Origin of the sequence: Flavonifractor sp. AGMB03687 (assembly GCF_017811815.1) — a bacterium.
Classification (GTDB): Bacteria; Bacillota; Clostridia; order Oscillospirales; family Oscillospiraceae; genus Flavonifractor.
The window spans coordinates 57,113-111,051 of sequence record NZ_JADKZI010000008.1; the positions used below are offsets into that span (position 1 = coordinate 57,113).

Consider the following 53,939-nt stretch of genomic DNA (forward strand, 5'->3'; position numbering starts at 1 on the left):
GGCGGAACTGGTCCAGGATCTCCTGATAGTGGGCGTGAAAAGCCTCCTCCAGGATAGGGTTGTCAAAGGAGAAGGGCAGGCGGTCCGCTCCCCCGTCATAGAGCTCCAGATAGCCCTTCGGTTCCCCCTGGTCGGGCAGTCTGGGAAAGGCGGGCAGGAAGAGCCGTCCCCCGTTCCCCTCCCCTTGCCAGGCCTGGAGCCGCTGGGTCAGGGCCGGGTAGCGGTCCCCGCACAGATAGCGTGCGAAGAAGGTCTCCTTTCGGAAGTTGGAGTAGCGCCCGTCCAGGGCAAAAAACTCCTCCGCCAGGTTCGGCGTGGACGGGCGGAGCACCGCCTGAAAGTATTCGCTGTAGTTTGCCATGGTTCCCCCTCCTCGGACTGCTGGGTACTCAGCAGGTAATCTCTCCGTTCAGATCCCGGAGGACCTGCTGCAAAACGAAGGTATAAAAGCGGCCGGAGCCCTCCCACTCCCGGCGGGCGGGGCCGTCCTCCTCCGGCAAAATCCCCTGAGGCGCGATGGCCAGATCGGCCCGGCCCAGCATGGGCGCGTCGATGGGGCTGTCCCCGGCGCAGAGCACCCGCTCCGCGCCGAACCAGTGCCGCAGGCGGTCCAGGGCCGCACCCTTATTGATGGGGGGCGGGAAGAAGTAGACCTTCCGCCCCGTCACCCCCGCGTCCAGCGGAAAGGCGCCCTTTAACGCCTCGCCCAGAGCCTGAGCCTCCTCCGGGGTGTCGCAGGCGGCAAAGGTAAACATCCCGTCCACAATGCGGCACCGTTTGGGGGCGGGCCAGGCCTCCAGCGCCTGCAGGGCCTCCTCCAGGTGGGGCCGCCAGGGGGCCACCATTTCCTCCGACACCCGGGTCCACCGGGGGTCCGGCTTGCCGTCCACCAGCAGGAAGGCCCCGTTGGTGGTAACGGCATAGCGGGGCCGGCAGGCCTGGGGAAAGGAGATGCGCAGGTACTGCTCCATGGACCGGCTGGTGACGGGCACAAAGAGGGTCTTCTCCATAATTTGGGCCAGCAGCTCCGGGGTCTCCCCGGTGAGATAACCCTGGGCCGCCCCCTCCAGGTACTCCACGCACAGGTCGCCGGGCTGGGCGTGCTTACAGGAGAAGAGCAGGGTATTATCCAGATCACTGGCGAAAATGGTTTTTTCCATAGTCAGTTGTCAGCGATGGACTGAATGAGCCCGCACGCCCGGTAGTGCACCAGAGGGTACTCCACCAGGGTCACGCCTTTCTCCTTTGCAAGTTGATAGATATGGCCCAGATGGTCCTCGTCGGACAGGCTGCGGACCAGGATCTTCCACGGCATCCGCCGCAGCAGCACCCGGGTGGCCTCCCCGATGCTGGGCTTGACTAGATTGCGGTCGGCGATGGAGAAGTTGCGGCAGATCTGGTCCACCTCCTCCAGGGCGGTGAAGGGCTCCGCACCCTCCTCCGGCCCCAGGCAGCGCGCCGCCGTCCCCCGGGCGGGGAAGTGGGCCTCCACCGCCTCAATGAATGGGTAGGTCAGATCCTGCTCCCGCAGCTGGGGATAGCAGGCCGCGCCGTGGAAGTCCTCGGGGCCGATCAGGTCCCGGCGGTAGAAGGTCCGGCTCAGCAGCCCCGACACCGTGGAGTTGAGGCAGGAGCTGGCAATGAGGAAGTCGTCGTGGGTGCCGCACTTTTCGGCCAGGTGGGCCGGGTCGGAGAGCACCGCCAGCCCGGCGCTGACGCCGGGGTAATCGGCCATGGCCTGGCTCAGCTCCCGCTGGATGGCTCCCTTCCCCGTCCAGCCGTCCACAAACTGGATGTGCTCCGGCTTGTGGCGGGCCAGAATATACTTCATGGCATTGTGGTCGATCCCCTTGCCCCGGATGATGGAGATGGTGTAGTGATTCACATCCACACCGTATTCCCGGGCCAGAAACCGCTTGATGAGCACGCCAATGGAGGTGCCCGCCCGGGCCAGGGAGACCAGCACAGCGTCCGCCCCCTTGTCCTGCCAGATCTGCTCAGCCACCGAGGCCACCGCCTGGGCGGTCATGGGGGCGTAGCGGTCCAGAGCGTCGTGGTAGGCGGCCAGATAGGCCGGGGAGGGCTCATACTCCAGCGGCAGCATCTCGGAGTAGTGCACGCCGCTTTGAATGCGCTTCTCCCGCTCCTTGGTGGGCAGGGGTTCCACCAGGCCGGTGATGTCCTTCAGCAGGATCTCTACATCCTCAGGTTTATAGGTACCAAACATGCTGCCCTCCTTGGAGATAAAAGACCTTGCGGGCCGGATTGGCCGGGAACGCCGACAGCAGGGCACTTAGCGCCCCGGTCCCCGGCTCCGGCGTATCGGACACCACCACGATGCAGTCATAGTCCGCCAGATCGTAGAGGTAGGTGGTCCGGTCTTTCTGATAGAAGCTGGGCAACTTTCTGCCCGAGACAATGGGGTAGCCCTCCGCACCGCAGATGCCGATGGGACTGCGGGTGGTGGCGTGGCAGAACACCTGCCGCCCCTCCCCCAGCCGTTCCAGCGCTTGTCCCAGCACCAGGGCGGGATACATGCACTCCTCCGTGCCCAGCACCAGAGTGCGGCTGTTCGGCGGGCAGGCCTCCCCAGCCCGGGCCAGGAAAGTGTCTGCCAGGGCGGCGCAGCTGTGCTGCCACTCCTCCGCCGTCAGACCCAGTCTGGGGTCGGCCAGGGCGGGCAGGACGGTGTCCCCCTGGTGCAGGGACCACGGACGGGGCGTGACCGCCTCCGCCTCATGGATCTCCAGCGCTTCCACCAGGGCGGTGTAGTCCTCCTGGGGCAGCTTGACCAGATACTCGCTGTGGATGCCCGCCTCCTCCAGCAGGGCCTCGTTCTCCGGGGAGACCCGGTTCAGGAGGGAGGCCGCCACGATGCGCTTCTCCCCCAGGAGGGGATAGCGCTTTTTCAGCTCACTCACCATGTTGCGCAGGGTCTTGCCGGTGGAGATCTCGTCGTCCACCAGGATGACGGTGTCGGTGGCGGGCAGCCAGCGCTCCAGGGCGTCGCCGCTGAGCTTCTGCTCCACAGCGTGGCTGTGCTCCTCCTGAAACTCGATCCACCCCTCCGCCGCCGGGAAGTCCTCCCGGGTGGTATGGAGGTAGACGCAGTCGGGGGAGATCCGCCCGGCCACCGCGGCCCCGATGGCGGTGGCGGTCTCGGCAAAGCCGATCACCAGCCGGGTGTCGGGGTAGCGCCCGGCCAGCCGGTCCCCCAGGGCGTTCATCATGGCCAGGGCACGGGTGGGGGACACGGGGATGTGCTTGGCCTGCAGGGGGTTGACCAGCAGGTAGGTCCGCTTGCGGTTGTGGAAGCGCTTGGCAATGCGCAGGGTGTTTTCACGGGTGTACTCAGGCATATGACTGTTTCCTCGCTGTTTTCGTCAGGTTCTGCGGTTCCTGCCGGCCAGGAACCCAAAGGCGGTACCGCAGAGGCCGCCCACAATGTGCATCAGGTTGGCCACGTTATCCTTCACAAAGAGGATAGCGTAGACCTCCTGCCCCAGGTAGAGAATCGCCACCAGAAGGAGGGTCAGGGGGATGGTGCCGTCCTTCATACCGGAGAGGGAGGACAGCATAATGAGCATAAACACGATGCCGCTGGCTCCCAGCAGGGCGGTGTGAGGGAAGAGAACAAACTGCAGCACGCCGGAGATGAGGGCGGTGAAGAGAATGGCCAGCAGCAGCGCCCGGCTACCGTACTTCTCCTCCAGAGGGGGCCCCACCACCAGAAGCAGCAGCATGTTCCCCAGAAAGTGGCTGAAATCGGCGTGGCCCAGCACATGGCCCGCAAAGCGGAACAGGGCCAGGGGGCTCAGCGGGGACCGGTACACCGAGAAGAGGGCGGTGGTGGTCCAGCCGCCGGTGGCCCTGCCCAGCAGAAGGGCCAGCAGGGACAGGAAAAAGAAGCTGAGGATCACCGGCGAATTGTACTGCAGTTTCTTCATGGCTCGCAATCTCCCATTCTTGCAAAAAGGGGCGCCCCCAGCGGGGGCACCCCTTTTGACCTCTTATTTCTTGGGGGTGACCGCCTTGCGCAGCATGTCCACCGGGATCATGGTGACCGCCAGGATACCCACCACCACCCAGCCGATGGGGGCGAAGGGCACACAGCTGAACATGTTGCTGATCCAGCCGCACACCGCCACGGGCACCAGACCCGCGTTGACGATCAGGGCCTGAATCACAATAATGGCCAGGAACACCTTCATGAAGCCAGTGTTCTCGTTGAGGCCCTTAAAGATGGCAAAGCCGTCATCACGGACGTTGAAGCCGTTGAACAGGGCGCTCCAGATGAAGAGCACGAAGTAGGCGGTGAGCTTCTGCTCCGTGGTGGCAAAGAACTGGTCGAAGAAGGGTGCCTTCAGGAACACGAAGCTCAGCACGGTCAGCCACAGGCCCATGGTAACGATCTGGACCATCATCTCCCGGCTGACAATGCTCTCGTCCCGGCGGCGGGGGTTCTCGCTCATGTACCGCTCCTGGGCGGGCTCGTTGCCCAGCATGATGGCGCCCAGGCCGTCCATGACCAGATTGACGAAGAGCAGGTGGGTCACCTTCAGGGGCTCCTCAATGCCGAAGAAGGGGGAGATCGCGCTGACCACCACGGCGGCCACGTTGATCACCAGCTGGAACTTACAGAACTTCAGGATGTTGTGGTAGATGGTGCGGCCGTACCAGATGGCGTCCTTGATGGACTTGAAGTTGTCGTCCAGAATGACGATCTTGCCCGCCTCCTTGGCGGCCTCGGTACCGCTGCCCATGGCGAAGCCCACGTCGGCCCGCTTCAGGGCCGGGGAGTCGTTGACGCCGTCGCCGGTCATGCCCACCACCAGGTTCATCTCCTGGCACAGGCGCACCATGCGGGACTTGTCAGTGGGCAGGGCACGGGCAATGACCCGGATGCGGGGGATGATCTCCTTGACCTCCTCGTCGCTGAGCTCATTGAGCTGGCCGGAGGTGAGGGCCACGTCGTCCTCGGTCTTCAGCAAGCCTGCGTCCCGGGCGATGGCCACGGCGGTCTCCAGCCGGTCGCCGGTGATCATGACTACCTGGATGCCCGCGTGCTGCACCGCCGCAATGGCCTCCCGGGCCTCGGGGCGCACGTCGTCCCGGATGCCCACAAAGCCCACAATGACGGTGTCGTCGTTGATGCGGTTCTCGGTCATCTCCTGGTTGGAGTAGCCGAAGGCCAGCACACGCATGGACTTGCTGGCCAGCTCGTCGATCTTGGCGTTGATCACGTCCATGGAGAGGGGCCGTTCCTCCCCGCTCATGCTCAGGTAGGTGCGGGCACAGGCCAGCAGCCGCTCGGGGGCGCCCTTATAGAAAGTCTTACCCAGCTCGCCCAGATAGGCCTGGCTGAACTTGTTGGCGGAGTTGAAGCTCTGGGCCTTGGACACGGTGCAGGAGTTCTCCAGGCTGTGGAAGGTCTCCGTGCCCAGGAACTTCATCAGGGCCTGGTCGGTGGCGTTGCCGCCGATGACGTTCCCCTGGGCGTCAAACATGGACTGGGTGTTCTTACCGATGGCCAGGTCCACCAGGCCCTTGATCTTGCCGTGCTGGTTGATCTCGGTCAGAGGGATGGTGATGCCGTCGGCGGTGAAGAACTCCACCACCTCCAGCCGGCCCTTGGTGATGGTGCCGGTCTTGTCGCTGAAGAGGATGTTGAGGGAACCGGCGGTCTCAATGCCCTCGGCCTTGCGGACCAGCACGTTGTGGTCCAGCATCTTGCTGGTGTTCTGCATCAGCACCAGGGAGATCATCAGGGGCAGGCCCTCGGGGACGGCGCACACGATGATGACCACCGCCAGGGACACCGCCTCCACCAGGTCCTTGATGACCTGGGTGGCACCCAGGGCGAAGTAGGGGCCGAAGCCGCCGGCGGACAGGATGTAGTAGCCGAAGTAGAGGGCGGCAATGACGATGGCGCCGATGTAGCCGAAGCGGGAGATCATGTTGGCCAGGTTGGCCAGCTTGACCTTCAGGGGGGAGTCGGGCTCGTCCTCCTGCATCTCCTCGGCCATTTTGCCCATCATGGTGGACAGGCCCACCTTCTGCACGTCCAGCACGCCCTCGCCGTCGAAGAGGACCGCGCCCCGGAACAGGGAGTGCTTGTCCACAAAGGTATCGCCGGTGATCTCATCGGCCAGCTTGTAGCTCTCGTCAGCAGCCACCTTGGGGCACTCCTCCGCCTCGCCGTTGAGGGCGGAGTTGTCCACCTTGATGCTGCCCCACACCAGAATGCCGTCGGCGGGGATCTTGTCGCCCGGCTGAAGGAGCACCTTGTCCCCCACCACCACGTCGTCCATGTCGATGACGGTGATGACGCCGTTGCGGTAGACCTTACACTGGTCCTTTTTGGTGCTGTCCTTCAGCTGGCGGTACTTGGTGTCGCTGGCCACGCCGGTCTTGGCGGACACGAAGGCCACGATCAGGATGGCCACGATGGTGCCGATGGGCTCATAGATGTCGGCATAGCCGAAGATACACATGACGATCATCAGCGCCGCGATGGCCAGCAGAATGCGGATCATGGGGTCCCCGAAGGTCTCCTTGAATTCCGCCCAGAAGGTGGTGGGTTCCGAATCCGGGATTACGTTGCTGCCGTATTTCTGTCGGGATTCGAGAACTTCTTTGTCTGAAAGTCCGTTATAGTGCATGTTTCTTTCTCCTATAGACGCAGGAAAGAGAAGCAATGCAATGATTCGCTTCTCTTTCCTGCTCATGCTTATCTTAGTCCGGGCTTCCCCCGGTCAGAGGCTCAGAAGTAGCGCTTGCACAGCTCAGGCAGGCCGGGATCGGTGGTGGCCTGTCCCACGGCGTTGAACTTCCACTCGCCGTTGTTGCGATACACCTCGCCGAAAATCATGGCGGTCATGCCGTCGTAGTTCTCGGAGAGGTTGTAGCGGCACAGCTCCTGGCCGTTGCGGCCGTCCACAATGCGGATGAAGGCGTTCTGGATCATGCCGAAGTCCTGGTGGCGCTGCACCGCCTGGTAGATGTTGACCACCATCACGATGCGGTTGTACTCGGCAGGCACCCGCTCCAGCTCGATCATGATCTGCTCGTCGTCGCCCTCGCCGGCGCCGGTCAGGTTGTCGCCCATGTGCATGACGGAGCCCGAGCGGTGCTTCAGGTTGCCGAAGTAGATCACATCCTTGCCGTCCACCAGTTTTCCGTCCTTCAGCATAAGGGCGGACGCGTCACAGTCGATGGCCTGGGGCTTGGCGGCGAACAGTCCGCCGAAGAGGCCGCCCTTGGAGCGCTGGGCCTCGTCCCAGCCCAGTCCCACGATCACTTTGTTCAGGCCCTCGCGGCTCTCCTTGGTCAGGCTGACCTTCTGGCCTTTCTGCAAGCTGACAGACATCGTCTTTTACCTCCTTATGTAATTCCCGCCGTTGGGCGTCCAGGTTTTTTGATTTACTCCACGTCGATGCCGTAGTTGGCGCACAGGGCCGCCAGGCCGCCCTGGTAGCCGCTGCCGATGGCGTTGAACTTCCACTCGCCGTTGTTCTTGTAGAGCTCGCCGAAGACTGCCGCCGTCTCAATGGAGAAGTCCTCACCCAGGTCGTAGCGCAGCAGCTCCTGGCCGTTGGTCTCGTCATGGATGCGGATGAAGGCGTTGTTCACCTGGCCGAAATTCTGCCGGCGCTCCTCCGCCTCATAGATGGTGACGGTGAAGGCCACACGGGAGACGTTGGCGGGCACCCGGGTCAGATCCACCTTGATCTGCTCGTCGTCGCCCTCGCCCACGCCGGTGAGGTTGTCGCCCAGATGCTCCACCGCGCCGGAGGGGTCCTTCAGGTTGCCGTAGAACACGAAGTCCTCGCTGCGGCTGGTCTTGCCGTTGTCCCCCAGCAGGAAGGCGGCGGCGTCCAGGTCAAAGGCTCCGCCGGTATCAAAGGCGTTGACGTCCCAGCCCAGGCCTACCACCACGCGGGAGAGACCGGGATTATCCTTGGTAAGGCTGACCTTCTGGCCCTTTTTCAGACTGACAGGCATAGCTTATTTCCTCCTTATTACGCAACTTCGATGCCGTAGTGGCCGCACAGGGCCGCCAGGCCGCCCTGGAAGCCGCTGCCGATGGCATTGAACTTCCACTCGCCGTTGTGGCGGTACAGCTCGCCCACCACGATGGCGGTCTCGATGGAGAAGTCCTCGCCCAGGTCGTAGCGGATCAGGTCGGCGCCGCTCACCAGGTCCTGGATGTGGATGTAGGCGTTGGAGACCTGGCCGAAATTCTGGTTGCGGGTCTCGGCGTCATAGATGGTCACCGTGAAGGCGATGCGCTCCACGTTGGCAGGCACCTTGGACAGGTCCACCACGATCTGCTCGTCATCGCCGTCGCCCTCGCCGGTGAGGTTGTCGCCCATGTGCTTGACGGAGCCGCTGACGTGCTCCAGGTTGCCGTAGAACACAAACTCCTTCTCGGTGGGGCACTTGCCGGCGGCATTGGTCATAAACGCGGCGGCATCCAGGTCGAAGGCCGCGCCGGAGTCATAGGCGTTGACGTCCCAGCCCAGGCCTACCACGATCTTGGTCAGTCCGGGATTCCCCTTGGTCAGGTCTACTTTTTGTCCCTTAGTCAGATTGATGGGCATAACTGTGAACCTCCTCTTTTTGAATGGTGGTTATTTCCGGTCGGGCATGCTGTATCGGGCATTGAAATCGGACTTGATGGTCTCCAGACGCTTCTGGTCCTCAATGCGCTGCTTGCGGGCGTTCTCCTGGATCTGCCGGGTCTCATCGATGCCGGAGACGATGGTCTGCCAGGTCCGCTCCAGGGTCTCGATTTTGATAGAGCTGCCGGAGGCCAGCCGGGCGGTCATCTTGGACTGCTCGGCGGTGTTCTGGGCGTTGCGCAGCAGCATCTCGTTGGTGCGCTCGTCCAGGGCAGACATGGCCTCGGCCTGGATGCGCTGGCGCTTGAGCATGATGGCCTGGGTCAGGGCCTGCTTGAACACGGGCAGGGTGATGATAAAGGCGGAGTTGATCTTGCGCACCAGGTTCATGTTGCTGAACTGCATGGTCTTGATCATGGGGATGGCCTGCATGGCCACATTCTCCGCCGTCCGCAGATCCTGGGTGCGCTGCTCCAGCATCATCAGGGCCTGGTTCAGGGTGGTCAGCTCAAACTGGATGGAGTTGTCGCCGGTGGCCTCCATGTCGGCCTGGCGCTGGGCGATATAGGCCTCCAGCTCCCGGCAGCCCTGCTCACCGGCCAGGATGTACTTCACCAGCTCGTGATAGTAGTTCACGTTGGCCTGGAACATCTCCTCCAGCTTCCGGTTGGACTGCTTGATCTCGGTCTCGTACTGCTTGAGCTGGACGTAGATCTTGTCCACTTCCTCGCCCATGGTGTGGTACTTGGCCAGAATCTTGTCCAGCTGCTTGCGCAGGTTGCCGAAGAGCTTGCCGAAGAAGCCGGGGTTCTCCTTGATCTCCTCGATGTCGAACTTGTCCATGATCTTGGCCAGGGTGACCAGCATGGCGCTGGACTCGTCCAGCTGGGACATGTTCATGCTGTTGAGCACCACATCGGAGCACTTGGAGATCTCCTCCGCCGCACCGGCGCCGAAGGAGACGATGGTCTCCAGGTTGTATACCTCGATCTGGCTGGCCAGCCGGTCCACCTCCGGGGAGTTGGTCAGGCTCTGGTTCATCTGCTGACGGTCGGCCACAATGTCATACTGCTGGTAGTTCTCCTGCTCCGCGGGCAGAGTCGCACCCTGCTGGTTCTGGACCGGGGCGGGGCTGGCGTCAGGTCGTGTAAAATCCAATCCCATCTTCTAAATGCTCCTTCCGAATAGTTTTCTAATGGAACTCAAGCCACCTTCCTGGAGAGTACGGAAGTCGGGCACCGAAAGGTCGTACAGATACTCTCCGGTCTGAAGCTCGTTGACGTACCCCTGGGGGAAATATTTCTCCACACACTGGTAGCCGGTGGGCACGAAAAAGACGATGTCGAAGCCCACCAGGTTGAGAAAGGCCACCAGAATGCTGTCCTCCTGTGAGAGGATCTTCTCCGTGGTGTTGATCAGGATCAGTTTGGGATTCTTTTTGGTGAAGTCAAACTTCTGGATGCTGCGCAGTAGGTCCTTGCTCAGGTTGAGCACCGTGGCCAGCACGGTGTACTCCGTGCCGTTTTCATAGGTGCCGGCAATGATCCGCTGGTCCAGCATCAGCTGCAGTTTGTCCAGCAGGTGCTCCTGCATCTCGGGCCGCAGGATGCTGTATGGATAGGCCTTGTGGGCCTTGATCTTGTTCTTCAAAACCCGTCCGTGCTGCAAAAACTGGGTGACGAAGGGCTTGATGGGGTTGGCGTCCAGCCCCGTCAGCCAGGGCAGGCCCCGCACCACCGTGGTGTCCGGGGTGATGAGCTTCTTCAGCTCCTGCCAGTAGGGGCCGGTCTGCCCATCCTTCACGCCGCACACCTTGGCCAGCAGCACTGGGATGGTGACGGTATCGTTGAGCACCGTGAAGCTGGGGCGGTACTTGACCTCCTGGTCCCACAGCAGGGCGATCTCCTCGTACATGGTGCGCAGGGTCACGGTCTCGGCCCGCTGGTACTGCTGATTGCGGAACATGCCGCTGTCCTGGTACATGAGGGTGTCCAGGTCCCGCTCGGCCTGGTAGGCCGCTGTGCTCACCCGCACCTGGGAGGGCTCCACCGGGAAGCGCTCCATAGGCAGGGAGTCCTCAAACTCCAGGGTCAGCAGGGCGGGGTCGCTGAGGGTGCAGCCCTCGTTCCGGTTGGGGATGATCACCACCACATCCACCGGCAGCCGGGCCAAAAACCGCAGGAACAGGGCCTCGTTGGCGGTGGCGCACTTGCCGAAGAGAAGGAAGACGGACACCTCGGGCATCTTCCACCGGCCGAACAGCTCCTTCTGGTAGCGTCTGAGCCACACCAGCAGGTACACCGCCCGGTTGGTCAGCCGGGAGAGGGAGCCGTCACAGTGTTTGGACTCCTCCAGGATCAGGTCTACAAAGGCCTTGACCATAAGCCGCTGGAGGTCGGCGCTCTCCGGGTACTGGATGTTGGGCACCAGACCCGCCGCCAGCTGGTCCACGTTCTGGTAGTTCTGCCGCCGGATGGCGGAGATCTCCTCCGGCGTGGGGGCGGGAATGCCGCCGTTGAGCAGACACAGATGCCGTCCCTCGCTCTTGAGCTGCTGGTAGAAGGCAAACAGGTCGTTGGAGAAGAGCAGCTTGTCCTCCACGCCGTGCTGGAAGAGGAAGGCGTTGTAGAAGAAGCGGCTGTCCGTCCCCCGGTCCCGGAAGGGGGTGCGCACCTCCCCCAGCTCCGGCTTTTTCATCCAGGCATTGGTGCAGTTGGTCACGGCGGGAGGCGTGCCGTAGAGCCGCTGGCGGTTGGCCTGCTTCATCAGTTCCTGCTGGAGCCATTTCAGGTTAAAATGCTCCGGGAAAGGCGTCATATCGGGGGTCTGCCAGAGGGTGGTCCAGGCCGACTGGCTGTCCAGCTGCAGGTAGGGGCCATCCCCCGCCCGCTCCAGCAGCACGATGTCGGCCCCGGCCCGGGAGAGCACCAGCAGCAGCTGTAACTCGTAGTGGCTCACCGAGCCGTCATAGAGGATCTTGGGCAGGGTCTCGCTGCCCAGCTGGTTCACGATGCGCTCAAACTTGTAGTAGAGCCAGCACATGTATTTGATGTATGCATTGCGCAGCATATTTTCGTTCTTGCCGCTGCGCTGCATATCCTGTAGCGTAGAATAAATGGCGGACACTACGGTCTCCCGCTGTCCCTGGGACATCCGGGGCAGCCACTTTCCAAGCCGCTGGTCCAGAAAGGCGGGGTCCATCTGGAACTGGGCGCCCATCATCTCGGAGAAATAGGCCAGCTGGTTGGTGTCCGGGTTGGGAATCCTGCCGTCGATGATGACGCCGTTGCGCCGGGCGGCCTCATAATACTGCTTGACAAAGGTCTCGATCTCCGGGCTGTACCCTGCAATGCGGCAGAAGTACACCCCCTTTTCCCGGCGGCCGGACAGGGGAAGGAAGAAGTCATTCAGTTGTCCCGGCTCAACACGTTTCAGCATCACGGCAAACTTCCCCAACCATTTCTTAAAATATGTTATATTATAGCATCTTCCTGATATTTTTCAACAGGCATGCCCTAGGATTTCTGTCAGGATTTGGTGACAGAATCCAAAAGCCCTGGAAGGACTGCCCATTTCCTTTCGGCGGAATTTGTGGTAAAATAAGCGCAAGTGCCGCAGATGTGCGGCTGCGCGTTTTACGTGCCAGCCCTTTGCAATGCAAAGGGCTGGTTGCGCTTATTACACCATGACCAAGCCGGCAAAGCCGGCTTCCGCCGGATATCCGGCGGCCAAGCGGCGAAGCCGCTTGATGTCATGGTATAATGTACAGGCTTGCCTGTTCCCCTGCCGCCGGCAGGGGTGATTATGCTGCACAAAAGAGGGATATCAATGGTTCCACCCATCAGTGGTTACGACGTGGGCGCCCTGCTGTACTGCCCGGCCAACGCCCACCAGAGCATTGCCGACGCCCTGCGGGACGAGCGGTACCCCAAGCCCTTCTCCCTGGCCTTCTGTCTGGAGGACACGGTGGCGGAGGGAGCGGTGGAGGAAGCCGAGGAGGCGCTCTTCCGCACCTTGGAGCAGATCAGCCGCTGCCACGCCCAGCAGGAGTTCTACCTCCCCCTGATCTTCATTCGGGTGCGCAGCCCCCAACAGCTGAAAAAGCTGGCGGAGCGCTACAGCCCCTTTATCTCTGTCCTGCGGGGCTTCATTCTGCCCAAGTTCTTTGTAGACAACTGTGATGCCTACATCCAGGCCATCCAGGAGATCTCTCTCCGGTGGCCGGAGTACCGGTATATGCCCATCTTTGAGGCCGCCGCCATGATCGACCTGTCCACCCGCTATCAGAACCTGGTCCGGGTAAAAGAAAAACTGGAGGCGGTGTCCGACCGCATCCTCAACATCCGGGTGGGGGGCAACGACCTGTCCCACGCCTTCGGCCTGCGCAGATCGGTCCACGACACCATCTACGACGTCCGGCCGGTGGCCCACCTGCTTATCGACATCGTCACCACCTTTGCCACGCAGTATGTGGTCTCCGGCCCGGTGTGGGAGTACTTCGCCGGGGAGGGCTGGGACACCGGCCTGCGGCGGGAGCTGGCCCAGGACCTGCTCAGCGGCTTTGTGGGAAAGACGGTGATCCACCCCAACCAGATCCCGGTGGTCAACGACATGCTAAAGGTCTCCCGCCGGGATTACCAGGACGCCTGCCACATCCTGGGCTGGGATCAGGACGCCGGCCTGCTGGTCTCCGCCAGCCCCGACGCCACCCGGATGGACGAGGTCAAGACCCACTCCAACTGGGCCAACCGCATCCTGCATCTGGCCAAGGCCTACGGCATCCGGGAGGAATGAGTTCTTCCCCCTTTTGCATGCAAAAATGCCCAACTCCGATTTGGAGTTGGGCATTTTTTGTTATGACTGTTTGGAGGCTCATTTCCCCCGTCCCTTCAGGTTGCGCCGCAGGGGGGCGGGGCCCCGCCAGGCAAAGGCCCGGTCGCCGTACTTCTCCCGAAAGGTCCGGTTGGTCAGTCCCTCCAGGTCGGCCCCCTCCAGGGCATCCACCAGCCCCTCCCGGAACTCGGGCAGGGGGGACAGGGCGGGCGCGGCGTTGTAGGGGCACACCCGCTGGCAGGTGTCGCACCCCCAGATCAGAGGGTGGGCCTTCAGCAGGGCCGCCTCCCCCTCCGTCAGCTCCCCCTTCTTCTGGGTCAGATCGGACAGGCAGCGGCTCACCTCCACCCCCGCCTCCCCCAGGGCGCCCCCGGGGCAGGCGGTGAGACACTTGCCGCAGCCCACGCAGCCGGGAGACGGGGTGCGGAGCGGCAGCTCCAGCTCCACGTCGGTAAGGATGGTGCCCAGGAACACATAGCTGCCGTAGGGGGGCAAGATCACCAGCCCGTTCTTCCCCCGCAGGCCGATGCCGCACCGCCAGGCCGCCTGCCGTTCCGGCAGAGGGGAGTTGTCGGCGGCGGGCAAAAATATCTCATTTTCGTATTTTTTTCGCAAAATATCACAGATCGTATTCAATCTGGCGGTAACAACCTGGTGATAATCCCGCCCCCGGGCGTAGAGGGACAGGTTGCCCGGCCGCTCTCCGGCGTAGTAGGGGAAGGCGGCCACCAGCACCGCGCGGGGGTTGGGGCACAGCTGTTCCGCCTTTGCGATCGCCTCTGGGGTCATGTCTGCCGCCAGTTCTGAAAACGGCAAGCCGCCCCAGGCGGCGGCGCCTGCGGCGGCAAAAGCCTTATTCAGCATGGTCACGGTCGTACTTGTCCAAGGCCTGCCGGGCCAGCACCCCGTCGGGGATGCAGGGTTCGGGGCCGTTCTTCCGCTTTTGGGCGGTCTCGCAGCCCTTGCCCGCCAGCAGCACCACGGCGGGACGGTCGGCCTCCAGGATGGCGGTCTCCACCGCTCGCTCCCGGTCGGGAATGACGGTGTAGTCCTTGTTCCAGCGCTTGAGGAACACGCCGATGTCGGCGCAGATGTCCTCCACCTCCTCGGGGCCGGGGTCGTCCTCGGTGAGGATGATGCGGTGGGCCCACTCACCGGCGGCGTTGCCCATGCCCTCCCGGCGGTCGATACCCTTTCCGCCGGTGCAGCCGAAGAGCACCGTCAGCTGCCGGTCGGGGTACTCCGCCCGGACGGACCGCAGGGCGTTCTGCAAACTCATGCCGTTGTGGGAGTAGTCCACAATGACGGAGATCTGGTTGTCGGCGCTGACATAGTGCTCCATGCGGCCGGGGACGAAGGCCTTCTCCAGGCCCTCCTTTACCATCTCCTGGGGGATGCCGTAGGCCTCGGCCACCGCCACGGCGGCCAGGGCGTTCTCCACGTTGAACAGGCCGGGGGTGGAAATCGCCATATCTCCCTCGTAGCGGGGGGTGCGGACGTGGAAGGCGATCTGATTCCCCTCCTTGCGCACGTTGGTGCCGTACACGGTGGCGGCGGGGTCCTTCTGGGAGAACGTAATGACTTTCTCACACCGGGCGGCAGCCTGGGCCACCTCAGCGGCGTGGTCGCAGTCCATGGAAATACAGGCGGTTTTCGCCTGACGGAAAATCAACAGTTTGGATTGGAGATAGTCCTCCAGATCGGGGTGCTCCACCGGGGAGATGTGGTCCTCGCCGATGTTGAGGAAGACGGCGCAGGACAGGTCCACCCCGATGACCCGGCCATACTTCAGGGCCTGGGAGGACACCTCCATGGTGAGGTAGTCCGCCCCGGCGGTGACGGCGTTGGACAGGTGCCGCTGGAGGTCCAGAGGCTCCGGGGTGGTCAGCTTGGCGGGCTTGCGCTCCAGGCCGTCGTCGGTGACGATGGTGGAGAGCAGGGCGCTCTCCCGGTGACTCTGAGAAGCCAGCCAGGTGTCCACGATGGATTTGATATAGTAGGCCGTGGTGGTCTTGCCCTTGGTGCCGGTGATGCCGGTGATGGTCAGCTTGCCGGAGGGGTGGCCGTAGGCCAGGTCGGCCAGCAGGCCCATAGCCTGCCGGATATCGGTGACCCGCAGGCAGGGCAGAGGCACGTCGGGGTAAGGAGTCTCGCTGACATAGACAAAGGCGCCCCCCTCCATGGCCTGGCGCAGGTAGTCCTCCTTGAATTTGGCCCCCTTGCACACAAACAGGGTGTGGGGGATGACCACCTGGGAGTCGCAGGACACCAGGGCCACCGGGGCACTTAGGTCGGCGGGGATGGGCCCCTTGTCGGCCAGCAGGTCATGGCGCAGCAGCAGCTGCACAAAGTCGCCCAGAGGGCGGCGCAGATCGGTCATTGTCATTCACCACCATGTGAAAATCATGCTTGATACGGGTTTTGGGCCCCTTACACCATCCGCAGCTTGTAGCCGCAGGCGGTGATGCACCGCTGGGCCAGCACATCCATGGCGTCCAGATAGTAGTCGGGCAGGCCGTGGTAGGTGCGGTAGACGGACAGCTCGGTGCAGGCCAGAATGGCGCTGTCGCACCCGGCCTCCCGGAGCCAGCGGTCAATGACGGCGAATTTCTCCCGGGAGCCCTTTTCCCCCCGCTTGATCTCGTCGTAGATGATGCTCATCACCAGCTTCTGGATCTCCGCCGGAGGAGAGACCCCCAGCAGGTCCCGGGCGGCGCACTCCTTCTGGTACACGCCGGTCTGGACGGTGCCGTCGGTGCCCAGGATGCCCACCTTGCGCTTGCCCTCCGCCGCCAGCGCACCCACAGTCTCCCGGGGCATATGGACCAGGGGGATGGAGATATCGCCCTGGAGCCGGTCGGCAAAGTAGTGGGAGGTGTTGCAGGGGATGGCCAGCACGGTGCAGCCCCCCTGCTCCAGCAGACGGGCGCCCGCCAGCAGCCGCTGGTAGCACCCCTCCGCGTCGCCGCCCAGGATGGCGGCGGTGCGGTCAGGCATGGAGGTGTCGCTCCAGATCAGGGTGGGCAGGTGCTCCTGGTCGCAGGAGGCGTCGGTCTTGTCCAGGATGCGCTGATAAAAGTCCTGGGTGGCCTGGGGACCCATGCCACCCAGAATGCCAAGGCGTTGTTCCATTATTTCACCTTTTCCATACAAGAAGCATACCAGCCCACATAGCGGCGCTGGCCCTTCATAATGCGCAGGGTACGCACCAGGCCGTTGTCCGGCTTGTAGAACAGGGGGTTGACCACGGCGTCCCGGGACTCCAGGGTGTGCATATCCTCGTGGTACTTGGGATTCACATAGTCGTAGGCCACCTTGGGGGGAATGACCCACCACAGGTGCCGGTTCTTGGCGATGGTCAGCTTGCCCTCACGGCCCAGCACCCGGTCCTCCACCAGGCACTTGGCCAGGTTGTAACCCGCGCCGGTGACGTAGTAGTTGGACCGGCCCTGGCGGCAGTTGATCTCAAAGGCCTTGAACTTGCCGTCCCGCTGGTCGTACTTGATGTCGAAGTTGGAGAAGCCGGTAAAGTGGATGGCCTCCAGGAAGCCCTTCAGCTTCTCGCACAGCTCGGGCTCGGGCTCGGTGATGATGACGGCGTGGTTGCCGATGGCGTGGGCGGTGTGCTCCTCCAGCAGGACGTGGCCCACGCACATGAGGCGCACCTTGCCGTCGGCGCCGGAGTAGTTGGTGACCACCCGCATGTAGCTGTCGTCACCGGGGATGAAGTCCTGGATGATGAGGGAGTCCTCATACCCGGCGTTGTAGATGTCGTCGATGACCTGGTCCACCTCTTCCCGGGTCTGGAGGACGTAGGCCTTCTTCTGGGTGGGGAAGGGATGCTTCCAGTAGGTATCGGACTCGGCGGGCTTGACCACGAAGGGGCCCTCGAAGGGCAGTGTGAATCCGTGGCCCTCCCCCTTGTGGTAGACGTAGGTAGCCGGATGGTCGATGCCGTATTTGTCGCACAGCTCGTAGAACTTCTCCTTGTGGATCAGGGTCTCCAGCATGGACAGGTCCACATAGGGGGCGATGACGTTCTCGGGATAGTTGGGCAGGTTGGCGGAGATGGAGTTGAGGTAGTTGTCTCCGCAGCCCAGCACCAGGATCTTCTTGTCCGGGTGCTCGCGGGCCACCTCGTTCACGTTCTCCAGCACCTTGTCCACCCGGTCGTTGTTCTCACGCACCCGGTAGTCAATGATCTTGCTGCCGGCGCACACGCTGGCGGGGTACATGCCGTACACCACCGATTTGACGCCATAGGCCTCGTGAAAGGCCCGTGCCATGCTGTAGGCGTTGATGTCCGAGCCAAGCAGCACGGGCACAAAGTTAATTGCAGCCATTGTAAAATGCCTCCTGAAAGGTAATCTCATACCAATGTTCGCCCATGGGAATGACCTGGGCGCAATAATTCCCCGCCACATAGGCGGCCTGGGCCTCCGTGAGCCGCAGCTCCCGCCGCAGCAGCTCGCCTCCGGCGAAGCACTGGGACAGCAGGCGGTCCAGCTCGGGGTCCGGCGTGGTAACAGGGATCGTCATAGTCTCTCTCCTTTATGACGGACGGGCGCATCCTGCGCGCCCTGGGGCGGCTTGTTATCCTGCGGCGCGCTTCACCTGGTACACGCCCTGGATCTGACCCAGCTTGTTGATGACGGCGGTGAGCTCGGTGTGGTCCTTGACCTCCAGCACGATGCTGACGGTGGCATAGCCGTCGGGCATGGACCGGGCGGACAGGCTGGTGGTCTTGGTCTTGAGGGTGGACAGGGCCATGGCGATGTCCAGGGTGAGGCCGTCCCGGTCCTTGGCGGCGATCTCCAGGGAGGTGCGGTAGGTGGCCAGCTCTCCGGTGGCCCAGGACACCTTGATCCAGCGGCCCGCCTCATCGGGCTTGCGCTTCTCGGGGGCGGCGTTGGGGCAGTCCGCCCGGTGGACGGAGACGCCGAAGCCACGGGTGATGAAGCCCACCACCGGGTCGCCGGGCACGGGGGTGCAGCACTTGGCGAACTTCACCAGGCAGTTGTCGATGCCCTCCACGATGATGCCGCTCTGGTCGTGCTTGCCGGTCTTGACGGGCACGGGAGGCGGATTGCCGGTGGCGGGGTAGATGGTATCGGCCTGCTGGGCCGTCTTTTCGGCGGCGGCCTGCTCGGCATGGAGCCGGTTTAGCCGGGTCATCTCGTCCTTGACCCGCACCACCGCCTTCTGGGCGGACATGCCGCCGTAGCCGATGGCGGCGTACAGCTCATCCAGGGTGCCGAAGCGCACCTTCTTGAGAATGAAGGGCAGCACGTCCTCGGCGGTGATGGCCGCCAGGGACAGGCCCACGTGCTTGAGCTCCGACTCGAAGGAGGCGCGGCCGGTGGCGATGTTCTCCTCCCGCCGCTCCTTCTTAAACCACTGGCGGATCTTGTTGCGGGCCTCGTTGGACTTGCAGATCTTCATCCAGTCACGGCTGGGGCCGTGGGCCGACTTGGAGGTGATGACCTCCACAATGTCGCCGTTTTTCAGGGGGGTGTCGAAGGTGACCATACGGCCGTTGATCTTGGCGCCCGTCATGTGGTTGCCCACGGCGGAGTGGATGTTGTAGGCGAAGTCGATGGGGGTGGCCCCGGCGGGCAGGTTGATGACGTCGCCCCGGGGGGTGAACACGAAGACCTCGTCGGAGAACAGGTCCACCCGCATGGTACGCACGAATTCCTCGGCGTCCACGTCCTGCTGGCTCTCCAGCAGCTTGCGCACCCACTCAAAGGCCTCCTCGGTGCCCAGCTTGGCGTTGGCCATGCCCTGCTTGTACTTCCAGTGGGCGGCGATGCCGTACTCGGCGGTGTGGTGCATCTCCCAGGTGCGGATCTGCACTTCGAAGGGGATGCCGTCCCGGCCGATAACGGTGGTGTGGAGGGACTGGTAGCCGTTGGGCTTGGGGGTGCCGATGTAGTCCTTGAACCGGCCCAGCACCGGGTTGAACAGGTCGTGGATGACGCCCAGCACATTGTAGCACTCGGAGATGTCGTCCACAATGACCCGGAAGGCATAGAGATCGAAGATCTCGTCCATGGTCTTGTTCTGGGTGTACATCTTGCGGTAGATGGAGTAGGCGTGCTTCACCCGGCCGTAGATGGTGCAGTGGATGCCCTCGGCGTCCAGCCGCTCCTGGATGCGCCGCTGGACAGTGGCCAGGAACTCCTCGTGGGCGGCGGAACGGGCGGCCAGCTCATCGGAGATCTCCTTGTAGCCCACCGGGTCCAGGTAGCGCAGGGAGGTGTCCTCCAGCTCCCACTTGATGCGCTGCATACCTAAGCGGTGAGCGATGGGGGCGTAGATCTCCATGGTCTCCAGAGCCTTCTCCTTCTGCTTCTTGGGAGACTGGTACTCCATGGTACGCATGTTGTGGAGGCGGTCGCAGATCTTGATGAGGATCACCCGGATGTCCTTGGCCATGGCCATGAGCATCTTGCGCAGGTTTTCCATCTGCTCCTCTTCCTTGGAGGTGTACTGCACCCGGGTCAGCTTGGTGACGCCTTCCACCAGGTCGGCCACCACCGCGCCGAAGAGCTTGGCGATCTCCTCATGGGTGGAGCCGGTGTCCTCGATGCAGTCGTGGAGCAGGGCGGCGATGATGGAGTCGGTATCCAGCTCCAGCTCGGCCACGATCTCGGCCACCGCCAGGGGATGGGTGATATAGGGCGATCCGTCCTTGCGCAGTTGCCCGGAGTGGGCATTGTCGGCGTAGGTGAACGCACTGAACAGACGCTGGGTGTCCAGCGCCGGATTATAGGTTTTGATTTTGTCCTCAAGAGCCTGATAACGCTCCAGGATGGGGTCCATACAGGGCACCTCCTGTCGAAATAAAGATAAGGGGATTTATCCGCTCATGCCCCGCAGGCGGCGCATGATCCAGCTGTCGTCCAGGTCCACCTTGCCCTCCACCGCCCGTAGGGCGATGTGCAGGTGGTCGGTGGTGTGCTCCAGCCGGATGAGGCCCCGCTCGTCAAAGACCTCCAGGCACACCAGGGTGCGCATGACGGTCTCCCGCCGTCCGGCAGAGCGGGCGATGTTGCGGGCCAGCCGTGGGGCGGTCTCCTCCAGAGGAGACTGTCCGGCATGGCCCTTTAAATAGCGCCAGAGAACCACGAACTCCTCCCGGGTGGGCAGCAGAGCCGCCGCCTCCCGCTGGGTCAGTTCCTCGCCCCGGCGGAACTTTTCAAAGAGGGCCCGCTCGGCCTGGGCCCGGGTGAGGGCGGGGCGCAGGTCGCACACCTGCAGCTGGACCGACCGCCACCCCCGGTACTCGTTGACCTGAGGGGTAAAGGCCACGTCCACCCGGTCCCCCTGGGCCACCCCCATCTCGGCGGCGGTGGCGGAGAAGAAGATGGCGTCAAAGCTGCGGCCGCCGGCGGCCACCTTCAGCTTCAGGTGCCGGCCGCCGCCCACCTCGCTGAGAGCGGTGATGAGGCAGCCCTGGAGGTAGAACACAGGCTTGGGATTGCCCGAGCCGTAGGGCTCCAGCAGATCCAGGCCCTCCACCCCCTCCAGGGTAAGGATACCCACATCGTCCACCGGACAATCCACATCCAGGGCGGACACCATCTCGGCGCCGCCGGTGCACTGGCGGACGTAGTCGTTCATAGCGGCGGTAAAGGCAGGGATGTTCTCCTCCAGAATGGTGAAGCCCGCCGCCAGCTCATGGCCGCCGAAGCCCTCCAGCAGGGGGGCGCAGTGCTCCAGGGCGGCAAACAGGTTGAACCCGCCGAAGGACCGGCAGGAGCCCTTGCCCTTGCCGTCCTGGAGGCAGATCATGAAGGCGGGGCAGGAGTACTTCTCCGCCAGGCGGGAGGCCACGATGCCCACCACCCCCTGGTGCCAGTGCTCCCCGGCCAGTACCAGGGCGTACCGCTCCTCCTGGGGCAGGGCCTCGGCCAAAGCCTGGCACTCCTCGCTGATCTGGGCCTCGATGGTCTGCCGTTCCCGGTTGAGCTCACACAGGCGGATGGCCAGCTCCTCCCCCCGGGCGGGGTCGGCGGTGAGCAGAAGCTCGGCGGCCAGGGAGGCGCACCCCATCCGGCCCGAGGCATTGAGCCGGGGGGCCAGGGTATAGCCGATAGCCACCGAATTGAGAGGCCGCTCCTCCAGGCCCGCCTGCCGCAGCAGGGCCTTCAGGCCGGGGCGGCTGGTGCGGCGCAGGGCCTCCAGCCCAAGGCGCACGATGGTGCGGTTCTCCCCGGTGAGGCTCATGACATCGGCCACCGTGCCGATGGCCGCCAGGTCGGCGTACCGGGCCAGCAGCTCCTCCTGCCGGGCGAGGCCGCCCAGGGCCAGCACCAGCTTGAGGGCCACCCCCACGCCCGCCAGACACTTGAAGGGATAGGGACAATCGGGCCGGTGGGGGTCCACCACCGCCAGGGCGTCGGGCAGCTGCTCCTTGCACTCGTGGTGGTCGGTGATCACCAGGTCCATGCCCAGCTCCCTGGCCCGGCGGGCCTCCTCCACGGCGGTGATGCCGCAGTCCACCGTCACCACCAGGCTCACCCCCGCCTGATGGAGGGTATCCAGGGCGTCGGTGTTCAGGCCGTAGCCCTCCTCCATCCGGTCGGGGATATAGGGGACCACCGTCCCCCCCTCCCGGCGGAGGAAGTCGGTGAGCAGGCTGGTGGAGGTGATGCCGTCCACGTCGTAGTCGCCGTAGACCGCGATGGTCTCCCCGTCGGCCAGGGCACGGGCCACCCGGGCGGAGGCCCGGTCCATGTCCTTCATCAACTGGGGGTCCTGGAGCTGACCCCTCCCCGCGTCCAGAAAGGCACGGGCCTTCTCCGGGGTATCCAGCCCCCGGGCGCACAGCACCCGGGCGGCCAGGGGAGGCAGCCCCGCCCGCTCCAGAGCGGCCACTCCAGCCGGATCGCTGGCCGCCAGATTCCATTGTTTATATTTCATGGGCGGCCACCGTCCTTTCCCATTAAAATTACCCTTAATTATATCAAATGCGTTCCGCTGTGACAAGGGGTTGGAAGAAAACGGCGGGCGGCCGTGTCCGCTAATATTAAATGCACAGAGACTCCAACCGAGTCCGCTGTGCATTTTTCTTTTTTATTCAACCAAATGAGACGGAGGTGAGACCGACGGGAAAGTACCGCTACCTGACCTTCGAGGACAGGAAGAAGATCGAGGCGTGGCACCTGATCGGAGACCGGCCGGCTGACATCGCGGCCCGCCTCTCCGTCCACTACACCACGATCTACAAGGAGCTCCAGCGTGGTGCGACCGGCACGCTGGACAGGAACCAGCGCGAGGGGTACAGCGCAGAGCTCGCCGAGAGGCGACTCCGTGAAAGCTTCAAGCGCAGGGGCAAGAAACGAGCAACGGCCGAGACATAAGCCAAGATCACCCGGCTCCGCGCCGGGCCGAAGAAAGGAGAGCCCACCATGAGAAACCACAACACGACCCCGACAGCGAAGATGGACGAGCTGCGCACCCGCGCAGACTCCTGAGCGATCGGCGGCCGTGTTTTTGTTTTTCAGAGGGGCAGCCAAGAACCCCGGCGCCCGCCGGGCCAATTAAGAAAGGAGCACACCACCATGACACAAGAAGATCTGAAACTGAAAGTTATCAACGCTGAGGCCAAGGTCGCCAAGCGCACCGCCGTCCTCAAGAAGCACCGGGAACAGCTCGCAAAGCTGATCCAGAAAGGCGCCGACAAGTTCGACATCAGCATCAAGCAGAGCGACATCGAGAGCGCGGTCGACAAGCTCGAGGAGGCCAAGCAGACCCTCGCCAACTGGCAGGCGAAGCTCGACGAGCGCATCGCTGCCGATGACTACCTCGAGGCCAACGCCCCGGAGATCCTGAAGGACTTCCTCGAAAGCTGGAAACAGCACGCGATCGCCTACTACCGCGAGAAGCGGATCCGCTTCATCGAATACCGCAAGGAGCTGAAGGCCCAGGAAAGAGCTGCCAGACTGGAAGCACTTCAGACGCTCCCCTCTCTCGAGAGATACCGCGAGATCTACAAGGGCCGCGAGCTGACCGACTCCGACCTCGCAAACCTCTGGCCCCGCAAGGACGTCGACGCCTTCCTGAGCGAGCGCGGTCTGGAATATCACCAGATCCAGAGAAAGCTCAACGAGTTCGGCGACCAGATCACCTTCAGGCTGCTGGAGATCCGCGACGATCAGGAGCGCGAGGCATGGCTCGAGAAGGCGATGGAGGAAGAAAAACGGGCCAAGCTGATCGACTTGATCGGCCGCATCATGGGCACCGTCGGCACCATCACCGACGCGGCAGCTCTCCACATCGGCCCGGAGGGCGACATCAACGGCTACATCGTCGGGACTGAAGGCAAGGCCAAGATCCAGACCATCGGCGCCGGCGGCTACAACATTCAGTGTTTCCACTTCAGGACACTGATCCACGAGATGAAATGAGGAGGACACGACAATGCTCAACTACACAGAAATCGCAGCCAAAACCTGCCCGCGCATCAAGTCCGAGCGCGAGCGGCTCGGGATGGAAAAGAAGGAGCTCGCCGCCACCCTCGGCTACGGGCTCAGCAACTACTCCTCCTATGAGACCAAGACGCTGCCCTCGCTCGAGAGGGTGATCGAGATGGCCGCCTTCTTCGGGTGCAGCGTCGACTACCTTCTCGGCCTGAGCAACACGAGGGAGGTGACGCCATAATGGCAACACTGAGAGACATCGCCCGAGACGTCGCGGAGGAGATCCGCGACGGGATCGGCTGGGTGATCGTGTACCGCACCGGCCGCTCATGGAGCGCTCTGACCCTCTGGAGCGACCTCGGGAGCGGCGAGTGGGAAACCGACGACCTCAACGACGCCATCGGGATCCTGAAAACTGACCCGGACGCCGTCGTCCTGAACGGCTACTACTGCGGCCACTTCGGCGAGGGCATGACCATCGACGAGATCGCCGCCGGGATCCGCTGGCACTATGAAGGCGGCCACAACCGCCTCGCGGACTATTACGAAGTCGAGCAAGGGCTGAACGCCATCGAGGAGGCCCGCAAGACCGCCGAGGCCGCTGGCCTCCCATTCTGCGAGCGTCTGGCCGATGGCCCGGACGACGAGCTTGACCCGTACACCTACGACGGGAGCATGAGCGTCGGCGACTACGAGGCCGTGCAGGACGCCAAAACAGCCCGGGAGGAGCTCGCTGCCGTCGTGGCAGCACGGGCCCCGGGCTTGCCTGCTGAAAAGCTGGACGAGCTGGCCGCTGCGGCCGCTGGCCTACATATCAGCCCGGAAACCATGCAGCAGATCCTCGAAGCCTTCGGCCGAGTCGCCGAGGCCATCAAGGAAATGGCCCGCGCTCTGATGGAGGCGTTCAAGCCGATCATCGACTGGGCCAAGAAAACGGCCGAGCGCTTCATCGAGGCGCTGGCTGCCGGCATCGTCCCGAGGAAGTGGCTGCACCTCGCCAAGCACGCCAAGAAGGCCAGAACCCGCAAGAAGTACCGCAACCGCATCAGGCGGGCCGTGTTCGCCGCTCTGGCCGCGGAAGGGGGTGGGAGCTCATGACCGCCAAATGCGTCGGCTGCGGGCTCGACTGGAACGTCAGCATCTACCAGAAGATCCCCCGCACCGGCTACATCTGCCCGCACTGTGAGAGCCGGATCCGCGCCGGCGAACCGCTGAAGAATATACAGGCCAGCCCCAAGGGCCGGCCGCCAAGAACGAAAGGAGCAAAACCATGAAAAAAGCACTCAAGACCGCACCCCGCGGCACCGCCTTCAACTATGCCGGCCAGCGCTGGGTCGTGCTGGAACATAACGCCACCGGCACCCTCTGCCTGACTGAGAAGATCGTCGAGGATCGCGCCTTCGACGACGGCAACTGCAACGACTTCAGCAAGTCCAGCAGCCTGCGCTACCTGAACGGCCCCTTCCTCGACACCCTGATCGACGCCGCCGGCTGCTCCAGCGCCTTCCTGACGAGTGAGCTCGACCTGACGGCCGACGACGGCCTGAAGGACTACGGCACCTGCAACGTCACCATCTTCCTGCTGACGGTCGACCAGTACCGGCGCAACCGCGACGTGATCCCCAACGCAGATGACTGGTGGTGGCTGTCCACGGCCGTCAGCACGGCCTCCAATGGGTACGAGCATAGCGCCCGCCGCGTCGACACCGATGGCGCGCTGAGCTGGAACAGCGCCTACTACGGCTACTACGGCCTGCGCCCCGCTTGCTATCTGGACTCCGATCTCCTGATCTCCTTCGACGAGCAGGACGTGACCGCAGAGCAGGCCGGCGACATCGTCAAGGAGCTGATCGAGAGCTTCGGCGGCAGCTTCGCCACCGAGGAGCAGCTCAGAGCTGCGGCCTCCTTCATGCTCGGCACGCTGCGAGCCACCAGAGAACAGGAGGCGGCCCATGAGTAACCTGACCGCCCTCCTGAACAAGTACAAGGCCCTCGTGATCTTCGACACCGAGACCAGTGGCCTCGACTTCGACAAGGATCAGATCATCGAGCTGGCGGCCCTGCGCGTGGAGCGCACGGCCTCCGGTGGGCTGAGGATCGCCGGCAAGATGGACACCTTCATCAAGCTGCCCGAGGGCGAGACGCTGCCGGAGAACATCGTCAGCCTGACCGGCATCACCGACGCCCTCCTCCAGACCGAGGGCGTGCAGCCGGCCAAGGCAGCCAGCCAGATCGCCAAGCTCATGCAGCCGGGCCCCGTCCTGATGATCGCTCACAACGCACAGTTCGACGCCTGCTTTCTGCGCGGCCTTCTGCGCGGCGCCAAGGTCGGCCGGATCGACTGGCTGGACAGCCTGACGGTCTACAAAGACCGCCGGCCCTACCCTCACAAGCTCGCCAACGCGATCCTCGCCTACGATCTCGAGGACAAGGTGCAGAACAGCCACCGAGCGATCGACGACGTGCTGGCCCTGTTCGAGGTGCTGAAGGCGATGGACGACGAGCGTGACGACCTCGCTGCCTAAGATCACGGCCATCGCCAAGGGCAAGGCCCACCCGTACCACCTGATCGCCGTCTCCGGCGGCGGCTCCACCGTCTACGGCTGGGTCGACGCCAGCACCGTCAGCGTCGGCAGCGAGGCCGCAGCAGCTACCTCCTACCGCGTGAAGATCACCGCCGACGTCCTGAACATCCGCAAGGGCCCGGGCACCAACTACGGCACCAACGGATCCATCAAAGATGGGGGCATCTACACCATCGTCGCCGAAAGCACCGGCACCGGCGCGACCAAGTGGGGCAAACTCAAGAGCGGCGCCGGCTGGATCTCGCTGGACTACGCGAGCAAGGTCTGATTGTGCAAAATGCCACCGGCGCGGCGCGGATCGCGCTCGGCCAGCGGCATCAATATCGGCAAATTATACAAAAACCCGCTCGGGAGAGATCCCGGGCGGGCTTTTTCTGTTTTGTGGGCCTTTACTCCTCACCGTCGTCAACGCCGAGCTCGTGGGCCAGCCAGTACATGTGCTTGCAAGGCTTTTCCCGCTCTACGAAGTCGGGGCAGGTGCAGCCGATCAGCGTGGTGGCGTATTTGTCGCCGCCTCCACCGATGAACGTGGCACACTTCTTCTCGAGGTCTACAACGTCGGGCATCAGATCGCCGGAAAGCGCACGAGCGCGGCGATCCTTCTGCGGCTGATACTTCAGGTGGTCACCCCAACGGCTCCACAGCTCGGCCGCGCTGGTGGCCTCATAGTCGGCCATGATCTGCGCCGTCTCCTGTTCCTCCTCGGTCGGGCTGAAGCGCAGGGCGCAGCCGTTTGAGTCATAGAACCCGCCGCACAGGATCGTCACAATATCGACGATCCAGCCGATACCGCAGACGCCGGCCGTCAGCGTCCAGATCACGCCTGTGCCGATTTTGCCGACATAATACCGATGGGCACCGAGCCATCCGAGGAAAATGCAGAGGGCCAGCGCCACACCCTTGCTTTTGGGTGAGGTCGGGCGCTCTGAAGCCGGCACCGAGACGCCGGCAGCGCCGCCGGACTTCCCGCCGGAGCTGGTCGTGTAGGACAGGCCCGTGCCGGGCATACTGACAGTGGTGTGACTTTTCCCGGTCGTGCTGATCGTATGCTTCAGACCCTTCGGGCCGATGGACACGCTCGCGCTCTTTTTGCCTACATTCAAGCGAACACCGGGGAGGATCTGCTTGCTTTTTCTAAACCGTGTTCCCATGAGTTACTCCTTCCTGATGACTTTTGTTTTTATTAGCGTTTAGTCATCTTTAGGATAATATTAGCACGGGAAAAATGGTAATGTCAACATGACGTGGTCATCTTTGGGATAAAAAGGAGGTGGGTGCTGCGAAGATTTACAAACCAGACGGAAAGTGCAACATTTCCGGCGCGAATGTGCGAGAGGCACGGCAGCGGGCCGGCCTATCTCAGGAGCAGCTCGCCTACAAGATCCAGATCGCGGGGCTCGACATCACACAGAAGGCCATCAGCAGGATCGAAACCGGCGACCGCATCGTCGCGGACTACGAGCTGCAATATCTGGCCGACGCGCTGGAGACCTCGATCCTCAACCTGCTGGGTATAGAATGAGAGCGACGGGAAGGCCCGCCGCTCTTTTTTTACTTGACATTATAGAGCAAATGCTCTATAATTAAGGCATAGAAAAACAGGAGGAAATCAGCATGGAGAAGGTCGAAAACAACAGCAATTTGCAGAGGCTCCGCAAGGCCGCAGGCTTCTCGCAGTCGCAGCTCGCAAAGCTGACCGGCGTCAACGTCCAAGTGCTTCAGCAGTACGAGCGCGGCGCCCGAGACCTGAACGGGGCCAAGCTCCTGACGCTCCTCAAGTTATGCAACGCTCTGGAGTGCGGGCTGGCCGACATCATCACGGACAAGGAAACACGGGAGCAGCTCATCGCATACGCAGCACACTGAAAGAAGGGACGGCCGGCGGCCGTCCCTTTTACCATTTTCAAGGAGGTACATCATGGGAGAACATTTCAGCCACTTAACAATGACCAAGCGGATCCAGATCGACGCTTTTCTGCGTGCCGGCATGAAGCCGACCGAGATCGCCAAGGAGATCGGTGTCCATTATACCACCGTCTACCGGGAAATGAAGCGGGCCACCTATGAGCACCTCAACAGCGACCTGACCACCGAGATCCGCTACAACCCGGACGAGGCCGATCGGCTCTACCGGGAGCACCTGAAGGCAAAGGGCCCGGATCTGAAGCTCGGCAACGACTACGAGCTGGCCGACTACCTCGTCGAGAAGATCCGCGACGAGAAGTACAGCCCCGAGGCTGCCGTCGGCGAGGCCGAGGTCAACGGCTGGCGCTTCAAGACGAAGGTCTGCGCGAGCACCGTCTACAACTACATCCGCGGCGAAGTGTTCGGCGACGATCTCACGACCGAAATGCTGCCGCAGGGCGGCAAGCGCAAGCCGGCCAGAAAAGCACCCGAGGGCACCGTCTCCCGAGCCCCAGTAGGCAAGAGCATCGAGCAGCGGCCGAAAGAAGTCGACACCCGCGAGACCTTCGGCCACTGGGAGATGGACAGCGTCGAAAGCTGCCAAGGCGTCAGCAACACCCTCCTCGTGCTGACTGAGCGCAAGACCCGCAAGGAGATCATCATCCCGCTGCGGGATAAGACGAGCGCCAGCGTCGTCCGGGCCCTGAACGGCATCGAGCGCAAAGCCGGCGCCCTGTTCCCGAAGATCTTCGCCAGCATCACGGTCGACAATGGCTGCGAGTTCGCCGACGCGGCCGGCATGGAAAAGAAACGCCGCGGCAAAGGCAAGCGCACCGAGATCTACTACTGCCACCCGTACACGCCAAGCGAACGAGGCAGCAACGAGAACCAGAACGGCCTCATCAGGAGGCACATCCCGAAGGGCACCGACCTGAGCCAAGTCTCGCCCCGGGAAGTCAAACAGGTCGAGGAGTGGCTGAACAATTACCCCCGGAAAATGTTCGGTTTTCTGTGCTCCGAGCAGCTTTTCCGGGCTGAAATCGCCGCTCTGCTGCCCTCGTGAAAAATTTTTTAGGCTTTTTTAGCATTTAATCTTGACAAAAGCGAAAACGGCGGGCGGCCCTCACGGCCGCTCGCCTGTTTTTCTCAGCCCAACTCCAGGTACAGGCTCACCAGATCAATGGTGGCCTTCATGCCGTCGAAATGGGTCCGCTCCATACCGTGGGAGGCGTGGACGCCGGGGCCGATGAGGGCGCCCTTGGCGTCCATGCCGGTGTGCCAGGCCACCGCCACGTCGGAGCCGTAGTGGGGGTAGATATCCACCGCGTAGTCCACCCCGTTGTTCTTGGCCAGCTCCACCAGACGGCTCACCATCTCATAGTCGTAGGGGCCGTTGCTGTCCTTGGCGCAGATGGACACCTGATACTCGGTGCAGCTCAGATCGTCGCCCACGCAGCCCATATCCACCGCCAGCAGCTCATCCACCTGAGGCAGGGTGGCGCCGCCGTGGCCCACCTCCTCGTGGACGGTGAAGCACACATCGGTGTCGTAGCGGGGGCGTACCTTGGCAAAGTGCATCAGCCGCAGCAGGGTAAGCAGGATGGCGGCGCTGCCCTTGTCGTCGATGAACCGGGACTTGAGGAAGCCGCTCTCGGTGACGGTGGTCTTGGGATCGAAGCACACATAGTCTCCGGCGCAGATGCCCAGGGCCTCCACGTCCTCCTTGCTCTTCACCTTCTCGTCGATGCGCACCGCCAGCTCCTTCTCCTCCCGGGGCCGGGTGGCGGCGTCGTCATAGACGTGGACGGCGGGGGACAGGGACAGGATGGTACCGGTGTACACCTTGCCCTCCCGGGTGTAGATGCGGCAGTACTCGCCGTCCAGGGTAGGCAGGATGGGGCCGCCCACCTTGGTGATCTTCAGCATGCCGTCGGCGGTGATGGACCGCACCATCAGACCCAGGGTATCCACGTGGGCGCACAGGCCGATCTTCTTGCCCTTCTCCCGGCCGGGCACCGACACGATCAGGTTGCCCTTGTTGGTGCGCCGGGTGGTATAGCCGTGGTCCTGGGCGATCTGCTCGGCCTCCCGCACCACGTTCTGGGTAAATCCGCTGGGGCTGTCGATGGCCAGCAGCCGCTTGGCAATGTCCATCATGATGCCCTGACAATTTTGTGTATCCAGCATTTGCGTCCGCTCCTTGATTGTAGTATGATGTCCCTATCTTATACCAAACCACGGGAGCGATGCAACCATGTCCGAAGAAAAGACCAACGTGATGCGGGTACTGGATCAGAAGAAGGTGCCCTATACCCCCCACCACTACGCCCACCCCGACGGGGCGGTGGACGGCGCCAGCGTGGCCGCCCTCATCGACAAGGACCCCGCCAGCGTGTGCAAGACCCTGGTGACCCAGGGGGCCAGCAAGAAATACTATGTGTTCGTCATCCCGGTGCTCAAGGAGCTGGACCTGAAGGCCGCTGCCAAGGCGGTGCGGGAAAAGTCCATCGAGATGATCAAGCAGGCCCAGCTGCTCCCCCTCACCGGCTACGTCCACGGCGGCTGCTCCCCGGTGGGCATGAAGAAGCAGTTCCCCACCGTCTTCGATCAGAGTGTGGAGGGGCTGGACACCATCACCGTCAGCGCCGGAAAGATCGGCGCCCAGGTGGAGGTGGCCCCGTCTGCCCTGGCGGAACTGGTGCGCGGCTCCTTTGCTCCGGTTGCGAAATAAAAAATTTTTCCTCTTTTGGGGAACCTTTTGCAGTCTTGCCCGTCTATCCCTGTGACAACAAACTTGCAAGGAGGACCCCATGATGAAGAAATTCGGTTCCGCCGCTCTGGCCCTGACTCTGGCCGGCGCCCTGGCTGTCCCCGCTCTGGCTGTTGAGACCCCCGTGCTCATCTCCGCCAAGGTGGACGACTACACCACCGCCATCACCCTCAACGGTGAGAAGCTGGACACTACCGGCATCCCCGCCGCCAGCCGGGCCGACCTGGTGCCCCTGCGTCTGGTGGCCGAGGCCGACCACGGCTCCGCCTACTGGAATCAGGAGGACAACGAGTCCTGGTTCAACTTCGGCAAGGACAAGATCACCGTCCAGTACGCGGCCAACACCATCCTGGTCAACGACGTGGCCGTCAACACCACCGCCGAGGTCCATGACGGCGTGACCTATGTACCCGTCGCCGTGCTGGAGGGCATGGAGGGCTTCACCATCACCTCCGACACCGAGACCGGCAGCGTGACCATCACCACCCCCAACAACGACCCCATGGTCAAGCTGGCTTACGCCATCATGGAGAGCAGCGAGATGTTCGGCTCCCGCACCGATGAGGCCACCCTCACCGACGCCTACAAGATCCCCGCCGACCAGTTCGAGCAGGTGGTGGCCTTCTTCCCCATGATCACCAGCCCCGACACCGTCATTGTTGGCAAGCTGGCCGATGGCGCTGACGAGAAGGCGGTCACCGACGCTCTGGAGGCCTACCGTCAGAGCCAGGAGGACACCTTCTCCTGGTACCTGTCCCAGAACCTGCCCAAGGTGCAGGACGCCCGCACCGTGGTAGAGAACGGCTACCTGCTCTTCTTCATCGGCGAGAACGCCGACCAGGCCGAGGAGCTCTTCCACGCCTATGTGGAGGCCCAGGGCTAATTCTTCCAACTGCGAAACAGGTCCCGGTCTATGGCCGGGACCTTGTTTTTTCCACTTTCACCGGATATAATGTGGAAAAAAGAAGGAGGGATCACCATGGATGAGACGCCCACCGTCCCCACCCTGCCGGTGCTGGAGGAACTGCGGGCCTGCTATGGGACCTTTGTGGAAAAGCTGGAGAAAAGCCGCGCCTCCAGCCTGGGCGAGGTCATGGGCAACTACTTCCGCGCCCAGGGCAACCCCCGGGTGACCTATGCGGTGGAGGAATTCAACGAGACCCTCAACGGCCATGTGGCCGCCCTGGCCAATGATCTGGGCTCCCGCCCGGCGGAGGAGGCGGAGGCCCTGGCTCTGGAGGCTCTGGAGCAGATTCTGTTCTATCCCCCGTCCAGGAACAACACCGTGGCCTTCTCCCTGGCTGCCTTTGAGGGCCACGCCCTGCCCCTGATCCCCTTCCTGTCCCCGGAGCGGCGGAAGGAGCTGGCCCGGCGCTACACCAGACGCACCTCCCCCCGGATGATGCTGCCCAACCAGAAAAAGGTGTGGAACGCCCTCACCATCTGTTAACGCAAAAACAGGCCCCCCGGATCACTGAAGTGACCCCAAAAAGTTAGACAATATTTGAGAGTAAAAATTGTTCAAGCAACCGAAAGGGCTTGTTGTCTGTGAAGAGCAGGCGGCAAGCCCTTTAGCTTTGCCTTGATACGGTGGTTATTGTAATAGTCCAGATAAGCAATCAATTCTTGCTTGAAGTGTTCCATGGAATCAAATTCTTGCAGATAGAGCAATTCGCTTTTGAGTAGACCGAAGAAGTTTTCCATGACAGCATTGTCCAGACAGTTCCCCTTCCGGCTCATACTCTGCCGGATGCCTTTCTTCTGAAGCATCCGTTGGTACTGTTTGTGTTGGTATTGCCAGCCCTGATCGGAATGCAGGATGAGGTTGGTTCCATCCGGTATTTTCTCAAAAGCCTTTTCCAGCATAGTCGTAACCATGCTCAGAACCGGCCGGCTGGAGATCGTAAAGCTGACCAAATCACTGCTATGTAGATCCAGAATGGGTGAAAGATACAGTTTCTCCCCGAACAGGCTGAATTCTGTCACATCCGTGACCCATTTCTGGTTTGGCTTTTCGGCGCGGAAATCCCGGTTCAACAGATTTGGAGCAATCTTGCCAACCTCACCCTTGTAAGAATGATACTTTTTCATCCTGACACGACAAACCAGGCCCAGTTCCTTCATGAGCCTCTGGACAGTCTTGTGGTTCAAGGGAATATTACGGCTGCGTAGTTCTGTTGTAATACGGCGGTAGCCATACCGACCTTTGTTTTCGTGGTATATGGCTGTGATTTCTGCCTTGGCAGCTTCATATTTGTCTGGGCGGTTCATCCGCTTCAGATGATAGTAAAACGTTGCACGGGGCAGTTGAGCGATTGAAAGAAGAATATACAGAGAATGTCTTTGCCTTAGCTTTTGAACTACCTGCGTTTTCTGCGCTGGCGCCGCTCGTCTTCCAAAACCAAGGCTTGCAAGTTTTTTAGGTATTCATTCTCCGCACGCAGCCGCTGTACCTCGGCCAGCAGATCTTCTTCTACCTCTTTCGGCAGCTTCTTTGGCCGGCCAGTGCTGCCGCGCCCTCGACGCTCCACCCGAAATCCTTCTGGTCCCTCTTCCAAATAGATTCGTTCCCATGATTTGATCTGGTCTCTGCTGTTTACCTCAAATCTACGGCAGGTTTCGCGGTAACCCAGTCCTTCTTCCAGCATTGTCTTTATTACCTGCTCTTTAAATTCCGGCGTATATCGTTTATTTGGAACTCCTTTTGGCATAGCAAAACACCCCACTTGTTAGATAGTATATCATACTGTCTAACAAATGGGGTGCAGTTCACACCGGGGGGCCTGTTTTTTTATTTCTTACTTCATGAGGGAGCACACCAGCTCGGTGTATCCGGCGGGGTCGGCCAGGGGCAGACCGGCGATGAGCTGGGCCTGGGCGTACAGCAGCTTGGCGTACTTGGCGGCCAGGTCCTTGTCCTCAGCTACCGCCCGCTTCAGGGCGGCAAAGGCCTCGGAATCGGGGTTGAGCTCCAGCACCCGCTGGGCCTTCATATTGTCGGCGTTGTCCGGGTCCATGCGCTGGAAGTACTTCTCCATCTCCAGGGTGATGGGGCCGTCGGTGGTGAGGCACACGGCGCCGCTCTTCAGGATCTTGGACAGGCGAGCCTGGTGGATCTCCTCCCCCAGGGTCTCCTTCAGGAAGTCCAGCACCGGCTTGTTCTCCTCCGCCTTCTGCTCCAGGGCGGCCTTCTCCTCGTCGGTCTCGGGCAGGGCGTCGTCGTCGTCCACCGACTTGAAGGGCTTGCCGTCCACCGCGCCCAGCACGTTGACCACAAACTGGTCGGCCTCGGCGGTGAGGTAGAGGATCTCGTAGCCCTTGTCCCGGATGCGCTCGGCCTGGGGCAGCTTGTCCAGCTTAGCGGTATCCTCGCCGCAGGCAAAGTAAACGTACTGCTGATCCTCGGGCATGCGCTCCTTGTACTCGGTCAGGGTGGTCAGCTTGCCGTCCTTGGAGGACCAGAAGAGCAGCAGGTCGCTGAGCAGGTCCTTGTGGACGCCGTAGTCGGCCACCACGCCCATCTTGATCTGGGGGCCGAAGGCCTTCCAGAAGGTCTCGTACTTCTCCCGGTCGTCCTTCTGGAGACGGAGCAGCTCGGCCTTGATCTTCTTCTCCAGGTTGTTGGCAATGACCTTCAGCTGGCGGGTGTGCTGGAGCATCTCGCGGCTGATGTTCAGGGAGAAGTCCTGGGAGTCCACCACGCCCTTGACGAAGCGGAAGTGCTCGGGCAGCAGGTCGGCGCACTTGTCCATGATGAGCACGCCGGAGGAATAGAGCTGCAGGCCCTTCTCATATTCCCGGGTGTAGAAGTCGTAGGGGGCGTGGGAGGGGATGTAGAGCATGGCCTTGTACTCCACGGTGCCCTCAGCGGACACGTGGATCACGCTCAGGGGATCCTCCCAGTCGCCGTACTTCTCCTTGTAGAACTGGTTGTATTCCTCGGTCTTGACCTCACTCTTGGGCCGCTGCCACAGGGGCACCATGGAGTTGAGGGTCTCCCACTCGTCGTAGTCCTCCCACTCGGGCTTGTAGTCGTCACCGGCGTCCTCCGGGCGAGGCTTCTGGCGGGACTTGTGCATGAGCATGACGATGGGGTAGTGGATGTAGTCGGAGTACTTCTTCACCAGATCGGAGATGCGGTACTGCTCCAGATACTCGTCATAGTGGTCGTCGTCGGTGTTGGCCTTGATGTGGAGCACGATGTCGGTGCCCACGCCCTCCTTCTCGCAGGGGGTGATGGTGTAGCCGTCGGCGCCGTCGGACTCCCAGCGGAAGGCCTCCTCAGCGCCGTAGGCCTTGGAGGTAACGGTGACGTGGTCGGCCACCATGAAGGCGGAGTAGAAGCCCACGCCAAACTGGCCGATGATGTCGGTGGTGTCCCCCTCGGCCTTCTCCTGCTTGGCCATCTCCTGCTTGAACTGGAGGGAGCCGCTGCGGGCGATGGTGCCCAGGTTCTGCTCCAGCTCCTCCTTGGTCATGCCGATGCCGTTGTCGCTGATGGTCAGGGTACGGGCGATCTGGTCGGGGGTGAGAGTGATCTTCAGATCCGACCGGTCCAAACCTACCTTGTCATCGGTGAGGGCCTTGTAGGCCAGCTTGTCCATGGCGTCACTGGCGTTGGAGATGATCTCCCGCAGGAAAATCTCCTTGTGGGTGTAGATGGAGTTGATCATCAGGTCCAGCAGGCGCTTGGACTCTGCTTTGAACTGTTTCTTTGCCATGGTGGATGCCTCCTGTATGTAAAACTATATTAAAAACATAGCGTTAGCACTCAACCATCCTGAGTGCTAACGCTATCATAATCCTTCGTATGAAAAATTGCAAGGGGGTTCAAGAAATGTTTACAATTCACGCCTCCTCATCCATCTCCCAGTTGTACTCCCGGAACACGATCCGGAAGGAGGGGATGTTGTCCCCGCCCAGATTGGAGGTCTCCACCGTGAACCGGTAGGCCCGGTCGGTGAGGAGGGCGGACACCACCACGTCCTCCCCATCCTCCCGGATGGTGACCTCTTTCAAAAAGTGGCTGTCCCGGCCCAAGGAGCCCGCCGGGAAGGAATAGGGATACAGGTCCTCCGGATAGACCCCCTCCCCGGTCCATTCCGCCGCCTCGGTCCCCACGCCGCCGCTCTCCAGACAGGTGTTGTACAGGCGAATCGTGAAGGTTCTGCTGTCCGGGTCATACGTGGTAGAAAAGCCGGGGGTGCTGGTGGCAGCCGGGAAGAAGGACTGGAATTTCTCCATACTGTCCCCATTGGGAATGAAGGAGAAGGACAGGCCGTCGGCGTCGATGCGGGCGTCGTAGAGCTGCTCATACCGCTGAGAATAGACCGGCCCCTCCTCCGTAGCGCCGATAAAAAGGGGCTGGGCCGGGTCCAGCCAGACCGGCTCATAGGAGGTCTCCACATCGATCCACCCTGGAACCAGCTTGCTGTTTTCATCCCCCAGTACCCGCACCGTGGCCTCCTCAGGCAGGCCGTTCCAAGGGGTGATCGCGCTCTGCCCGGTGACAGTGTAATGGACCTGACCAGGACCTGTGATCTCATAGCTGGCAAACTGGCTCATGGCAGTGAGCTGCACCCGGCGGCCGGTCTGGCCAAACACCCAGTCCAGCAGGGAAAAGTTGGAGTCGTTCTCATAGCCGTACTCCACCAGCCAGTCTCCCTCATAGGGGGTGAGTTTGCGCACCTCATAGCCCTCCCAGCCGTACAGGGTGTAGATGCTCTCCTCCTGTACCGGCAGCACCGTGAAGTCGTAGCCTGCCGCCGGAGTGGTCTCCTCCGCTGGGGGCGTGGTCTGCGTCTCAACCGGCGTCTGTGCCGCGCAGCCGCACAGGGCAAGGGCCAGCAGCAGGGCGGGAAATGCCTTTTGTCTCATGACAGTACCTCCTTTTGTGCCTCCATCCTACCATGACTCTCGGTACAGAGGGTTACAGGAGCGGTGCCAATGTGGAGACAAGGGGTTACAAAACGCGAAAAAAGGGCGGTTTTTGCCGCCCTTTTTTCCATATTTGTATGCTGCTGTCAGATCCACTCCAACAAAGACAGGACATAGTCCCGCATCTTTTTGCTGGACACCGCGCACAGCACCACCAGGAGCAGCCCCACTCCGAAGGCCCAGAGCATATCCTGCCCATAAAGGCCAATGCCCAGCAGGGCCACACCCAGCACCGCGATTCCGCTTTTGATGTATTTCATCATAAGCACCTCATTTGCCCACGCAGAACCGCTCAAAGATGCGGGCGGTGATGTCCTCCCGGATGTCGGCGCCGGTGAGCTCGCCCAGGGCGGACAGAGCCTCCTCCACGTCGGTGAGGAGGGCGTCGGGGGTGACCCCCGCCGCCAGGCTGGCGGCGGCACGGTCCACGCTGTCCAGAGCCCGCCGGGCGGCCTCAGCCTGCCGGGCGTTGGTGAGCAGCTCTCCCGCCGCCTCCGCGCCGCCAGCAGGGAACTGGGTGGCCACCAGCTCGCCCAGCTTGTCCAGGCCCATACCGGTCTTGGCACTCACACTGACCACCGGGGGCATCTGCGCCAACCCCAGCACCGGCATGGGTGCCGAGGGCAGGTCTCCCTTGGTGCGCACCAGGATCACGGGCGCCCGGTCCATGGCGCGCTCCAGCAGGGTCACGTCCTCCTCCGTCACGGGGACCGAGCCGTCCCACAGCACCAGGATGAGGGCGGCCTCCTCCAGAGCGGCTTTGCTGCGCTCCACGCCGATACGCTCCACCGCGTCGTCGGTGTCCCGGATGCCGGCGGTGTCGATGAGCCGCAGCACTACGTCCCCCAGCCGACAGCGGGCCTCCACCGTGTCCCGGGTGGTGCCGGGAATGTCGGTGACGATGGCCCGGTCATAACCCACCAGGGCGTTGAGCAGGGAGGATTTGCCCGCGTTGGGCCGCCCCGCCAGCACGCAGGGCACACCGCCGGTGATGTACCGGCCCCGCCGGTAGGTGGCCAGCAGCTCCTCCAGGGCCGTTCTGGCCCCGGTCAATCCCGTCTGGATGGTCTCCGCCCGGAAGGGGTCGATGTCCTCATCCGGGTAGTCCAGCACGGCGTGGAAGTGGGCCAGCAAATCGGTGAGGCCGTCGTAGATGGCTCCCACCCGGCGGCCCAAAGCGCCCGCCAGCTGACCGGCGGCCTGCCGCACGGCGGCGGGGGTCTCGGCGTCGATGAGGTCGGCCACCGCCTCCGCCTGGGTCAGGTCCAGCCGCCCGTTGAGGAAGGCTCGGCGGGTGAACTCACCCGGCCCCGCCTGCCGCACCCCCTGGGCAAAGAGGGCCTCCAGCCCCAGAGCCAGCACCGCCGGGGAGCCGTGGCACTGCACCTCCGCCGTGTCCTCCCCGGTGTAGCTGTGGGGGCCGTGGGAGATGGTGGCCAGGGCGTGGTCAATGACCTCCCCCTCAGGGCCCAGCAGCTCCCCCAGCACCAGACGCCGGTCCTCCTGCTCCTCCAGGGCCTTGCCCCCCAGGGGGCGGAACACCGCGGAGACGGCGGAAATGGCCTCCGGCCCGCTGAGCCGCAGGATGCCGATGGCGCTTGGCACGGCGGGGGTTGCAATAGCTGCGATGGTATCGGACATGGTCTTCCCTTCCTGTTTCCGCCGGAATCGGAAACTTTGGCGATTCTGCCGTGGATTTTCCCCTTGACTTTTCTTATGTCGACCAAAAGATGCATAACGGCTGTTTTCCACCCCTGTGGACAAGTGTGGAAAACCATGTGGATAATGTGGAAAACCCTGTGCAGGGAAGCCTTTCCTGTTTTCTTACCGTTTTTTTACATTGCATATCATTCTGTATACATCCTGTCAAAGGGAATGGACGTATCAGATCTTTTGTTAGGACGTCAAAAAAATAAACGGTTTTTGGGCAAGTCGGCACTTGCGCGGTGAGGGCGGGCATGATACCATTACCTGGTGGTAATCGTCTGCCCCGGAGCGCCCCTGCGGCCCTGTGCGGCAGACCTTTTACTGCCTGTTTCCCACCAGCTGCCGGGCCCGTTCCAGCAGCTTGGTATACACCTCGTCCATCTGCCACTCGTTGGTAAGCGCCAGCAGCTTGTCCGCCGGCAGCCAGGCCACACCTGTGTTCTCCCCCTCCCGATACTGGAGGGGGTCACTTTCGTCTGCGGTCAGCAGATAGGTCACATTCAGGTGCTGGTGGGAGGGTACCCACTCCCCCCGCTTCACATGGCCCCACACCGGCAGGATCTCCAGGGAGGCCATGGCGGTACTTAAAGGCCGGATGTGGACCACGCCGGTCTCCTCCCGGGCCTCCCGCAGGGCCACCGCCAGCAGGTCGGCCTCTCCGTCGGCGTGACCGCCGGTCCAGGCCCACACCCGGTACAGGTTGTGGTGGGCCATGAGCACCTTGGTGGCGTCGGCATTGACCACAAAGCCGGAGGCGGTGAAGTGGGCGATCTTATTCTGCCGGGTCAGGATATTGTCAGGAAACAACCGCAGATACTCCAGCATCATTTTCTTGTCCCCCACTTCCTGCTGGTTTTGGGGGACATAAGCCTCGATCTCTTCCCGGTACATCAGCGCACCCTCTCGTAGGTCACGTAGCGGAAGGTCAGGCCCTCATGCTCCAAGGGCTCCCCCTCCTCGGTCACCTGCCACGCCGGGTCGGCGTCCAGGTCGGGGAAGAAGGCATCGGCGGGCCAGGCCTTGTCGATCTTGGTGATATAGGCCCGGTCACAGTGGGGCAGCAGGGCTTTGTACACGCTCTCCCCGCCGATGACGAAGGCGTCCGCCGGGGCGGCAGCCAGCAGGCTGTCCACGTCGGGGAAGACCTCCGCCCCTTCCGGGGCAAAGGATTCGCTGCGGGACAAGATCAGGTTCCGCCGGTTCTTCAGAGGTCTGCCGCCGGGGAAGGTGGCCAGAGTCTTGCGGCCCAGAATGACGGCATGGCCGGTGGTAAGGGCCTGGAACCGCTTCAGGTCGGCGGGGATGTAGCACAGCTGGTCCCCGTCCTTGCCGATGGCCCAGTTCCGGTCCACCGCTGCAATGAGATCCATATCGTTCCCTCCTTAAATGGCCACCGGAATGGGCTGGTCCAGGGTGTGGAACTGGTAGCCCTCCAGCTTAAAGCTGTCCTTGGTAAAGGCATAGAAATCGGTAATGTTCGGGTCCATCCACAGCTTGGGAGCCTCGTAGGGGGTGCGGGAGATGATCTCCTCCACCACCGGCACGTGGCGGTCATAGATGTGGGCATCGGCAATGACGTGGACCAGCTCGCCCGCCTCCAGACCGGACACCTGGGCCATCATGTGGACCAGGGCGGCGTATTGCATCACGTTCCAGCCGTTGGCGGTGAGCATGTCCTGGGACCGCTGGTTGAGAATGGCGTTGAGGGTCTTTCCGCTGACGTTAAAGGTCATGGAGTAGGCGCAGGGGTAGAGGGCCATCTCGTGGAGGTCGTGGTGGTTGTACAGGTTGGTCATGATCCGGCGGGAGGCCGGGTTGTGCTTCAGGTCGTAGAGCACCCGGTCCACCTGGTCGAACATGCCCTCCGCATACTGGTGCTTGACCCCCAGCTGATAGCCGTAAGCCTTGCCGATGGAGCCGCTCTCGTCGGCCCAGGCATCCCAGATGTGGCTGCTCAGATCGTGGATGTTGTTGGACTTCTTCTGCCAGATCCACAGCAGTTCGTCCACCGCGCTCTTGAAGGCCATCTTGCGGATGGTCTGGACGGGGAACTCCTCCCGCAGGTCATAGCGGTTGACGATACAGAATTTTTTCACGGTGTGGGCGGGGGTGCCGTCCTCCCAACGGGGGCGCACGTCCTGATCGGTGTCCCACACCCCGTGGGCCAGAATATCTTTGCAGTTCTCAATGAACAATTCGTCTGCGCGGCTCATGGCGTACCTCCATCTTCCTTTGCATGGTATTTCTCTATTGTTGTTCCGGGGAAGGATCCCCCTCATATATCTTCAAAAATCAACATCAGGAGTGTGACCGACACCATGAAAGACGTCCCCGCCTCAGGTTCCGCCACCACATCCCATTCCCTTCACATCCACATCGGCCTGCGCAACATCAAGACTGCCCTCTCGGCGGCCCTGTGTGCGCTCATTTACTTTCTCTTCCTGGACAACCGCAACCCCACCTTCGCCTGTATCGGCGCCATCTTCGGCATGGGGGCCAACATGGACCACTCCAAGCTCCACGGCGGCAACCGTCTCTTCGGCACCATCATCGGCGGCTTTCTGGGCATGGGGCTGTTCCGCATCTATCTGATCTTCTACCCCGACGGGGAGAACCGGCTGCTGCTGGTGCCCCTCCTGTTCGTGGGCGTGGTCATCCTCATCCTGCTGGCTCAGTTCTTCTGGGTGGGAGCGGTGCAGCCCGGCGGCGTGGTGCTGTGCATCGTGCTCTTCAACACCCCGGTGGACACCTACGTGTCCTACGCCGTCAACCGTATGTTTGACACCGGCGTGGGCGTGGCCATGTCCCTGCTCATCAATTATCTCCTCCCCCGGGAGCGGCTGGAGCCCTGGGTGGACAAGATCAAGGCGAAGCTTCATCGGTAAGGGGTCCTTTACAAAACCTCACCCAACAGGCCTTCTCCATGAAGGCCTGTTATTTTTACGTCCTTTTTCACGTTGTGTAATCCCTTGGCAGGAGCAAAGACCTCGGTGTAGTTGGGGGCGTGGCCCCGCCACAGGCCGTCCTTCTCCTCCTCGAAGAGGACGGGCAGGGTCTGTCCCACCCAGCTCTCCAGCCAGGTCTGGTGGAGCTGACGGGCCACCTCCCCCGCCCGGTGGGCACGGTCCTCCTTCACCGCGTTGGAGCACTGACCGGCCATGGCGGCCGCCGGGGTGCCGGTGCGGCGGGAGTAGGGGAAGATGTGCATGGCGGAGAAGGCGCATTTCTGCACAAACTCCAGGGTCTGGGCAAACTCCTCCTCAGTCTCCCCGGGGAAGCCCACAATGAGGTCGGTGGTAATTCCGGGGCGGTCAAAGTGTTCTCTCAGTAATCTGGCGCTCTCATAATACCGTGCGGTATCATATTTCCGGTTCATCCGCTTCAAAACGCTGTCGCATCCCGACTGCATGGACAGGTGGAAGTGGGGGCACAGGTTGGGGATGACCGCTCCCCGGCGGCAGAATTCCTCCGTGATGGTGCGGGGCTCCAGGGAGCCCAGCCGCACCCGGCAGTCGGGGGCGGCGGCGCACACCGCTTCAATCAGGTCCATCAGCTCCGGCTTGCCCTCCAGATCCCGGCCCCAGGAGGAAATCTCGATGCCGGTGAGCACCAGCTCTTTGTAACCCTCCTGGGCCAGCTTGGCGGCCTGGGCGGCGGCCTCGTCTGCGGGCAGGGAGCGGATGGGGCCCCGGGCGTAGGGGATGATGCAGTAGGTGCAGAAGTTGACGCAGCCGTCCTCCACCTTCAGCATGGCCCGGGTGCGGCCCTCCAGGCCGCCGGCAGGCAGCCGCTCGAAGGTGCGGCGGCGGAGGGCGTCGTCCACGTCCACCACCTGGCCCCCGTCGGGGCTGAGGGCCTCCAGCCGATCCAGAAAGCCCATGCGGTCGTTGGTGCCCATCACCAGGTCCACCTCCAGGGCCTCCACCGCCTCGGGGTCGGTCTGGGCGTAGCAGCCGCACACCGCCACAATGGCGTGGGGGGAGCGTTTGCGGGCCTGCCGAATCATCTGGCGGGACTTTTTGTCGCTGACCGCCGTGACGGTGCAGGTGTTGATGATATAGGCGTCGGCCTCCCCGTCAAAGGGCACCAGGGTGTGGCCCCGGCGGGTGAGCTCGGCCTCCATGGCCTGGGTCTCATACTGGTTCACCTTGCAGCCCAGGGTGTAGATCGCTGTACGCATACGCTTTCCTCTCTTTACAGGCCGGATTTTGGTTGAAAATCCATGGACGCCTGTCTATAATAGAATTCAGAACGATTGGTTCTATTATAAAGACTCGCTCGGCCATTGGCAAGCAGTTCATTCTGGAGGTGCCCCATGTCTGAATTTCAGGTCTCTCTGGCCTCTATTGAGGAGGTCCGCCAGTTCGTCAACGCCGCTACCCGCTCGTTCTGTGAGGTGGACGTGCTCTCCGGCCGCTATGTGGTGGACGGAAAGTCCATTATGGGGTTATTTTCCCTGGATCTGTCCCATCCCGTGACCATCCGCCTCCACGGCAGCGACGGCGATCAGGCCGCCTTCCGTCAGGCGGTGGCCGCCTTTGTTCCGGCTGAATAACAGACAAGCGGGGCGCTGCATCAGCAGCGCCCCGTCTTTTTGTTAATCCTCAATGTAGGCCCGGATGCGGAGGGTGACCCCCAGATCCTCGGTGATCTTGCGGCAGCGGTCGATGTCCTCCTGGGTCTTGTCCTTGTCCACAATGGTCATGACCACGTGGGGCACATGGGCCGTGGCCTTCTTGGCGAAGTCCAGCATGGCCTCCCAGGCCTTTACGCCGTCCTTGGGCTGGGTGACGGCGCAGTACTCCTCCGGCGTGGAGCCGTTGAGGGAGATGGACACGGTGTCGATGCGCCCGGCCAACTCGGGCGTCACGTCCCGGCCCAGGATCAGGTTGGCGTGGCCGTTGGTGTTGATGCGGATGGGGGGCAGGTTGGGCACCTTCTCCTTCAGCTGATCCACCAGCCACAGGATATCGTCGGTGCGGTACATGGGCTCGCCGAAGCCGCAGAACACCAGCTCCCGGTACTTGGAGTAGTCCCGGGCCAGCAGGTCGTCCAGGGCCTCCTGCCGGGTGGGCTCATGCTCCAGCCACAGGTCGTCGGCGTAGATGGAGCCCTTGTGGCCGTTGTGCCGCAGGCAGAACACGCACCGGCAGTCGCACCGGTTGGTCAGGTTCACATAGAGGGCGCCTTCGTACTCATAGGAAATGGTCATCATGGTACATTACCTCCATATCAATGGGCGGCCTGGGGCCGTCCTTATGCGATTCCAAAAAAGCGCTTTCCGTTCTCCAGGGTGATGCGGAGGACCTCCTCGGTGGTCAGCCCCTTCAGCTGGGCCACGGTCTGGGCCATGAGGGGGATGAGGGAGGAGTCGCAGCGGCGGCCCCGGTAGGGCTCGGGGGCCATATAGGGGGCGTCGGTCTCCAGCATGATCCGGTCCATGGGCAGCCAGCTTATCACCTCGGGGGCCCGGCGGGCATTCTTGAAGGTGATGTTGCCGGTGAAGGAGAGCATCCACCCCTTGTCCACCAGCACCTTGGCGTCCTCAATGCTGCCGGCGTAGCAGTGGAACACGCCCCGGGCGTTGGGATGGGCACGAACCATATCCACGCAGTCCTTGTGGGCGTCCCGGTCGTGGACGATGGCGGGCAGGTTCAGCTCCTCCGCCAGGGAGAGCTGGGCGTCGAAGAAGTCCCGGGAGTTGGCCCGGTCCTCGGGGGTCTTGACCCAGTAGTAGTCCAGGCCGATCTCCCCCACCGCCACGCACTTTTTGTGGGCGCACAGGGCGCGGATCTCATCCAGCTGGTTCATGGTTACCCCTTCCAGGTTCTCCGGATGGAAGCCGGCGGCAAAGTAGAGATAGTCGTAGCGCTCCGCCAGGGCCATGGACTGCCGGGAGGACTCTAGGTCGCAGCCGGGGCACACCACCAGGTCCACCCCCTTGTCCGGCAGCTGGGCCAGCAGGGCGTCCCGGTCGGCGTCAAAGGCGTCGTCGTAGTAATGGGCGTGGGTATCGAAGATCATAAAGGCCTCCTGTGGTCTTGTTTTTTCCATCATACTCCCTTTTGCCCTTGTTGACAAGGGGCGGCGGCTGTGGTATACTGCCACAGAAATACGGGGATGAGGTCCGCCCGGGGCATTTGCCCGAACCGCCATTTGGCTGATGACTTCTGCAATTTGTTGCAGGGAGCATTGGCTCTTTTTTTGCCCTCTGGAAGGGATGATGTGTGTTATGTTGACAAGTTTAGGCTTCGTGCTGCTGTTGGGCCTGGTGCTGGGCACCCTGGCCACCAGGCTGCGGCTGCCCTCCCTGGTGGGCATGCTGCTGGCGGGTATTCTGCTGGGCCCCTGCGTGCTCAATCTGCTCTCCCCCAGCCTGCTGGGGATCTCCGCCGACCTGCGGCAGCTGGCCCTGGTCATTATCCTCACCCGGGCCGGTCTGAGCCTGGATGTGGATGACCTGCGCCGGGCGGGACGGCCCGCCATTCTCATGTGCTTCCTGCCCGCCACCTTTGAGGTGCTGGGTATGGTGGTCCTGGCCCCCCGGCTGCTGGGGGTAAGCACCCTGGACGCCGCCATCATGGGCGCGGTGGTGGGTGCGGTGTCCCCCGCCGTTATTGTGCCCCGGATGCTCAAGCTGATGGAGGAGGGCTATGGCACCGCCAAGGGCATCCCCCAGATGGTGCTGGCGGGGGCCTCGGTGGACGACGTGTTCGTCATCGTCCTCTTTACCTCCTTCACCGGCATGGCCCAGGGCGGCTCCTTCTCTCCCGCCGCTCTGGCGGGGGTGCCGGTATCCATCGTGCTGGGGGCGGCCTTCGGCTTGCTCATCGGCTTTGTGCTGGCCAGGTTCTTTGCCAAGTTCCACATGCGGGACTCTATTAAAGTGGTCATCCTGCTGGGCCTGGCCTTCCTGCTGGTGGCCCTGGAGGACGTGATCCCCGTCCCCTTCTCCGGCCTGCTGGCGGTGCTGGGTGCCGGTCTGGGCCTGCGGCGCTGGCGGCTGGTGGTGGCACAGCGGCTCACCGCCAAGTTCGGCAAGCTGTGGGTAGGCGCTGAGATCATGCTCTTCGTGCTGGTAGGCGCCGAGGTGGACCTGGGCTATGCCGCAGCCGCCGGTCTGGCCGCCGTGGCCACGGTGCTGGGTGTGCTGTGCTTCCGGGCCCTGGGCGTGCTGCTCTGCGTGGCAGGCAGCAAGCTCACCCGCTCGGAGCGGCTCTTCACCGTGCTGGCCTACCTGCCCAAGGCCACCGTTCAGGCCGCCATCGGCGGCGTACCCCTGGCCATGGGCCTGGCCTGCGGCCAGATCGTCCTCACCGTGGCGGTCATCGCTATCCTGGTCACCGCACCCCTGGGGGCCTTCGCCATCGACTTCTCCTACAAGAAGCTCCTCTCCAAAGGGACGTAAAAAAAAGACGCCTGCCGTTAGACAGGTGTCCGTAAAACAGTTAAAGGTCGAGTATCTAAACAGTAGATACTCGACCTTTTCTTTGTGGGGATAAAGGCGCAGAGATCCTCCAAAGGCTCCCTTGTGTAAAGGGAGCTGTCAGCCGGTAGGCTGACTGAGGGATTGTCTTACCGTAGCATCGATATACTCGCAGACCCCACGGAAGTTTCTGCTGACTTCGTTATTCGGAATCCGCAGAACCTGCAATCCATAGCCTTCCAAGAAGGTGGTTCGTTCTTCATCTTTGTCCATATTCTCATCCTCATAGTGTTGTGAGCCATCCAGTTCTATCACAAGTTTGGCTTCCGCACTATAAAAATCAGCAATATATTTTCCCAATACTTTTTGCCGGGAGAACCGCACAGGATAGGAACACAGAAAATCATACCACAGGTGTTTTTCTTCTTTTGTCATCTCTTTGCGCAAGTGCTTTGCCAATGGAACCAACTGCTTATTATGCTTTGACTGCATGACACTCCCTCCGTCACGGCTGCGCCGTGCCACCTCCCTTTACACAAGGGAGGCTGTGGTGCGGTGCAGCACTGCACATCGCACCACACACCCAAAGGTGTATAGAAGTGCGCCCTTAATCAGTTCGATAAACTGGAATTTGCAGAATTGAATCATTACACACAAGGATTAAAAATTGCTGCAGCTCCATAATGGCTATCTGCATCTACAATTTGAATTTCAATCTTATTCCAAGCATCGGTTCCTTCAACTTGAATCAAATAAGCTGTCATTTCCCTATCAGCAGCTACTTCTACGACTGTGTTCTTTGCAATAATAGCGGTTTCTTTCCCATCAACTTCCACACGAATGGAAATATCATCTGGTGCTATGTTTTCATTTCCTTCCTGAAATTTCACCAAACTCATAGGTCTAAAGTATATCATAAGACCATTTCCTGCACCTTTGACAGAAAAAATATGTAATCCGTATATCTCCAATGTATCAAAGCTAATATCCAACGAAGTGTTTTCTAAAAGCGGCATGTTTTGACACCAATACTCCAAATAGTTTACCGCATAGTCTTTTACTGCAGTTAAAAAAGGATACTTCCCCCCGGGAATATCGAATTGATAGTATCCATCCTCGTTACTATCTGCACAGTAGATAGTAGTAAAACTGTTGTTCTTTATTTCAATCTTAGCTCCGGCAATAGGAGTATTGTTCTTACTTTTTACATATCCATCTAAAAGCATTGACTTATCTCCCCGTCAAATTTTGATTTGTTGAATTGTCTATACGGTATCATAGTCACCTTGAAAACACAATCGGCACAGCGCTGTGCCGATTAACTGTTTTATGGACACCGCCCATTCTGGCAGGCGTCTTTTTTTTAGGGCTTCTTGCCCAGCTTGTGCTTGGTGCCGTCGGGCTCCACGATATAGGTGTTCTCCAGCTGGGCCACCAGATTGTTCCGGTAGGCGGCGATATACTCCTGCCGCAGCAGGTCCCGCTCCACCATCTCCTCGGGGGTCAGGCCCTCCTCGCTTTTGGCCTTCTTGGCCAGCTCGTTGATACGGGCAATCTTTTTCTCATCCATTATACATATCGCTCCAGTAAAATCATAATTCGCCCCTTTTTGGACGGGCCGCCCACCTCTTTGAGGACACATTTGCCCAGGCCCCGGCAGCTCATCACGTCCCCCTCCGCCACAGGGCGGTCGGGCTTGAGGCACTCCCGGTGGTTGAGCTGGAACTTGCCTGAGGCGATCAGGTCGGCTGCCTTGCCCCGGGACAGGGAAAATCCGGCGGCGGCCACCGCGTCCAGCCGCAGGGAGCTGACGGTGTCCCGGATGGGTTTCACCTTCACCTCCGGGGGCTTCAGGTCGGCCAGCTCCATGGCGGACGTCTTCAGCCGCACCCGGCCCGCCTGGTCCAGATTCATCACTAGGAAGTCGGCCACGTCCTCCAGGGCCAGGATGTGGCACTCGCCGTCCCCCACCAGCAGGTCCCCGATCTTCTCCCGGTCCAGGCCCAGGCCCAGAATGGAGCCCAGAAAGTCCCGGTGGCTCAGGGTGCCGTTGGACCAGGTACAGCGGACGGCCCTGATAGGACAGTCGCTTTCCAGCCACATATCCTCCTCCTGCCAGTCGGGGAGGAAGGCGCACACCGTCCGCTCCGCCCCCTCAAACCCGCCGTAGAACAGGTGCCGAGGATGGCCGCAGGCGTTGAGCAGGTTTTCCACACTGACCCGCTCCTGTGGGGATAAAAAGCCGGTATGGCCGAGGACCGACCGGGTACGGGCCAGCTCCAGCTTGTCCATAGCCCGGGCCAGCAGCAGCCGCTCCTCCCCGTCCCGGGCCAGCTTGTTCAGCAGTTCGGTTTTGGTCATCTCTTCCTCCTGTGGGGTAGTGTACTCAGAATAGCACAGTTTTTCCCCGCTGGCAACTGCCGCCGCCTTGACAGCAATGCTATACTGATAATAATTACGAGAAAAGGGGGTGGGTCCATGCCCACGTTCATTCTTCATCCGGAGCGGCTGGACCTGACCGGCCCCGGCGGAGCGCTGTGCCACGGGGCGGACCAGGACTGGTTCCCCGATCCCTGGCAGCAGCGGGCGGGGTGCGGTCCCACCACCGCCGCCCTGATTTTCCACTATCTTGCCCAGCAGCGCCCGGAGTTTTCCCCATTGTGTCTGGAATTGGGGAAAGACTGCGCCACCTTTACCGGCCACATGTGCCGGGTGTGGGAGTACGTCACCCCCCGCAGCCACGGGCTCAACCGGCCGGAGTACATGGTGGAGGGCATGGCGGCCTACGGCCAGGCCGCGAGGGTACCGCTTACGCCCACCCTCTTCTCCTTCCCCTCCGCCCGCACCAAGCGTCCTCCCTGGGAGCAGCTGCGGGCCTTCGTGGAAGCCAGCCTAAAATGTGACTGCCCGGTGGCCTTCCTCAACCTGGACAACGGCAAAATCAAGCAGCTGGACCGGTGGCACTGGGTGACCCTTGTGGGCCTGGAGGGGGACATTGCCTCCATCGTGGACAACGGCAACGCCTTCACCATGGATCTCAGGCTATGGTACGCCACCACCAAGACCCGGGGCGGCTTTGTGTGCGCCCTGGGGGCGGGAGAGGAGTTTGCATCGTCATGCTGAAATGGCTGGCTTTATGGGTGCTCTTCTGGAGCATCCTGGACTACATACTTATGGGTGTGGACAAGTGGAAGGCCAAACGGGATCGCTGGCGGGTGCCCGAGAAGACCTTCTTCCTGGTGGCCGTCCTGGGGGGCTCCCTGGGAGCCATCCTGGGCATGTACGCCTTCCACCACAAGACCCGCCACTGGTACTTCAAGTGGGGCCTGCCCGCCATCCTTATCGCCCAGATCGCCCTGGGCGGGTGGCTGTACTGGCACTTTTTCCTGTCCTGACCATGCGGAAGCCAATGGCTTCCGCATTTTTTTGCAAAGATGAAGAATCCGGCGTTCCTCAATCGTATTGTGGGTGAAAGCGCTTTTCAATCCCACGGAAAGGACGTGACAGCCATGCCACCCATACCAGACCGGGCGGAAGCCCAGCGGCTGGTGGATACCTACTCCGACCTGATCCTCCGGCTGAGCTACACCTATCTGGGCAGCACTGCCGACGCCCAGGACATCTGCCAGACCGTCTTCCTCAAGCTGCTCCAGGCCCCAAGGCCTTTGACAGTATCGAGCACGAGCGGGCCTGGATCATCCGCACCGCCGTCAACCTGTGCAAAGACCACCTGAAAAGCCGATGGCGACGCACCACGGTGGCCCTGGACGCGGCGGAGCACGTGCCCGCCCCCCAGCCGGAGGAGGGCACCCTGCTGGCAGCTCTGGAGCTGCTGCCCCCCAAATACCGCACGGTCATCTACCTCTATTACTACGAGGGCTACTCCGCCAGGGAGATCGCCGCCCTGGTCCTCAGCGTGGGCGTGGCAGGCGCCACCGGCGTGCTGGGGGAGGTGGGGGAGCGCTTCTCCGCCCTCTTCGGTCCCGCTACCCAGACCGAGGTCATTGACCAGATCGGCTACCCCATCGGCGCCTCAGTCACCGCTGACGGCATCACCATCACCGCCGACGCCATCGTGGGGGACACCTACTCCTACGCCATCGTCTACTCCATCTCCCGGGAGGACGGGCAGCCCCTGGTGAGCCAGGAGACGCTGGACGGCAGCGAGGAATACGAGGGCCGCCTGCCCCTCTCCTTTGAGTCCTACGACCTGCGGCCCACCGGCCCCTTGGCCTTCCTGTCCTCCGGAGGCGGCGGAGGCTTCTCCCACTTCTACGACGCCGACCCCACCGACAACGCCATCCAGTTTGTGACCTTCTGGACCTCCGACACCCCCATCCGCTCGGGCAAGGTGAGCACCACCTTCCGGGGGCTCTATGACACCACCGACAGCTATGCCAACAAGACTCTGCTGGCGGAGGGCCCCTGGACCCTGGACTTTACCATGGACTTTGAGGATTCCTCCATGGACCTCCCCGCCGGACAGGCGATTCAGGTGAGCGGCATGGACGCCACCCTGGGCCGCATTACCCTCTCCCCCCTGTCCATCATGGTGGAGTACACCGTCCATCAGGAGGCGCCGGAGGCGGAGCGGCAAAACGGCCAGGAAGATGCGGCAAACGACCCCTACGCCCCCTTCCGGGACCTGCCCGTGACCCTCACCTACACCGACGGCTCCACCCTGGAGCTCAAGAATGCCACGACCAGTGCCAGCTCCAGTGGCGGCAAGACCAAATGCACCATGGGTATTATCTTTGACTCCATCCGTCCCCTGGAGGAGGTGGCCTCGGTCACCGTGGGGGATGTGGTCATCCCGATCTCCCAGTAAAACAAAAACAGGGCCCGCCATCTGGCGGGCCCTGTTTCGTTAGCGCTGGTACTCGAACTCCAGATTGTACAGGGACACGATATCCCCGTCGTGGATGCCCATCTCCTCCAGCCGGTCGAAGAGGCCGGACTGGCGCAGCATCTTGTCGAACCAGTTGCGGGACTCGTAGTCGCCGAAGTTGACGTTGGCCATGAGCCGCTGGAGCCAGGGACCCTCCACGATCCAGGTGTCCTCCTCGTGGATGATGTTGAGGGGCTCGGACATATCCACCTCCGGGGGACGCTCCACATAGGTGGGCTCGTACACCGTGATGGGAGGCAGGTGCTCCAGCTCCCGGGCGGCGGCAAACATCAGCTCCCGGGTGCCCAGCTGGGCAGCGGCGGAGATCTCATAGAAGGGCATGCCCAGCCCTTCCACGTAGGCCTTCAGGGCCTCCAGACCGGTGCGGTCGGCGGCGATGTCCACCTTGTTGCCCGCCACGATCATGGGCCGGGAGGCCAGGTCGGGGCCGTACTGCTTCAGCTCCTCCTGGATGGCCTTAAAGTCCTCCACCGGGTCACGGCCCTCGCAGCCGGACACATCCACCACGTGGATGAGCAGGCGGCAGCGGTCGATGTGCCGCAGGAAATCGTGGCCCAGGCCGGCGCCGTCGGAGGCGCCCTCAATGATGCCGGGGATGTCGGCCAGCACGAAGGACACGCCCTCGTCCACATAGACCACGCCCAGGTTGGGGAACAGGGTGGTAAAGTGGTAGTTGGCGATCTTGGGCCGGGCCTTGGACACCACGGAGAGCAGGGTAGACTTGCCCACGTTGGGGAAGCCCACCAGGCCCACGTCGGCCAGCAGCTTCAGCTCCAGGATGACCTGCCGCTCCTGACCGGGCAGGCCAGCCTTGGCGAAGCGGGGCACCTGACGGGTGGGGGTGGCAAAGTGCTTGTTGCCCCAGCCGCCGTTGCCGCCCTTGGCCAGCACGAAGCGGTCGGTCTCCGACATATCACAGATGATCTCCTGGGTCTCGGCGTCCCGCACCACGGTGCCCCGGGGCACCTTGATGATCATATCCTCGCCGTCCTTGCCGGAGCAGCGCTTGCCCTGTCCGTCCATGCCGTTGCCCGCCACGTACTTGCGCTTATAGCGGAAGTCCATCAGGGTGGACATATGGGGGTTGATCTCCAGGATCACGTTGCCCCCCCGGCCGCCGTCACCGCCGTCGGGTCCGCCGGCGGCCACGTACTTCTCCCGGTGGAAGGCCACCGCGCCGTTGCCGCCATTGCCCGCCTTGACGGTGATGCGGGCGGTATCTACAAAGGGTGCTGCCATAAAAACCTCCTTCGTCTGGCCTTGCGGCCATCATCTTGCCAATAGAAAAGCCTCGAACGGGTTCCCGTCCGAGGCTTATGATACCCATAATTACTGGGCGATCTCCACGATAGAGACCTGCTTGCGGTCCTTGCCCAGGCGCTCAAACTTCACGCGGCCGCTCTTCATGGCGAACAGAGTGTCGTCGCTGCCCTTGCCCACGTTGACGCCGGGATGGATATGGGTGCCCCGCTGGCGGACCAGGATGTTGCCGGCCAGAACGAACTGACCGTCGCCCCGCTTCACGCCCAGACGCTTGGCCTCGGAATCGCGGCCGTTACGGGTGGAGCCCACGCCCTTCTTATGAGCGAAGAACTGAATACCGATGTTCAGCATGGTGTCACACCTCCAAACTTGTGTGTTAAAACGTTCGTCGTACTGTCCGATCAATCCTCTTCCAGTACGAGAATATTCTCAGGATATTCCTCGTGCAGGCTGGCGAAATGGACCATGAGAGCAGTCAGAAGAGTCTGACAGGTGCTCTCGCCGGTCTCGCTGAGCCCACCGGGGATGCGCAGGGTGATGGACGCGTCGTGCTCCTTCACCTTCACCGAGGCGCCCAGGCCCAGTACGTCGTTGACGGCGCACTCGGTCAGGCGGATGGCACTGGTGACGGCAGCGCAGACGATGTCGCTCCCCGCTTCGGCGTAACCGCTGTGGCCCTTCACAGTGAAGCCCACGATGCGGTCCCCCTCCATGTGAAAAGAGACGGTAGTCATCTTACAGGGAGATGGCGCCGATGGTCACCTTGGTGTAGGGCTGACGATGGCCCTGACGCTTGCGGTAACCCTTCTTGGGCTTGTACTTGAAGACCATGATCTTCTTGCCCTTGCCGTTCTTCACCACGGAAGCGGCCACCTTGGCGCCCTCCACCACGGGAGTGCCCACGGTGATCTTCTCGCCGTCGATGACAGCCAGCACCTTGTCAAAGGTCACGTTGTCGCCGGCCTCGTTGGGCAGCTTCTCGATGAAGAGGGTATCGCCCTCAGCCACCTTGTACTGCTTACCACCGGTCTCGATGATTGCGTGCATTACGTTTTCAACTCCTTCATTACGGGCTCGCTGTCGGGGGAGGGCCGAAGCGTGACGTCACATCAGTCACGTCGGTCACTTGGGTTCCCATTCAAAGCGGCTCTAGTAGTATATCAGTCAACATTCCGAAAGTCAAGGCATTTTTGAACTTTTTTCGCGGTTTTCTCAGCTCAGCACCGCCCAGCTGCCGGTATCGGTGCCCTGGCTCACGATGGGCACGATCTCCAGGCCCTCAATGGTGGGTACCGTCTCCCCCTCGCCCACCTGGACGTAGACCTTGTCGGCGTACTGCTTCAGCAGGTCCAAGGTGAGGCCGCTGCCGTCGGAGCCGCCGTTGAGCACCGTCAGGCTGGTGACCACCGACACCTTCACCTCGGGGTACTGGGCCATGGTCTGGTCCAGGGTCTGGAAGAAGGTCTCCATGGTCTGGGTCAGGGTGGCGGGGTCATAGTTGCTGTCGCTCTTGATATAGCTGACGGTGCCCCGGGTGGGGAAGCCGCAGTTGT

Annotated in this window: 63 protein-coding genes and 1 riboswitch (2 of these 64 running past the window's edge); of the genes, 22 read left to right on the forward strand and 41 right to left on the reverse strand. The window is 62.1% G+C overall.

All coding sequences use genetic code 11. The features are described from left to right. The 11 genes from J9789_RS17160 to J9789_RS14380 all read right to left on the reverse strand — a co-directional run. Positions 1–361, reverse strand: partial view of a S1C family serine protease gene (locus tag J9789_RS17160; protein ID WP_245185292.1) — the beginning only. It extends 920 nt beyond the left edge of the window; only the first 361 of its 1,281 coding nucleotides appear in the window; it begins with the start codon at positions 359–361; its stop codon lies beyond the left edge, outside the window. A gap of 28 nt (positions 362–389) precedes the next feature. Next, positions 390–1,160 (reverse strand): hypothetical protein, encoded by a 771-nt coding sequence (locus J9789_RS14335; protein WP_209346375.1) that lies wholly within the window; start codon positions 1,158–1,160, stop codon positions 390–392. A gap of 2 nt (positions 1,161–1,162) precedes the next feature. Continuing rightward, positions 1,163–2,227 carry a cysteine protease StiP family protein gene (locus tag J9789_RS14340; RefSeq protein WP_209346376.1) on the reverse strand — a complete coding sequence of 355 codons (1,065 nt, stop codon included), beginning with the start codon at positions 2,225–2,227 and terminating at the stop codon, positions 1,163–1,165. Beyond that, complete coding sequence (locus J9789_RS14345) at positions 2,211–3,359, reverse strand: phosphoribosyltransferase domain-containing protein (protein ID WP_209346377.1); 1,149 nt, start codon at positions 3,357–3,359, stop codon at positions 2,211–2,213. Before J9789_RS14345 ends, J9789_RS14340 begins: the two co-directional genes overlap by 17 nt. Before the next feature lie 24 nt (positions 3,360–3,383). Further along, on the reverse strand, positions 3,384–3,947 hold the full coding sequence (locus J9789_RS14350) for a rhomboid family intramembrane serine protease (protein WP_209346378.1): 564 nt from the start codon (positions 3,945–3,947) through the stop codon (positions 3,384–3,386). A gap of 63 nt (positions 3,948–4,010) precedes the next feature. After that, the gene (locus J9789_RS14355; protein WP_209346379.1) at positions 4,011–6,662 is read right to left on the reverse strand and encodes a calcium-translocating P-type ATPase, PMCA-type; all 2,652 of its coding nucleotides are present in this window, start codon (positions 6,660–6,662) and stop codon (positions 4,011–4,013) included. Positions 6,663–6,763: 101 nt separating this feature from the next. Continuing rightward, positions 6,764–7,369: a TerD family protein gene (locus J9789_RS14360; RefSeq protein ID WP_209346380.1), complete on the reverse strand. Its 606-nt coding sequence runs from the start codon at positions 7,367–7,369 to the stop codon at positions 6,764–6,766. A gap of 53 nt (positions 7,370–7,422) precedes the next feature. Then, positions 7,423–8,004 carry a TerD family protein gene (locus J9789_RS14365; RefSeq protein WP_209346381.1) on the reverse strand — a complete coding sequence of 194 codons (582 nt, stop codon included), beginning with the start codon at positions 8,002–8,004 and terminating at the stop codon, positions 7,423–7,425. Between the two features lie 17 nt (positions 8,005–8,021). Next, a complete protein-coding gene (locus tag J9789_RS14370) occupies positions 8,022–8,603 on the reverse strand; it encodes a TerD family protein (protein WP_209346382.1) in 582 nt (193 codons plus the stop codon). A gap of 30 nt (positions 8,604–8,633) precedes the next feature. Then, complete coding sequence (locus tag J9789_RS14375) at positions 8,634–9,788, reverse strand: toxic anion resistance protein (protein ID WP_209346383.1); 1,155 nt, start codon at positions 9,786–9,788, stop codon at positions 8,634–8,636. Positions 9,789–9,791: 3 nt separating this feature from the next. Further along, positions 9,792–12,062 (reverse strand): YceG family protein, encoded by a 2,271-nt coding sequence (locus tag J9789_RS14380; RefSeq protein WP_209346384.1) that lies wholly within the window; start codon positions 12,060–12,062, stop codon positions 9,792–9,794. A 390-nt stretch (positions 12,063–12,452) separates the two neighbouring features. Here J9789_RS14380 and J9789_RS14385 point away from each other — a divergent pair, with 390 nt between their 5' ends. Then, the gene (locus tag J9789_RS14385; protein ID WP_209346385.1) at positions 12,453–13,418 is read left to right on the forward strand and encodes an HpcH/HpaI aldolase/citrate lyase family protein; all 966 of its coding nucleotides are present in this window, start codon (positions 12,453–12,455) and stop codon (positions 13,416–13,418) included. A 78-nt stretch (positions 13,419–13,496) separates the two neighbouring features. Here J9789_RS14385 and J9789_RS14390 read toward each other — a convergent pair whose 3' ends face one another. The 7 genes from J9789_RS14390 to recJ are packed head-to-tail and all read right to left on the reverse strand — an operon-like array spanning position 13,497 to position 22,385. Next, positions 13,497–14,321: a QueG-associated DUF1730 domain-containing protein gene (locus tag J9789_RS14390; protein ID WP_209346480.1), complete on the reverse strand. Its 825-nt coding sequence runs from the start codon at positions 14,319–14,321 to the stop codon at positions 13,497–13,499. Then, on the reverse strand, positions 14,311–15,837 hold the full coding sequence (gene murE / locus J9789_RS14395) for a UDP-N-acetylmuramyl-tripeptide synthetase (RefSeq protein ID WP_209346386.1): 1,527 nt from the start codon (positions 15,835–15,837) through the stop codon (positions 14,311–14,313). Before murE ends, J9789_RS14390 begins: the two co-directional genes overlap by 11 nt. A 50-nt stretch (positions 15,838–15,887) precedes the next feature. Further along, complete coding sequence (locus tag J9789_RS14400; protein ID WP_245185293.1) at positions 15,888–16,589, reverse strand: amino acid racemase; 702 nt, start codon at positions 16,587–16,589, stop codon at positions 15,888–15,890. Next, the gene (locus J9789_RS14405; RefSeq protein ID WP_209346387.1) at positions 16,589–17,800 is read right to left on the reverse strand and encodes an ATP-grasp domain-containing protein; all 1,212 of its coding nucleotides are present in this window, start codon (positions 17,798–17,800) and stop codon (positions 16,589–16,591) included. The genes J9789_RS14400 and J9789_RS14405 overlap by 1 nt, the downstream gene beginning before the upstream one ends. Then, the gene (locus tag J9789_RS14410; protein ID WP_209346388.1) at positions 17,787–17,996 is read right to left on the reverse strand and encodes a hypothetical protein; all 210 of its coding nucleotides are present in this window, start codon (positions 17,994–17,996) and stop codon (positions 17,787–17,789) included. The genes J9789_RS14405 and J9789_RS14410 overlap by 14 nt, the downstream gene beginning before the upstream one ends. Positions 17,997–18,050: 54 nt before the next feature. Further along, positions 18,051–20,282 carry a bifunctional (p)ppGpp synthetase/guanosine-3',5'-bis(diphosphate) 3'-pyrophosphohydrolase gene (locus tag J9789_RS14415; protein ID WP_209346389.1) on the reverse strand — a complete coding sequence of 744 codons (2,232 nt, stop codon included), beginning with the start codon at positions 20,280–20,282 and terminating at the stop codon, positions 18,051–18,053. A gap of 36 nt (positions 20,283–20,318) precedes the next feature. Continuing rightward, on the reverse strand, positions 20,319–22,385 hold the full coding sequence (recJ, locus tag J9789_RS14420; protein ID WP_209346390.1) for a single-stranded-DNA-specific exonuclease RecJ: 2,067 nt from the start codon (positions 22,383–22,385) through the stop codon (positions 20,319–20,321). 176 nt (positions 22,386–22,561) lie between these two features. Here recJ and J9789_RS14425 point away from each other — a divergent pair, with 176 nt between their 5' ends. The 8 genes from J9789_RS14425 to J9789_RS17165 all read left to right on the forward strand — a co-directional run bounded on the left by J9789_RS14425 (position 22,562) and on the right by J9789_RS17165 (position 26,737). Further along, positions 22,562–22,825, forward strand: a complete 264-nt coding sequence (locus J9789_RS14425; protein WP_348633699.1) for a helix-turn-helix domain-containing protein — start codon at positions 22,562–22,564, stop codon at positions 22,823–22,825. Between the two features lie 201 nt (positions 22,826–23,026). Further along, a complete protein-coding gene (locus J9789_RS14430; RefSeq protein WP_209346392.1) occupies positions 23,027–23,872 on the forward strand; it encodes a hypothetical protein in 846 nt (281 codons plus the stop codon). A gap of 13 nt (positions 23,873–23,885) precedes the next feature. Beyond that, entirely contained in the window at positions 23,886–24,125 is a 240-nt protein-coding gene (locus tag J9789_RS14435; protein ID WP_209346393.1) for a helix-turn-helix transcriptional regulator, read from the forward strand. Next, positions 24,125–24,982, forward strand: coding sequence for a hypothetical protein (locus tag J9789_RS14440; protein ID WP_209346394.1), 858 nt, complete (start codon positions 24,125–24,127; stop codon positions 24,980–24,982). The genes J9789_RS14435 and J9789_RS14440 overlap by 1 nt, the downstream gene beginning before the upstream one ends. Beyond that, positions 24,979–25,158, forward strand: a complete 180-nt coding sequence (locus tag J9789_RS14445; protein ID WP_209346395.1) for a hypothetical protein — start codon at positions 24,979–24,981, stop codon at positions 25,156–25,158. The genes J9789_RS14440 and J9789_RS14445 overlap by 4 nt, the downstream gene beginning before the upstream one ends. Further along, the gene (locus J9789_RS14450) at positions 25,155–25,844 is read left to right on the forward strand and encodes a DUF6273 domain-containing protein (RefSeq protein WP_209346396.1); all 690 of its coding nucleotides are present in this window, start codon (positions 25,155–25,157) and stop codon (positions 25,842–25,844) included. The genes J9789_RS14445 and J9789_RS14450 overlap by 4 nt, the downstream gene beginning before the upstream one ends. Next, a complete protein-coding gene (locus J9789_RS14455; RefSeq protein ID WP_245185294.1) occupies positions 25,837–26,409 on the forward strand; it encodes a 3'-5' exonuclease in 573 nt (190 codons plus the stop codon). The genes J9789_RS14450 and J9789_RS14455 overlap by 8 nt, the downstream gene beginning before the upstream one ends. Further along, the gene (locus J9789_RS17165) at positions 26,390–26,737 is read left to right on the forward strand and encodes a hypothetical protein (protein ID WP_245185295.1); all 348 of its coding nucleotides are present in this window, start codon (positions 26,390–26,392) and stop codon (positions 26,735–26,737) included. The genes J9789_RS14455 and J9789_RS17165 overlap by 20 nt, the downstream gene beginning before the upstream one ends. Before the next feature lie 121 nt (positions 26,738–26,858). Here the strand turns inward: J9789_RS17165 and J9789_RS17170 are convergent, their stop codons facing one another. Continuing rightward, positions 26,859–27,620: a DUF4236 domain-containing protein gene (locus J9789_RS17170; protein ID WP_245185296.1), complete on the reverse strand. Its 762-nt coding sequence runs from the start codon at positions 27,618–27,620 to the stop codon at positions 26,859–26,861. 119 nt (positions 27,621–27,739) lie between these two features. Between J9789_RS17170 and J9789_RS14480 the strand changes: the two genes are divergently transcribed. The 3 genes from J9789_RS14480 (at position 27,740) to J9789_RS14490 (ending at position 29,437) form a co-directional block, all read left to right on the forward strand. Continuing rightward, on the forward strand, positions 27,740–27,991 hold the full coding sequence (locus J9789_RS14480) for a helix-turn-helix transcriptional regulator (protein WP_209346397.1): 252 nt from the start codon (positions 27,740–27,742) through the stop codon (positions 27,989–27,991). A gap of 92 nt (positions 27,992–28,083) precedes the next feature. Continuing rightward, a complete protein-coding gene (locus tag J9789_RS14485) occupies positions 28,084–28,335 on the forward strand; it encodes a helix-turn-helix transcriptional regulator (RefSeq protein ID WP_209346398.1) in 252 nt (83 codons plus the stop codon). A 52-nt stretch (positions 28,336–28,387) separates the two neighbouring features. Further along, positions 28,388–29,437 carry an IS30 family transposase gene (locus J9789_RS14490; protein ID WP_209346399.1) on the forward strand — a complete coding sequence of 350 codons (1,050 nt, stop codon included), beginning with the start codon at positions 28,388–28,390 and terminating at the stop codon, positions 29,435–29,437. A gap of 83 nt (positions 29,438–29,520) precedes the next feature. Here J9789_RS14490 and J9789_RS14495 read toward each other — a convergent pair whose 3' ends face one another. Further along, positions 29,521–30,561 (reverse strand): M42 family metallopeptidase, encoded by a 1,041-nt coding sequence (locus J9789_RS14495; protein ID WP_209346400.1) that lies wholly within the window; start codon positions 30,559–30,561, stop codon positions 29,521–29,523. Between the two features lie 67 nt (positions 30,562–30,628). Here J9789_RS14495 and ybaK point away from each other — a divergent pair, with 67 nt between their 5' ends. From ybaK to J9789_RS14510, 3 genes are all read left to right on the forward strand, one after another. Next, positions 30,629–31,105: a Cys-tRNA(Pro) deacylase gene (gene ybaK, locus J9789_RS14500; protein ID WP_209346401.1), complete on the forward strand. Its 477-nt coding sequence runs from the start codon at positions 30,629–30,631 to the stop codon at positions 31,103–31,105. Positions 31,106–31,184: 79 nt separating this feature from the next. Further along, positions 31,185–32,027: a DUF4358 domain-containing protein gene (locus J9789_RS14505; protein WP_245185297.1), complete on the forward strand. Its 843-nt coding sequence runs from the start codon at positions 31,185–31,187 to the stop codon at positions 32,025–32,027. 96 nt (positions 32,028–32,123) lie between these two features. Further along, entirely contained in the window at positions 32,124–32,594 is a 471-nt protein-coding gene (locus J9789_RS14510; RefSeq protein ID WP_209346402.1) for a hypothetical protein, read from the forward strand. A gap of 71 nt (positions 32,595–32,665) precedes the next feature. Here the strand turns inward: J9789_RS14510 and J9789_RS14515 are convergent, their stop codons facing one another. The 9 genes from J9789_RS14515 to thyA form a co-directional block, all read right to left on the reverse strand. Beyond that, positions 32,666–33,571: an IS3 family transposase gene (locus J9789_RS14515; RefSeq protein WP_209346484.1), complete on the reverse strand. Its 906-nt coding sequence runs from the start codon at positions 33,569–33,571 to the stop codon at positions 32,666–32,668. Further along, positions 33,505–33,855, reverse strand: a complete 351-nt coding sequence (locus tag J9789_RS14520; RefSeq protein WP_209346403.1) for a helix-turn-helix domain-containing protein — start codon at positions 33,853–33,855, stop codon at positions 33,505–33,507. Before J9789_RS14520 ends, J9789_RS14515 begins: the two co-directional genes overlap by 67 nt. An 87-nt stretch (positions 33,856–33,942) precedes the next feature. Then, the gene (gene htpG, locus J9789_RS14525; RefSeq protein ID WP_209346404.1) at positions 33,943–35,865 is read right to left on the reverse strand and encodes a molecular chaperone HtpG; all 1,923 of its coding nucleotides are present in this window, start codon (positions 35,863–35,865) and stop codon (positions 33,943–33,945) included. A 127-nt stretch (positions 35,866–35,992) separates the two neighbouring features. Then, positions 35,993–37,021, reverse strand: a complete 1,029-nt coding sequence (locus tag J9789_RS14530) for a hypothetical protein (RefSeq protein ID WP_245185298.1) — start codon at positions 37,019–37,021, stop codon at positions 35,993–35,995. Between the two features lie 146 nt (positions 37,022–37,167). Beyond that, on the reverse strand, positions 37,168–37,344 hold the full coding sequence (locus J9789_RS14535) for a hypothetical protein (RefSeq protein WP_209346405.1): 177 nt from the start codon (positions 37,342–37,344) through the stop codon (positions 37,168–37,170). 7 nt (positions 37,345–37,351) lie between these two features. Further along, complete coding sequence (gene mnmE, locus J9789_RS14540; RefSeq protein WP_209346406.1) at positions 37,352–38,722, reverse strand: tRNA uridine-5-carboxymethylaminomethyl(34) synthesis GTPase MnmE; 1,371 nt, start codon at positions 38,720–38,722, stop codon at positions 37,352–37,354. A 384-nt stretch (positions 38,723–39,106) separates the two neighbouring features. Next, positions 39,107–39,679: an NUDIX hydrolase gene (locus J9789_RS14545; protein ID WP_209346407.1), complete on the reverse strand. Its 573-nt coding sequence runs from the start codon at positions 39,677–39,679 to the stop codon at positions 39,107–39,109. Beyond that, positions 39,679–40,158 (reverse strand): dihydrofolate reductase, encoded by a 480-nt coding sequence (locus J9789_RS14550; protein WP_209346408.1) that lies wholly within the window; start codon positions 40,156–40,158, stop codon positions 39,679–39,681. The genes J9789_RS14545 and J9789_RS14550 overlap by 1 nt, the downstream gene beginning before the upstream one ends. Positions 40,159–40,170: 12 nt before the next feature. Next, positions 40,171–41,001, reverse strand: a complete 831-nt coding sequence (thyA, locus tag J9789_RS14555; protein ID WP_209346409.1) for a thymidylate synthase — start codon at positions 40,999–41,001, stop codon at positions 40,171–40,173. Between the two features lie 105 nt (positions 41,002–41,106). Between thyA and J9789_RS14560 the strand changes: the two genes are divergently transcribed. Then, a complete protein-coding gene (locus J9789_RS14560; RefSeq protein WP_209346410.1) occupies positions 41,107–41,673 on the forward strand; it encodes an aromatic acid exporter family protein in 567 nt (188 codons plus the stop codon). 8 nt (positions 41,674–41,681) lie between these two features. On the opposite strand, the gene mtaB is transcribed toward J9789_RS14560, so the two are convergent. After that, positions 41,682–42,968, reverse strand: a complete 1,287-nt coding sequence (gene mtaB, locus J9789_RS14565; protein ID WP_209346411.1) for a tRNA (N(6)-L-threonylcarbamoyladenosine(37)-C(2))-methylthiotransferase MtaB — start codon at positions 42,966–42,968, stop codon at positions 41,682–41,684. 135 nt (positions 42,969–43,103) lie between these two features. On the opposite strand from mtaB, the gene J9789_RS14570 reads away from it, so the two are divergent. Continuing rightward, a complete protein-coding gene (locus tag J9789_RS14570; protein WP_209346412.1) occupies positions 43,104–43,343 on the forward strand; it encodes an HPr family phosphocarrier protein in 240 nt (79 codons plus the stop codon). Between the two features lie 42 nt (positions 43,344–43,385). On the opposite strand, the gene J9789_RS14575 is transcribed toward J9789_RS14570, so the two are convergent. Both J9789_RS14575 and J9789_RS14580 read right to left on the reverse strand, forming a co-directional pair. Next, positions 43,386–44,003 carry a TatD family nuclease-associated radical SAM protein gene (locus J9789_RS14575; RefSeq protein WP_209346413.1) on the reverse strand — a complete coding sequence of 206 codons (618 nt, stop codon included), beginning with the start codon at positions 44,001–44,003 and terminating at the stop codon, positions 43,386–43,388. Between the two features lie 41 nt (positions 44,004–44,044). Further along, a complete protein-coding gene (locus J9789_RS14580; RefSeq protein ID WP_209346414.1) occupies positions 44,045–44,812 on the reverse strand; it encodes a TatD family hydrolase in 768 nt (255 codons plus the stop codon). Between the two features lie 83 nt (positions 44,813–44,895). Beyond that, positions 44,896–44,968, forward strand: a riboswitch (Fluoride riboswitch). A 52-nt stretch (positions 44,969–45,020) separates the two neighbouring features. Here J9789_RS14580 and J9789_RS14585 point away from each other — a divergent pair. Further along, positions 45,021–46,196, forward strand: a complete 1,176-nt coding sequence (locus tag J9789_RS14585; protein ID WP_209346415.1) for a cation:proton antiporter — start codon at positions 45,021–45,023, stop codon at positions 46,194–46,196. Positions 46,197–46,334: 138 nt separating this feature from the next. Here J9789_RS14585 and J9789_RS14590 read toward each other — a convergent pair whose 3' ends face one another. From J9789_RS14590 to J9789_RS14605, 4 genes are all read right to left on the reverse strand, one after another. After that, positions 46,335–46,706: an endonuclease domain-containing protein gene (locus tag J9789_RS14590; protein WP_209346416.1), complete on the reverse strand. Its 372-nt coding sequence runs from the start codon at positions 46,704–46,706 to the stop codon at positions 46,335–46,337. 155 nt (positions 46,707–46,861) lie between these two features. Continuing rightward, the gene (locus J9789_RS14595; RefSeq protein WP_209346417.1) at positions 46,862–47,440 is read right to left on the reverse strand and encodes a carboxypeptidase-like regulatory domain-containing protein; all 579 of its coding nucleotides are present in this window, start codon (positions 47,438–47,440) and stop codon (positions 46,862–46,864) included. Positions 47,441–47,577: 137 nt separating this feature from the next. Next, the gene (locus tag J9789_RS14600) at positions 47,578–47,784 is read right to left on the reverse strand and encodes a DUF896 domain-containing protein (RefSeq protein ID WP_209346418.1); all 207 of its coding nucleotides are present in this window, start codon (positions 47,782–47,784) and stop codon (positions 47,578–47,580) included. Next, the gene (locus J9789_RS14605; protein ID WP_209346419.1) at positions 47,784–48,575 is read right to left on the reverse strand and encodes a YlmH/Sll1252 family protein; all 792 of its coding nucleotides are present in this window, start codon (positions 48,573–48,575) and stop codon (positions 47,784–47,786) included. The genes J9789_RS14600 and J9789_RS14605 overlap by 1 nt, the downstream gene beginning before the upstream one ends. A 117-nt stretch (positions 48,576–48,692) precedes the next feature. On the opposite strand from J9789_RS14605, the gene J9789_RS14610 reads away from it, so the two are divergent. The 4 genes from J9789_RS14610 to J9789_RS17180 all read left to right on the forward strand — a co-directional run bounded on the left by J9789_RS14610 (position 48,693) and on the right by J9789_RS17180 (position 51,042). Beyond that, positions 48,693–49,337, forward strand: coding sequence for a hypothetical protein (locus tag J9789_RS14610; protein WP_245185299.1), 645 nt, complete (start codon positions 48,693–48,695; stop codon positions 49,335–49,337). Continuing rightward, positions 49,331–49,609: a DUF1294 domain-containing protein gene (locus J9789_RS14615; protein WP_348633700.1), complete on the forward strand. Its 279-nt coding sequence runs from the start codon at positions 49,331–49,333 to the stop codon at positions 49,607–49,609. Before J9789_RS14610 ends, J9789_RS14615 begins: the two co-directional genes overlap by 7 nt. 114 nt (positions 49,610–49,723) lie before the next feature. Then, positions 49,724–49,948 carry a sigma factor gene (locus tag J9789_RS17175; RefSeq protein WP_245185300.1) on the forward strand — a complete coding sequence of 75 codons (225 nt, stop codon included), beginning with the start codon at positions 49,724–49,726 and terminating at the stop codon, positions 49,946–49,948. Positions 49,949–49,971: 23 nt separating this feature from the next. Further along, entirely contained in the window at positions 49,972–51,042 is a 1,071-nt protein-coding gene (locus J9789_RS17180) for a sigma factor-like helix-turn-helix DNA-binding protein (RefSeq protein ID WP_348633701.1), read from the forward strand. Positions 51,043–51,081: 39 nt separating this feature from the next. On the opposite strand, the gene obgE is transcribed toward J9789_RS17180, so the two are convergent. From obgE to J9789_RS14645, 5 genes are all read right to left on the reverse strand, one after another. After that, positions 51,082–52,362 (reverse strand): GTPase ObgE, encoded by a 1,281-nt coding sequence (obgE, locus tag J9789_RS14625; RefSeq protein ID WP_209346420.1) that lies wholly within the window; start codon positions 52,360–52,362, stop codon positions 51,082–51,084. 90 nt (positions 52,363–52,452) lie between these two features. Then, on the reverse strand, positions 52,453–52,737 hold the full coding sequence (gene rpmA / locus J9789_RS14630) for a 50S ribosomal protein L27 (protein ID WP_209346421.1): 285 nt from the start codon (positions 52,735–52,737) through the stop codon (positions 52,453–52,455). Positions 52,738–52,787: 50 nt separating this feature from the next. After that, positions 52,788–53,120: a ribosomal-processing cysteine protease Prp gene (locus J9789_RS14635; RefSeq protein WP_209346422.1), complete on the reverse strand. Its 333-nt coding sequence runs from the start codon at positions 53,118–53,120 to the stop codon at positions 52,788–52,790. A gap of 1 nt (position 53,121) precedes the next feature. Further along, a complete protein-coding gene (gene rplU, locus J9789_RS14640; protein WP_191434387.1) occupies positions 53,122–53,433 on the reverse strand; it encodes a 50S ribosomal protein L21 in 312 nt (103 codons plus the stop codon). A 165-nt stretch (positions 53,434–53,598) separates the two neighbouring features. After that, positions 53,599–53,939: the 3' portion of a putative glycoside hydrolase gene (locus J9789_RS14645; RefSeq protein WP_209346423.1), read on the reverse strand. The gene runs 682 nt beyond the window's last position; the window shows 341 of its 1,023 coding nt (coding positions 683–1,023); its start codon lies off the right edge, out of view; its stop codon occupies positions 53,599–53,601.

Bases quoted from the DNA above. Each gene is read 5' to 3' on its own strand.
- J9789_RS14335 (WP_209346375.1), bottom strand. From the start codon at position 1,160: ATGGAAAAAACCATTTTCGCCAGTGATCTGGATAATACCCTGCTCTTC.
- J9789_RS14340 (WP_209346376.1), bottom strand. From the start codon at position 2,227: ATGTTTGGTACCTATAAACCTGAGGATGTAGAGATCCTGCTGAAGGAC.
- J9789_RS14345 (WP_209346377.1), bottom strand. From the start codon at position 3,359: ATGCCTGAGTACACCCGTGAAAACACCCTGCGCATTGCCAAGCGCTTC.
- J9789_RS14350 (WP_209346378.1), bottom strand. From the start codon at position 3,947: ATGAAGAAACTGCAGTACAATTCGCCGGTGATCCTCAGCTTCTTTTTC.
- J9789_RS14355 (WP_209346379.1), bottom strand. From the start codon at position 6,662: ATGCACTATAACGGACTTTCAGACAAAGAAGTTCTCGAATCCCGACAG.
- J9789_RS14360 (WP_209346380.1), bottom strand. From the start codon at position 7,369: ATGTCTGTCAGCTTGCAGAAAGGCCAGAAGGTCAGCCTGACCAAGGAG.
- J9789_RS14365 (WP_209346381.1), bottom strand. From the start codon at position 8,004: ATGCCTGTCAGTCTGAAAAAGGGCCAGAAGGTCAGCCTTACCAAGGAT.
- J9789_RS14370 (WP_209346382.1), bottom strand. From the start codon at position 8,603: ATGCCCATCAATCTGACTAAGGGACAAAAAGTAGACCTGACCAAGGGG.
- J9789_RS14375 (WP_209346383.1), bottom strand. From the start codon at position 9,788: ATGGGATTGGATTTTACACGACCTGACGCCAGCCCCGCCCCGGTCCAG.
- J9789_RS14380 (WP_209346384.1), bottom strand. From the start codon at position 12,062: ATGCTGAAACGTGTTGAGCCGGGACAACTGAATGACTTCTTCCTTCCC.
- J9789_RS14385 (WP_209346385.1), top strand. From the start codon at position 12,453: ATGGTTCCACCCATCAGTGGTTACGACGTGGGCGCCCTGCTGTACTGC.
- J9789_RS14390 (WP_209346480.1), bottom strand. From the start codon at position 14,321: ATGCTGAATAAGGCTTTTGCCGCCGCAGGCGCCGCCGCCTGGGGCGGC.
- murE (WP_209346386.1), bottom strand. From the start codon at position 15,837: ATGACCGATCTGCGCCGCCCTCTGGGCGACTTTGTGCAGCTGCTGCTG.
- J9789_RS14400 (WP_245185293.1), bottom strand. From the start codon at position 16,589: ATGGAACAACGCCTTGGCATTCTGGGTGGCATGGGTCCCCAGGCCACC.
- J9789_RS14405 (WP_209346387.1), bottom strand. From the start codon at position 17,800: ATGGCTGCAATTAACTTTGTGCCCGTGCTGCTTGGCTCGGACATCAAC.
- J9789_RS14410 (WP_209346388.1), bottom strand. From the start codon at position 17,996: ATGACGATCCCTGTTACCACGCCGGACCCCGAGCTGGACCGCCTGCTG.
- J9789_RS14415 (WP_209346389.1), bottom strand. From the start codon at position 20,282: ATGGACCCCATCCTGGAGCGTTATCAGGCTCTTGAGGACAAAATCAAA.
- recJ (WP_209346390.1), bottom strand. From the start codon at position 22,385: ATGAAATATAAACAATGGAATCTGGCGGCCAGCGATCCGGCTGGAGTG.
- J9789_RS14430 (WP_209346392.1), top strand. From the start codon at position 23,027: ATGACACAAGAAGATCTGAAACTGAAAGTTATCAACGCTGAGGCCAAG.
- J9789_RS14435 (WP_209346393.1), top strand. From the start codon at position 23,886: ATGCTCAACTACACAGAAATCGCAGCCAAAACCTGCCCGCGCATCAAG.
- J9789_RS14440 (WP_209346394.1), top strand. From the start codon at position 24,125: ATGGCAACACTGAGAGACATCGCCCGAGACGTCGCGGAGGAGATCCGC.
- J9789_RS14445 (WP_209346395.1), top strand. From the start codon at position 24,979: ATGACCGCCAAATGCGTCGGCTGCGGGCTCGACTGGAACGTCAGCATC.
- J9789_RS14450 (WP_209346396.1), top strand. From the start codon at position 25,155: ATGAAAAAAGCACTCAAGACCGCACCCCGCGGCACCGCCTTCAACTAT.
- J9789_RS14455 (WP_245185294.1), top strand. From the start codon at position 25,837: ATGAGTAACCTGACCGCCCTCCTGAACAAGTACAAGGCCCTCGTGATC.
- J9789_RS17170 (WP_245185296.1), bottom strand. From the start codon at position 27,620: ATGGGAACACGGTTTAGAAAAAGCAAGCAGATCCTCCCCGGTGTTCGC.
- J9789_RS14485 (WP_209346398.1), top strand. From the start codon at position 28,084: ATGGAGAAGGTCGAAAACAACAGCAATTTGCAGAGGCTCCGCAAGGCC.
- J9789_RS14490 (WP_209346399.1), top strand. From the start codon at position 28,388: ATGGGAGAACATTTCAGCCACTTAACAATGACCAAGCGGATCCAGATC.
- J9789_RS14495 (WP_209346400.1), bottom strand. From the start codon at position 30,561: ATGCTGGATACACAAAATTGTCAGGGCATCATGATGGACATTGCCAAG.
- ybaK (WP_209346401.1), top strand. From the start codon at position 30,629: ATGTCCGAAGAAAAGACCAACGTGATGCGGGTACTGGATCAGAAGAAG.
- J9789_RS14505 (WP_245185297.1), top strand. From the start codon at position 31,185: ATGATGAAGAAATTCGGTTCCGCCGCTCTGGCCCTGACTCTGGCCGGC.
- J9789_RS14510 (WP_209346402.1), top strand. From the start codon at position 32,124: ATGGATGAGACGCCCACCGTCCCCACCCTGCCGGTGCTGGAGGAACTG.
- J9789_RS14520 (WP_209346403.1), bottom strand. From the start codon at position 33,855: ATGCCAAAAGGAGTTCCAAATAAACGATATACGCCGGAATTTAAAGAG.
- htpG (WP_209346404.1), bottom strand. From the start codon at position 35,865: ATGGCAAAGAAACAGTTCAAAGCAGAGTCCAAGCGCCTGCTGGACCTG.
- J9789_RS14530 (WP_245185298.1), bottom strand. From the start codon at position 37,021: ATGAGACAAAAGGCATTTCCCGCCCTGCTGCTGGCCCTTGCCCTGTGC.
- J9789_RS14535 (WP_209346405.1), bottom strand. From the start codon at position 37,344: ATGATGAAATACATCAAAAGCGGAATCGCGGTGCTGGGTGTGGCCCTG.
- mnmE (WP_209346406.1), bottom strand. From the start codon at position 38,722: ATGTCCGATACCATCGCAGCTATTGCAACCCCCGCCGTGCCAAGCGCC.
- J9789_RS14545 (WP_209346407.1), bottom strand. From the start codon at position 39,679: ATGTACCGGGAAGAGATCGAGGCTTATGTCCCCCAAAACCAGCAGGAA.
- J9789_RS14550 (WP_209346408.1), bottom strand. From the start codon at position 40,158: ATGGATCTCATTGCAGCGGTGGACCGGAACTGGGCCATCGGCAAGGAC.
- thyA (WP_209346409.1), bottom strand. From the start codon at position 41,001: ATGAGCCGCGCAGACGAATTGTTCATTGAGAACTGCAAAGATATTCTG.
- J9789_RS14560 (WP_209346410.1), top strand. From the start codon at position 41,107: ATGAAAGACGTCCCCGCCTCAGGTTCCGCCACCACATCCCATTCCCTT.
- mtaB (WP_209346411.1), bottom strand. From the start codon at position 42,968: ATGCGTACAGCGATCTACACCCTGGGCTGCAAGGTGAACCAGTATGAG.
- J9789_RS14570 (WP_209346412.1), top strand. From the start codon at position 43,104: ATGTCTGAATTTCAGGTCTCTCTGGCCTCTATTGAGGAGGTCCGCCAG.
- J9789_RS14575 (WP_209346413.1), bottom strand. From the start codon at position 44,003: ATGATGACCATTTCCTATGAGTACGAAGGCGCCCTCTATGTGAACCTG.
- J9789_RS14580 (WP_209346414.1), bottom strand. From the start codon at position 44,812: ATGATCTTCGATACCCACGCCCATTACTACGACGACGCCTTTGACGCC.
- J9789_RS14585 (WP_209346415.1), top strand. From the start codon at position 45,021: ATGTTGACAAGTTTAGGCTTCGTGCTGCTGTTGGGCCTGGTGCTGGGC.
- J9789_RS14590 (WP_209346416.1), bottom strand. From the start codon at position 46,706: ATGCAGTCAAAGCATAATAAGCAGTTGGTTCCATTGGCAAAGCACTTG.
- J9789_RS14595 (WP_209346417.1), bottom strand. From the start codon at position 47,440: ATGCTTTTAGATGGATATGTAAAAAGTAAGAACAATACTCCTATTGCC.
- J9789_RS14600 (WP_209346418.1), bottom strand. From the start codon at position 47,784: ATGGATGAGAAAAAGATTGCCCGTATCAACGAGCTGGCCAAGAAGGCC.
- J9789_RS14605 (WP_209346419.1), bottom strand. From the start codon at position 48,575: ATGACCAAAACCGAACTGCTGAACAAGCTGGCCCGGGACGGGGAGGAG.
- J9789_RS14610 (WP_245185299.1), top strand. From the start codon at position 48,693: ATGCCCACGTTCATTCTTCATCCGGAGCGGCTGGACCTGACCGGCCCC.
- J9789_RS14615 (WP_348633700.1), top strand. From the start codon at position 49,331: ATGCTGAAATGGCTGGCTTTATGGGTGCTCTTCTGGAGCATCCTGGAC.
- J9789_RS17175 (WP_245185300.1), top strand. From the start codon at position 49,724: ATGCCACCCATACCAGACCGGGCGGAAGCCCAGCGGCTGGTGGATACC.
- obgE (WP_209346420.1), bottom strand. From the start codon at position 52,362: ATGGCAGCACCCTTTGTAGATACCGCCCGCATCACCGTCAAGGCGGGC.
- rpmA (WP_209346421.1), bottom strand. From the start codon at position 52,737: ATGCTGAACATCGGTATTCAGTTCTTCGCTCATAAGAAGGGCGTGGGC.
- J9789_RS14635 (WP_209346422.1), bottom strand. From the start codon at position 53,120: ATGACTACCGTCTCTTTTCACATGGAGGGGGACCGCATCGTGGGCTTC.
- rplU (WP_191434387.1), bottom strand. From the start codon at position 53,433: ATGCACGCAATCATCGAGACCGGTGGTAAGCAGTACAAGGTGGCTGAG.